Source organism: Bacillus cereus group sp. N31 (genome assembly GCF_016483245.1).
Classification (GTDB): Bacteria; Bacillota; Bacilli; order Bacillales; family Bacillaceae_G; genus Bacillus_A; species Bacillus_A toyonensis.
Genome location: NZ_JAEHCH010000013.1, coordinates 57,672 through 115,342 on the forward strand (window position 1 = coordinate 57,672; position 57,671 = coordinate 115,342).

Consider the following 57,671-nt stretch of genomic DNA (forward strand, 5'->3'; position numbering starts at 1 on the left):
TTCAATAAATTTTCTAATTTCTTGTTTAAATCCCATATAAAAATCCTCGCAATAACATCTATTTAAAGTAATATAACGGAATAAAATCACTCACATATCTCCGTTATTTTCTCCGTTTCCTACACCATCATACTATTTGACACCACATTTTTCAAAGGGAAAGTCAGATTTTTGGAGTGATCGTGTTGTATAAATGAAAATAGATTACTTATGCTATAACAAATTAACCCTTACGCTTAGACAGTAACCCCGTACTTACATAAATAAAAGGTATACGATTTCTCGCATACCTTTGGTGTATCTTTCATTACTTAGCCACGAAATAATCCGTTACATATTGTGCCCAAACTTCATGTCCTTTAGCACTTGGGAAACCAAACTCTTCTTGTAAGTACGGTAAAATAGCCTTTGTTGCTGCATCAGGCCATGCTCCCCAATGATCAACATATGTATAACCATTTTGCGTCGCAAATTGCTTTAATGCCTCAATTGCTTTCGGATAATTCTTCGCACCATACACTGGGTTTGATGGTTGAATCATAATTGTAGCGCCTTTTGCACTAGTAGAAAGTGCTTGAACAAACTTCTGTGTACTCGCAACAGAGTTCCCATTACCAGTTTTACCGTTATCAGTAATAAATGGTGGCTCAAATAAAATCACATCTGGCTTGTCTTTCGCGATCTCTTTATCACGCTTATTCGCGATTAACTCTTCTGTGCTTTCACCCTTATATTCCTTTACTGTCACATTCCATAAATCTTTACCGTAAGCAGTTTCTAAATTAGCTGTTAACTTAGCTGCCCAAGCTTCTTTTTCAGATGAAGAAGCTTCATCACCAACAATAACAAGATTCACTGCCTTTTTCTCTTTATCAGCTTTCTTCAACTTCTCTTTCACTTCATCTGGCAAATTCTTCGCATATGCTTCATTAAAAGATGACTTCGCATCTTGCTTTTTCTCTGCTTTTTTCTCTTCTTTCTTCGCTCCGCTATCTTTCACTTCAGCCTTTGTCTTCGTTACTTCACTCGTCTGTCCTGTTGCATTTGCAACTTTCTTATTCCAGTACAATTTACCGCTTACAATCGAAGCAACAAACAATACAAAAACAACAAGAACAAGTACCGCTTTCTTATTCATCGATTCACCTCATCTATTAATCTCACAACATATAATATTAATATAAATCCATGCAAAAATAAACCCAACTCCTTCCAAAGGAGTTGGGTTATTACATATTATTTAGTCACTTCAAGATGCGCTCTTAACTTATTCGTTATATCTTGTTTCGCTGCATCTGGAACATAGTAATACCAAATGCCATCAGCGGCTTTATGGCCGTCGCCTGGGATTTGGATATCTTCACTGTTTTGCAGACAATTTTTATAATTCTTTTGCATATCAAACATTTGATCTTGCGTTAAGTTTGTCTTCACATTCTTTTGAATTGCTGTTAACACATCACCGTAGCTCGATAAAGAAGAGAAGCTTGCGCCTTTCTTAATAACAGCTTGCATTACTTGGCGCTGACGCATTTGACGACCGAAGTCACCGCGTGGATCTTCTTTACGCATACGTGTAAATGCTAGAGCTTGATCACCGGTTAAATGCACATTACCTTTAGCAAAGTGATGACCATTTTGTGTGAATTCTAAATCATTATTTACGTCTACACCACCAACTGCATCAACGATATCTTTAAAGCCTTCCATGTTCACTTCAATATAGTAGTTAATCGGAACATTCAAGAATTTTTCCACTGTCGCTACAGACATGTCTACGCCACCAAATGCATAGGCGTGGTTGATTTTATCGCTTTTTCCTTTTCCAACAATTTCTGTATATGTATCACGAGGAATACTTACCGTTTTCATTGAATTAGTTTTAGGATTTAGCGTGATAACCATTAAAGAATCTGAACGACCTTTATCATCACCGCGTTCATCTGCCCCTAATAATAATATTGAAACCGGTTCAGATTTACTAATTTTTTCTTCTTGTTTATTATCTTGGTCACGCTTTAACGGCTTATGAACTTCATCTAATGTTTTTGAGACTTTTGAATATACATTATAGGCATATAATCCTCCACCTATAACCAATATCCCAATAATTCCTAAAATCAAAAATAGAATTTTCTTTTTCATCTCTTAATCCTTCCTTTTATCTATATACTAACTCATTATACTAAGATTTAGCAAAATAAGCATTTTGTTTTATCCTACTTTGTGATAGGCCTTACTTACTTGTAACTTGTAATATGACTAAAGATAATTTAGATGAAAATCAATCTACCATTAATACTATTAGATTTCTATATATAAGTATTACCTTTTCACTAAGTATTAATCTATAAATCATTCCCAAATTAATAATAGTGTACTAACCAACATATTAAAATCTATTCTTAATTATATACCCAATTCTTTTTCAACTGTCACTAATGCTGAACCAATGATTTGATGCATATCATAATATTTATAGGTAGCTAATCGACCACCAAATATCACATTTTCTTCTTTATCAGCTAGTTCTTTATATTTTTTATATAAATCTGTATTCTTTTTGTTATTAATCGGATAGTATGGCTCATCACCTGGTTTCCATTCAGAAGGATATTCTTTTGTAATTACAGTTTTGTCTTGAGAGCCAAATTCGAAATGTTTATGCTCAATAATTCTAGTATATGGCGTTTCTCTATCTGTGTAGTTAACGACCGCATTTCCTTGGTAATTGTCAATATTAGATATTGTTTCATTCTCAAACTGTAAACTTCTATACTCCAACACACCATATTTATAATCAAAAAATTGATCAACCATCCCAGTAAATACTATTTTTTGAGCCAGTCCTTCTAACTCTTGTCTGTTTTTAAAGAAATCTACTCCTAATCTAACTTCACTATTTTCAAGCATTTTTTCTATAATCACGTTATATCCACCAATAGGAATACCTTGATACTTGTCATTAAAATAATTATTATCATAAGTAAAACGAACTGGTAATCGATTAATAATAAATGAAGGTAGTTCTGTTGCAGAGCGTCCCCACTGTTTTTCAGTATAACCTTTAATCAATTTCTCATAAATATCAGTTCCCACTAGAGAAATAGCCTGTTCTTCTAAATTTTTAGGCTCTGTAATTTTAGAGTCTTTTTTTTGTTCTTCAATTTTTTCTTTAGCTTCTTGGGGTGTTATTACCCCCCATAACTTATTAAACGTATTCATATTAAAAGGTAGGTTGTAAATTTCTCCTTTGAAATTTGCAACTGGAGAATTTGTATATCTATTAAATTCAACAAAATCATTTACATAATCCCATATTTTTTTATTATTAGTATGGAAAATATGAGCTCCATATTTATGAACATTTATACCTTCAATATTTTCAGTATACACATTTCCACCAATGTGATTTCTTTTATCAATAACAAGACACTTCTTACCCTTTTTTGATGCTTCATGAGCGAATACTGCTCCAAATAAACCTGCTCCTACAATTAAATAATCATACATATTATTCACCTTTTTTTTTCATTATTTTATAAACAAATCCAAGCAGTAACTCATCCTTCAATAATAATAAAACACTTAAATAAATAATAGCTCCAACTATTACCTGTATTAGAGTAGTTAAAAATGCGCCTTCAAAATATCTACCTAACAAAATGAGACTTAGTCCCATAATTATTGAGGTTGCACCATATCTAATAAAATACCGCAATGCATTCCTTAAATTAATATATTTGGACACAAAAAACAGCTGTATAATTGCAACCGTTACTTCTGCACTAACCGTCGCAATCGCGGTTCCTATACTAGCAAACGAACTAACTAATAGTATGTTTACAAATATACTCACTATAGCTCCAATACTTACAGACAAAGTTAACTTATTATTTTGGTTTGTAGGAAGCAGTATTTGCATTCCAAACACATTTGAAAGACCAATAAAAATTATTATAGGACTGAGTATTATTATAAGAATTTCAACCTTTCCGTATCCTGGACCAAAGAACCAAGAAGTAAAGCTTGTAGATATAGTAGCAATCCCTATAGACATTGGTATTGTCATAAGAAGAACATATCTTAATACTATATTGCTGTAGTATATGATTTTTTCCGAATTCCCTCTCGCATATTCCGCAGCGATTCTTGGAAGCATAACTGTACTTAACCCTGTTACTATACTTAAAGTTACCTTTATAATTTTCATCGCTTGATCATAGAAGCCTACCTCTGCTTCTGTAGAAAAATTACCCAAAATTATTCTATCCACAATTATATACAGTTGAATAATAAACTGAGGTAAAAATATAACGAGCACTGGTCTCCAATGTTCGCTTACCTTGTTTAGAGTCACCTTTACAAACTTTATATATTTAAAAACTTGTACCCATATTATAAGTTGTCCTAGAACGTTTGTTATAGCAATAATAAAAACGTAAAGGGCTAAATCACCTTTATCTTTTATAAAGACAAATGTTAGAACAACCGCAGACAAACGAACAATAATGTTTCTTGTAACTGCCTTTTTTAATTCTTCTAACCCTATAAACAGCCATGAAACATCTATCATGGCTGCAAATAACATAAGCCATTGGATATAAAAAACAAATTGATTTTCTTTAATATAGAAATGTACAAAGAATATATATATAATTGAAAAGAAAATCGAACAAAATAATTGTATTAGGTAAATCGACCAAAATTCTTCAGACAATTTTGTAATTCCTTTATGCTTGATCCTTGCAATTTGTCTATTACCATAAAGTGGAATTCCTAAAACTGCAAACAAAATAAAAAATTGAACTATAGAATATGAATAAGCATTTATTCCAATACCCCCTGGACCTAAAACCCTCGAAACATAAGGCATTGTAACTAAAGGAATAATTAATATAAGCAACTGATATACTAAATTATATATATAATTTAAAGTTAATTTATTCATTTGATTTCCTTTACAAATCAATATTTTCACATGAATTTCAAATACAACATCATAATAATTGCATATGAATTACTATCATTTCAAACCAGTCTTAATTAAAAAATTGATTCTAATAGATGTTGTCTACTTGTTAATCCATGATTTGTATGGTGTGTATGGGTAATTAAACTCTCTTGCATTTAAAGCATCTTCTTTTAAGTTAACACTGTTATATAATGAGTAGGCACTATTCGTTAGTAGGAAAACTATTAAACAAAGCTTTACGACAATGTTTTTATAGTGATGTATCACAATGCCCCATAAAAAAATCTCTACCAACAAGTAATAAACTGTACCCCTATCACTTAGAATAGGTATGGATTTAAAAGCAAAATATGCTAAAAACCCTATGAAATATACATTAAGAAAAATATTATACACTCGATTTGTAGGATAATATTTTTTTATTGTATAAACAAAAATTAACATTATAATCATTCTTTTAATTACATTGAAACTAAAATCAAATGTACTAATCTGATCCACATATAATGAATACCAAGGAACTAATTCTACAATAAAACTAGATAACAGATTTGTTAAAGGGAAAAAAGCTAATAAAAAGCAAAAAATCGTCATAAAAAACATAAACTTCAAAGAAAATTTTCTTGTAGCTAGCCAATATGTTGGTAAAAAAATTATGGCTGTGTAATGAAATAAACTTGCCAATATAATTGTTATAATAAATTTATACTTTTTTTCTGTGATGATAAAATTAAGACTATATAGCACTATTGCAATTGCAATAGTTTGTGAGATTAATCCCATATCATATTTAGCAAAAAACATACTATAGTATAACCATAAAGATAAAAAAACGTATTTACTATTCTCAAAAATAAATTTATATTTTATAGCCAAGGTTACTACGGAAATAAACAATAACATACTATTAAAATTTTCAAAGGGAATATTTATGATAAAAAAACCAATCTCCTGATTTATTTCCATAGCACTATTAATTAAACCATTTTGCATCCACGGTATATTTTGGATTATCTGATGTATTCTTTGATAACTGATATAATCATAACCTATTTCGTACCTTAATCCTGCAAATAATATTAAAAATAGCCCTGCCACAATAAAATAAAATTTCACTATTAGAGTATACTTTTTATTAATAAACCATTCAAAACAAAATAACATAAAAAGTAAAATAAAAATTATATAATAGATCATAAAAGATATTCTCCCAAATTTGGAATACAACCATTGTTGTTGGAATCAGGAATTAAAACTGATATCATTTAATATTTTAATGTATCGTTCTGCAAATCCCTCAAGTGTATAGTTATCTTTATAACAAGTAATATTATCTTTACGCATACTATCGCATATATCCTTGTTATCTTTTAGATATAGTATTTCGGAAATTACATCCTTCTCATTTCCACTTTCAAAAAGTCTTACTCCATTTGTTAATTTTCCCACACTCTTATTTCCGCCAGTATTAGATGCTAAAACTGGTGTCCCTATAGATAATACCTCTAAAAGAACTAAATCAAAATAAGTATTTTTATTAGGAAGGATAAATAAATCAGAAGCATTTACTATACTCCCCGGATCATCAGTCCATCCAACTTCAATAAAGTTTTCACTCTCTGATTTTATGTCTCCTGTTCCTCCACTCACAAAAAATATATTGCTATCTATTTTATTAATCTCCTTTGCAACATCTTTTAAGATATCAAAACCCTTTATTTTAGTATGTCTTCCTATATATGATATTAAAAATGCATCTTTAGGAATATTATATTTATCCCTAAATTCATCCCTGCTTAATTTATAACTTAGTTTTTCACAGCCTGTCGGATTATAATAGATTTTTTTGTCTTTCATAATATCATAGAAATCTTTTATAAAGGTTGAGTATATCTCCATAGATTCCTCTGAAGGAAATATAAAATATTCACAATTTCTAAATGCTTCCTCTTCTACTACTTTTAGTTTTTCCCTTAAATTAGAAAGTTTTAAATTTGGATTATTAAATTTAAATCTTATAGCATTTACAATTTCATCCGAAGTACTTTCTGGAGTATGGGGAGTTAGTATTGTTTTACCCGTGATATTATGATTTTGTATAGCTTGATAATCTAAAACACTATGTACATGAGTAATATCTTGATATTCAAAATTAATTTTGTTAATTTGATCTCTTATACTTAGATCTCGAAGCTTTATTGAATTTCTTATATAAAGCTTCTCTATTATTGTATTACTTCTGCCCAATAGAGGCTTTAATACACTGTTTCTTCTACTTCTAATAGTATTATTAGATCTCACATTCTCCTTCGTAATTAATGTTACTTTATCTTCCTCATTTATTAATTTTAATCCCTTTTGTAAATTAGCTATATACCCGGCAGGTCCTCCTTTTCTAATATCTAATTCACCCGGAAAAATTATATAATTCATTAAACCCTCTCCTTATTTTTAAATTTCTAAAAGCGAAATCCATTTTATGAATTTCCATAATGCTTATACATTAGTAAATATTCGTTACACATTCTTTGAACACTAAAATTTAAACTTATATGTTCCGCACAATTTTGACTAATATTCTCTAAATCTTTTTCCTCTTGAATTAATTCAGTTAATAACCTTAACCATCCAGAGGTATCATTGATTATAAAACTATTTTTATTATTTATCACAACTTCACTAATAGCCCCTACATTATTCGCGATTACTGGTACCCCACAAGCCATCGATTCTAATAAAACTAATGGTAATCCTTCCTTTCTAGAAGGTAACACAAGGACGTCGAAATTTAATATTTCCTTGTAAATATCTGATTTAGCTCCCATAAATTTTATCTTTTCATGTAAATTCAAATCAGCTACCATTTTTTCCAAATACTCTCTCTCTTCACCTTCTCCTATAACTATAAACTCATACGGATTTTTAACTTGCGTATCTACTTGTTTTAGTAAAGGAATAAAAATATCTAACCCTTTTTGTTCATTAAGTCTTCCAATGAAACCTATTTTTTTAACTCTATTTATGTTCTCATAACTTTTGGTTTTTTTAGGAATAGCTACACCATTATAAATACATTTTGTTAACACATCACCATACTGTTCTTTTATGTATGTCTGTACCAATTGATTTGAAGTACCTATCCATAAATCAACTTTTCTAGATAAGAGAAACTTATCAAATTTATGTACTACATCTCTATCTTGCATGTGCTGCGTTCTAAAATGAATTGCCTTTTTGTTTATAATAGAAAGAAATACACAGGCCTTTCTAGAATGCGTATGAATAATATCGGGATTAATTTCATTTAATATATTTCTATAAACTTTTAGTCTTCTAACACTAAATTTTGCAGCATTTTCAAAATCCATTTCAAGTATATTTTTTGTATCTTTAATTTTGAAATTGCTAATAAACTCGGCTTTATATTTTTTAGGTATTGCTACAAAAATTTGCATTTCCTTATTCGCATTACAATATATATCCGCAACAATTCGTTCTACTCCCCCAATACCTGAGGGTTCTAATATGTGTAATATCTTCAAACTAACACCACTCTTTTAATTTATATTAGCAAAAACATAGTTTATTTTTTAGTTTCCAGATCTAAAAGTTCCATTCCAAATCCTTGAATATTCTTGCTATAGTCCAATAAATCGTTTATAACAGAGTCACAGGTTTTATAATATAATTCTATATTATTTAATCTGCAATTCATGATATTATTTAATTCATTGTCAATATTTATGGGGCTTAGTTTATTTATATGGTCTGAACCAATCCCTAAATTATATTTTTGTATAATTTCAACCTGTGATTTTACTGATGAAAGTATAATATGAAGGCCTCCCTCTAAATAATCAGCAAATTTAGTTGGAAAAGCAACCTCATTAGTTAAATTATTTTCCCGTAGAATTATTCCTATGTCACATGCCGTCAAAGCTAATGGTACTTCTGTACTCTCTAACGATTTAAGTATTATCTTATTCGGTTCGCCTAATTTATCTATTCTTTTCTTAAATTCTTCTATTTGACCAGAGAATATGCATATTTTAAAATTCTTATTTATTTTTAGTGCATCTAATAAAAATTTTATAGTCTCATCAACCATCTGCCACTTAGAGATCCCGCCTGAATATACAAATACAATTTCATCGTCCGTTATACCTAATTTCTTTCTCCATATGTTCCTATGATATAACCTCTCCTTATAATCCTTAATAACCCCATAATTACCACATGGGATAAGAAAAAAATCTTTTTCTTCTGGTTTTACTTTATATTTATCTATTATATATTGCACTAAGGTTGAGGATACTGCTAAAAAACCTTTACAATGTGGTACCAATTTTTCAGTAGATTTATTTACAAACTTAACCAAAATATTGAATACGCGTTTTTTTAATACTGATCCGTACTCCGTTAATTCTTCATCACAACCATGCATGTCTAAATATACATCACAATTATTTTTCATTTTATAGTTTATTATTATGTCGTTAAAAAAGAATGCAAAAAAACCTGAAACAATTATCTTTTTTGGTTTATTTGTATTTAAATACTTTTTTAATTGTTTTCTAAATCTAATTAAATCAAATATAAAAGTTGATTTCTTAAATCCAGTTTTTATTAGATATTGAAAATCTTTAGTATCCTCAAATTTTGTTGAATTAATCCGAGATTGTCTTTGAAAAGAAATAACCTTTGTTTTAATATTAAAGCCCTTAAATAATTCATCTGCCCTCCTTTTTATCAATTTATACTCCCCAGTCGATTCATATATATTTCTTGTAGTAATTAATAATACTTCCATCCAAATAATTCTCCTATAATTTATTGATATGCTCTTTAAATTTTAAAAAACCTTATAAAAATTTAGTGATTTCAAATATAATAATTTGTAAAAGCGTATTTTATCCCTTAATAGCTAAATTTACACTAAAGAATTAGTTGTTTTAACTTAACTGTTGATTATACCACTTCACAAATTTACTTATTCCCTCTTGAATTGGAGTATCTGGCTTAAATCCTACATCATTAATCAAATCTGAAACATCTGCATATGTTTGATAAACATCTCCTGGTTGCATTGGATAATACTCTTTAACCGCTTCTTTACCTACTGCAGATTCAATAGCCTGAATAAAATCTAATAATTTTACAGGTTTATTATTTCCGATATTATAAACCTTATATGGTAATTCCTTATTATTAAGTACAGGTGAATTTTCTAATAATTTTATAATCCCGTCTACGATATCATCAATATACGTAAAATCTCGATACATATCTCCCTCATTAAATACCTTTATAGGCTTTCCTTCCATAATTGCTTTTGTGAAAGAAAAATAGGCCATATCTGGTCTTCCATAAGGTCCATAAACAGTGAAGAAACGTAATCCAGTTGTTGGAACTTTATACAAGTGGCTATATGTATGAGCCATTAATTCGTTTGATTTTTTCGTTGCCGCATATAGGCTAACTGGATTATCTACTTGATCTTCCGTTGAAAACGGTATTTTTTTATTTGCACCGTATACTGAACTGGATGATGCATAAAGCAAGTGTTCCACTTTATGATGTCTACACATTTCAAGGATATTCAAAAACCCAACAACATTTGATTGAATATAAGCATCTGGATTTTCAATACTATATCTTACACCTGCTTGTGCAGCAAGATTAATAACGATATTAATCTCATTTTCAACAAATAATTTCTCCAAATACTCTTTATCAGTTAAGTCCGCTTTATGGAAAATAAACTTCTCATACTGATTTAATATATTTAAACGAAGTTCTTTAAGGCTAAGCTCATAATAGTCATTAAGATTATCATATCCAATAACTTTACAACCCATCTCTAATAGTTGCTTAGAAAGGTGCATACCGATAAAGCCGGCTGCACCTGTTATTAAATATGTTTTTTTAGAATCTACATGTTTTAAATTCATTTTCAGACTCCTACACCATAGTATTTAAAGCCTTTTTCGATCATTGCTTTTTTATTATAAATATTTCTCAAATCAAAGAAATACTCACTGCCATCTATTTCACGAAGTTTATCAAAATCAAGGTTTCTAAATTCATTCCATTCAGTTAAAATCACTGTAGCATTTGTACTTGCAATTGCTTCATATGCTGTTTCACACCATGTAATACTTCCCTTAATCTCTTCAAGACGCCATGTTCCCTCTTTTAGTCCCTCAGGGTCATATATGTTAAATTTCGCTCCACGTTTAGCAAGCTCAGGTAAAATTACAAGTGCTGGTGCATCTCTCATATCATCTGTATTAGGTTTAAATGTAATCCCTAAAATAGCAAATGTTTTCCCGTCAACATCACCCATAGCATTAACAATTTTATCTACCATTTTTAACTTCTGTTTTTCATTTGCTTCTACGGTTGCCTCAATTAGAGAAATAGTTTCACCGTGCTCATGAGCTATTCTTGCAAGAGCCTTCGTATCTTTTGGGAAACAGCTCCCTCCATATCCAGGACCTGCATGTAAAAACTTCGGTGAAATTCGACCATCCTGCCCCATCGCTTTCGCTACTTTCTGAACATCTGCACCAACTTTTTCACATACATTCGCAACTTCATTAATAAATGTTATTTTCATTGCAAGGAAAGCATTTGCAGCATATTTAATCATTTCTGCTGTTTCAATATTAGTTTCTACAAATGGCGTTTCGTTTAGATAAAGAACCCTATAAACGTCCTTCATTAACTCCATTGCTCTTTCACTTTCAGCTCCAATAACAACTCTATCAGGATGAGTAAAATCTCTAACAGCAGAACCCTCCCTTAAAAATTCTGGATTTGAAACTACATCAAAATCATACTGAATTCCTCTTTTATCCAGCGCTTCTTTTACTGTAGACTTAACAATTTGTCCTGTTCCTACTGGCACAGTGGATTTATCTACAATTACTTTATATCCATTCATATATTTTGCAATACTCTCTGCAACTGCAAGTACATATTGAAGGTCAGCACTCCCATCATCTGCTGGCGGTGTACCTACTGCTATAAAAATAACATCATTATTTTCTACAGCCTCTTTAATATCCGTTGTAAAGTTAAGACGCTTATAATAATGGTTTTTTTGTACGACTGTCTCTAATCCTGGTTCATATATAGGAATTACACCATTTTTTAGGCTCTCGATTTTATTTTGATCGACATCAACACATGTCACTGTATGTCCAAAATCTGATAGAATAGCTCCTGATACTAAACCTACATAACCTGTTCCGACTACTGCTATTTTGGTCATATTCTACACTCCACATCAATTTATTTATTACAGATTTGATCGATTTTACTCATATATGCCTTTATTACTATATTTCTATCAAACTCTTTTTCGATTTTCTCTCTAGAGTTTATACCCATTTGTTTTCTCTCAACATCTGTTAAGCAAATGAATTTTTCAATCTGTTCAACTAAACTACTTGTGTTTTTAGCTTCAAATGTATATCCATTCTGATTTTCTGAAATTGTTTCCCTACAACCAGGTATATTAGAGGCAATCAACGCTCTCCCAGTAGCAGCTGCTTCTAATAAAACATTAGATAAGCCTTCTCCACCATGAGAAGCTTGAATAAGACAATGAGCTTCTTTAACAAATGGTTTAACATCTGATTGATACCCTAAGTATGTAATAAAACCTTCATTTTGCAGCTGATTAATCATGTCGTTATAATGTGGCTGTGTTTTCTCAACAAAACCTATTACATTAAATTGTGTGTCTGGATATTTTGTCTTTATAATTTTTGCAGCTTCCAAGTATTGATCAATGCCTTTATCCTTCATAATTCTTCCAATAAAAATGAATTTCAGCACATCTTCTTTTGGAAAATCTTTAAATTTATATTCTTCCAAATTCACTCCTGAACCTGGAATAAGTTCATACTGTCCTTTAATTATATTCCTATCTACCAACATTCTCATATCTTCAGTATTTTGAAAGAAAACACAATAAGACTTTTTCAGACTTACCTTATATAAAGTAGATAAAAACGTTTTTAAAAGTGAACTCTTACTAAATCCACTTCCTAGACCTGTAATATTATTTATACATGGAATATTTAAAAGCCTACAAGCTAACCCTCCGTATAAATTTGGTTTTATCGTATATGTCAATACAACATCTGGTTTTATTTCCTTCAATATTTTAATATAATGCGCGACTAGTTTAAAATCAGTTACTGGGTTTGTGCCCCTCCGATCAACATTTGTTTCTACGAATTTACATCCCCATTCAACCATCTTATCTACTTTTTCGTCTTTGGGTAACGATATATATACTTCATACCCTTTCCTCAACAATTCTTGAATTAGTTCTTTACGAAAATTGTATATTACAAATCCATGGTTACCTAATAATAGTACTTTTTTACTCATAATTTTATGTTCACCTAATTACATACTTATTTTTATAGAAGTTTCAAAATCAACAACGCAATAGTCAAACTCAGGATTTAATTTTTTATCATACGCTTTATTTCCCAATACCTTATTAACGACATTTATCTTTTTTGACATTATCTTTATGACTGGATTAAATGTTTTAATAAAGTGGACTTTCTTGTTCATGTTGATAGCCATAAGATTTATAATATCTTTCGTACTAACATATTCTTTATTTTGTGGGAAAAACACCCCATCCAACCCTTTGTCAATAACAACCTTTAAAAATTCACACAGGTTATCAATGAATATCATACTTCTTTCATTACTTATCTCAGGAAAAATTGGTGATTTTTGCGCCAGCGTTTTTAGCCTAGGAAAATTACCTCTACAGTTTGGTCCATATACCATTGGCGTTCGCACCATAACCGTTTTAAATTTATTACTATTCATTTTTTGAATAGCTAAATCAGCCTCGAGCTTACTTCGCCCATAAAAATCAATAGGACTTGGCTCAGTTTCTGCAGTAATAATTTTAGGTTCACCTAATTTTCCATCTGCACCGTAGATAATCATACTACTCATAAAAATAAATTGTTTAACATTTTCTTTTTCGGCTTTTTCTGCGATATTAATTGCTAAATCCCTGTTAATCTTATAATACATTTCTTCCATTTTTGGATCAGCTGAAACATGAGCTATTCCAGCTACGTGTAAAACAACATCATATTGGGAAAAATCCTTTTGTTTCCACCCATCATTTCTAACAGATATTTTGTCAACATCATATTGACTTGACCGATTATTAACCCATTTCTCAAAATTTGTTCCTATGTAACTTTCTTTCCCAGTTATTAAGATTCGTTTCTTATTCATTTATGAACTAGCCTCTTTTCTCGTTTCAGAGTTTCGTTCACTACTATTACCTTTCCCTTCCTTAACACCTTCAGATTTCAAAACACTTTTTATAGTCATAAAAAATACTTTTAAATCAAATAATGGTGATAATTTATCTACGTATTCACCATCTAGTTTTGCCTTTACATCAATAGGAAGTTCATCTCTTCCATTTATTTGTGCCCATCCAGTTAATCCTGGTGTAACATCATTTGCACCATACTTATCACGTTCTTTAATTAAATCATATTGATTCCAAAGTGCAGGTCTAGGACCAATTATACTCATTTCACCCTTAATAATATTTATAATTTGTGGAAGTTCATCCAAACTTGTTTTCCGTAAAAATTTACCAACTTTCGTTATATACATATCAGGATCTACCAAAAGATGAGTAGGCATATCTTTTGGAGTATCAATTTTCATTGTTCTAAACTTCAAAATATAAAATTCTTTTTTCCCTTTACCAATACGGCGTTGCTTAAACAAAACAGGGCCTTTTGAATCCAGCTTTATACAAATTATTAATAATAAGAATACAGGTGATGATACTATTAACCCTATAATCGCAACAATCACATCTATAATTTGTTTCAAACTCTTTTTATATATCACTTCATTACCACCTCAATTTTCTCAACATATAGATTGATGACCTAGAAACTAGCTAGCTCTTAATTACAACTTTACTATTAGCAATCTCTAACAATCGTTCTCTTATATCTTCTTTACTCATTTTTTCAAAATCATTCATAAACTGCCTTAAAATACTCTGTTCCATCAATACAGCTTTTCCTATATGAATCTTAGGGAATATTTGCTCAGGATGAATTTCTCCTTCGTTTAAGAGCTCTTCATACATCTTCTCCCCTGGTCTAAGTCCAGTAAACTCAATTCCAATTTCTTCAATAGAATACCCAGAAAGAGTAATGAGGTTTTTTGCTAAATCAACAATTTTAACTGGGTCCCCCATATCAAGAACAAATAGCTCTCCACCCTTTGCTAACGTGCCAGCTTGAATAACTAACCTTGAAGCTTCTGGTATTGTCATAAAGTAGCGAATCATATCAGGATGAGTAACCGTTACAGGTCCACCTTTTTGGATTTGTTTCTTAAATAATGGGATTACACTTCCCCTACTTCCGAGCACATTACCAAATCGAACGGCAACGAATTTAGTACTAGTACTCACTGCTGCTAAATGTTGTACAAGCATTTCTGCAAATCGCTTTGTAGCTCCCATTACATTCGTAGGATTTACAGCCTTATCTGTCGAAACCATAACAAACGTATTTACCTTAAATGTATCCGCAGCTTCTGCAACATTTTTCGTACCAAAGATATTGTTTTTAACAGCCTCTTCAGGGTTACGCTCCATTAAAGGCACATGTTTATGTGCAGCAGCGTGGTATACGATATATGGTTGATGCTTTTCTATTATTTCAAAAATCTTATTCCGATCTTGTACATCAGCAATTTCTGTCGTAATTTCAACTGTATTTTTATAAGTAACTCGCATTTCCATTTCAATGTTATAAATACTGTTTTCACCATGTCCTAAAAGAACAATTTTTGCTGGTTTGTATTTCATCACTTGACGGCAAATTTCTGATCCAATCGATCCACCAGCACCTGTTACTAATATTGTTTTGCCCGTAATCTTTTCTCCGATACCCGCGTCATCTAACTGAACCGGTTCTCTTCCTAATAAATCCTCTACCTGTACATCACGCACTTCATTGACAGATACTTTACCATCTAGAAGATCCTCGAGCATCGGTACAATTTGAGTTTTCGCTTTTGTTTTTGTACATTTTTCAAAAATTTCATTTATTTGCTTTCTATTTAGGGAAGGAATCGCAATGATAATATGTTCAATATTATTATCTTCTACAATTTCTTTAATATTATTTGTCATCCCAACGACTGGTACGTTATAAATCTCTAGTTTTTGTTTGTTTTTGTCATCATCAACAAATGCAATTGGATATAAATCTGCATCTTTATTATGCTGTAATTGTCTTACCACCATCGTTCCTGCTGAACCCGCACCAACGATTAACGCTCTCTTTTTATTCGTATCCTTTGTAATATATGTATCGCGGAACATACGCCATACGAAACGGGATCCACCAATTAATAATAGATGTAACATCCACGCAATTGCTAAAATCCGCACATAAATATCATGATTTATAATTTGTTGTACAATTGCTGTTACGATAATAGAAAGGGTAATCGCTTTGAATATTTGTTTCAATTCACCAACACTTGCATATTCCCATGCTTTATTGTATAGCTTATAAATACTAGCAAAAAAATGATGGCTACATAATAATGTAATAGAGCTAATAATCACTGTCGTGGGAATTTTACTTAATACATTGGGATGTACAAACCAATAACTTAAATACACAGCAGTTAATACAATAAATGAATCTAAAAAAATTAATAATGAGAGCCGTTTTGGATAACTCAATATATCTATCTCCTTCTTTAATTGTATTTATAACAATATCCTCTTCAATTTGAAGAGGATATTGTTATAAATGACATATTTATTATTTCAAAAGTTTCCAATTATACATAAAGCATCTCTTTTTTCAATAACTCATTCATATATTTCATCAATTCTTCTTTCAATTCTTCATGCTGAAGTGCCATCTCAATCGTCGTCTTAATAAACCCGAATTTCTCACCAACATCGTAACGAGTACCTTCAAAGTCATAAGCAAATACTCTCTGGATTTCATTTAAACGTTGAATCGCATCTGTCAACTGAATTTCCCCACCAGCACCTGTCTGTTGATTTTCGAGGAACATAAAAATTTCTGGTGTTAATACGTAACGACCCATAATCGCTAAATTTGATGGGGCTGTGCCTTCTGCTGGTTTTTCAACAAACTGACGTACTTGATAACGACGATCGTTTTGTTCAACTGGATCGATAATACCGTAACGATGTGTTTCATTTTCAGGTACTGTTTGTACACCAATAACTGACGACTGTGTACCTTCATATTGATCCATTAATTGACGTAAACATGGCGTTTCTGCTTGAACAATATCATCACCAAGTAATACCGCAAATGGTTCATTTCCAATAAACTTACGTGCACACCATACTGCATGACCAAGTCCTTTTGGTTCTTTCTGTCTTATGTAATGAATGTTAATTCTTGAAGAAGCTTGTACTTTCTCAAGCATTTCATATTTCCCTTTTTCCAAAAGGTTTTGTTCTAATTCAAAGGAGTGATCAAAATGATCTTCAATCGCACGCTTTCCTTTTCCAGTAACAATAATAATATCTTCAATTCCTGATTCTATCGCTTCTTCTATTATGTATTGAATTGTCGGCTTATCAACGATTGGCAACATTTCTTTCGGCATCGCTTTCGTTGCTGGTAAAAATCTTGTCCCAAGACCAGCTGCTGGGATAATTGCTTTTCTTACTTTTTTCAATTTCAGTCCCCCATATCTTTTTATTTGTATGTAACAATAACAAAAACCCTACCTATGGAGTCATAACTATAACTCCATAGGTAGAGTTTCTATTATAAATAAAATATGGGCATCTAACCCAACCTCACGCCATACTCCCGACGACAAGCGTCTAAGGTAGGTTCGAAATAAAAATTTCTACCCACAGCACGACCGAGTGCCTCCGTTGATAACGGTTAGGAGACATCACCAATTCTTTATTAAAAAATACCGAACAATTTTTTGCGGCGAATTTGTTCTGGGTCTTCCTTATAAATTGCTTTTCCGCTAATCAATAAATATGGATTTTCTTTCAAATCACCCATAACACTAATTCCGAATTCTTTCTCAATTAATTCATAGCTTTCCGCTAAATGAAATCCTCTTGACGTTGTGTTATGTGCATCTGAAGCGATCATATGCGTTAAATTATGTTCCACAAGTTGTAGTGAAAACTTTTTAATTTTCTTTCCGAATTTCCCTAATAAACTACCTGCCGTCACTTGCGTTAATGCCCCTTTGCTTACAAGGTTATATAACTTATCTGGCCGCTCGATTAACTCGGCATTACGTTCCGGATGAACGATAATTGGAATCATTCCCTTAACACGTAATTCGTACAATAATTGTTCAGCATAACGAGGTACGTGATTAGATGGAAATTCAATGAATATATATTTATTTGTTTCATTTAAAGTAACAATTTTACCAGCTTCATAGTCTTCTAATAAATCACCATATAACCTGACCTCTTGCCCCGGTAAAATAGTAAGTGGAATATTATGTTGTTGTAATTCATCATTTAGTTGTTTTACTTGATGAATAATGGAGGTACGTTCATTTATATATTTCCCATTTTGATGGTGTGGCGTTGCGACAATTGTATGTATTCCTTCTGCTACAGCTTGCTGCGCCATCGCTAAACTATCTGTTACTGTTTGTGCACCGTCATCGATGCCATGTAAAATGTGACAATGTAAATCAATCATTTGTTTTATCCTCCCTCTCTCCTAGTAATCTTTTTTCCCTTGAATATGAGACATCTCATATTCAAGGGAAAAAAGGAGATATGTTTCAACCATATCTCACTCTTTTAACTAGTTTGCACCGTAATAATAATATAAGCCTTCTTCACGTTCACGGTCATTTAGAACAACGCCTAACAGTTTACCTTTAGCCGATTCTAACAATCCTTTTGCCTTTACTGCTGTTTCTTTTTCTGTTGCTTCACTACGAACGACGAGAATAGAAGCATCACATACATTTGCCATAATTTGCGCATCTGTAACCGCTAAAATAGGTGGCATATCAAAAATCACTAAATCGTACATGCTGTATGCTTGTCCAAGAAGTTCTTTCATTGATTTCGAACCTAACAATTCTGCTGGATTTGGTGGGATTGGACCACATGCTAAAAAGCTTAGATTGTCTACAGATGTCGTTTGTACACATTTCTCTAAACGTTCACTATGTGTTAATACATTCGTTAATCCAAAAATATTATCAACTTGGAACATTTGATGCATCGCTGGTTTACGCATATCCGCATCAATTAATAATACTTTCTTCCCTTGTTGAGCAAACACAACTGCCATATTCGCTGTCGTTGTCGTTTTTCCTTCGCTTGGATTCGCGGATGTTACCATTAACGAATGTAAATTCGTATCAATAGCTGCAAATTCGATATTCGTTCGAATATTACGATATTGCTCTGAAATTGGTGATTTCGGTTGTTGATGAGCAATTAATTGACGACGTTGACGATGATTTTTTTTCTTTTTAAATAAATTAAGAGCCAATTGTTTGTCCCCTCACTTTTCTTGATGATGGAGCGTGTGATTTCACGTTCAATGTTTCTTCATCCATACGAGCGACAATACCTAACACTGGTAAGCCAAGTAAGCTTTCTACATCTTCTTCTTTTTTCACTGTGTTATCTAAGTATTCTAGTAAGAATGCAAGACCAACTGAAGCCATTAAACCAACAACGAAAGCGATTGCTACATTTAGCATTGGACGTGGTTTAATTGGAGATAGATTTTCTGCGACTTCTGCTTTTGATAATACCGTTACGTTATCTACACTCATAATTTTAGCAACTTCACCTTGAAACACTTCTGCAGTTGTGTTAGCAATATCACGAGCTAGTTTTGGATCCTTATCTTGCGCAGTTACCGCTACTACCTGTGAGTCTTTCTCGTTAGCTACTTCAATTTTCGTATTTAGCTCTTGTACTGTTATATTTAAACCTAATTTTTCTTTCACTTGGTCCAAAATAACAGGGCTTTTAATAATAACTTTGTATGTATTTGTTAATTGAATATTTGTTTGTACCTCATTGTATTGAATTGCTGCTCCTTCTTGCTTCTTCTGATTAACAAGAATTTGCGTCGAAGATTGATAGATTGGTGTCATAAAGAAGAAGCTAATGATAGCACTTACAATAGCTGCACCAAATGCGATTACGAGGATCATTGCTAAACGTTTTTTTAAGATATGAAATAACTCTTTTAGACTAATTGTTTCTTCCATAGGTTCCTCCAACTTTCTAAAATTTACACATAGGAAAAATTATAACATATAAATCTTACATTTTTTATTTTTAATAATTCAGTTCTATATTTGTTCACAAGAAACAAGTTTAATCTTACAAAATAATCTTAAATATGACAACACATTCCAATCATTTCCCAAAAATTTTATCATATCATGTTTTTTATAGTGTATAACTTGATAAATAATTTTCAGAAAACAATAAAAAGCCAACAAAATTTTTTGTTGGCTTTTTATATTTTAGTAATAACCATATTGCTCTTTTTCTTCTCTTTTATCGTTTAAAACAACACCTAGTAGTTTTCCTGATGCTTTATCTAATATTTGTTTCGCTTTTACGATTTTATCTTTTTCTGTCTTTTCACTGCGTACAACGAGTACGATTCCATCACATTTATTCGCTAGTATTTGCGCATCCGTAACCGCAAGGACAGGTGGTGTGTCGATTAAAATAATATCAAACATGTTATATGCTTCTAGCAACGCTTCGTCCATTGCCCGGCTCCCTAATAATTCTGCTGGGTTTGGCGGGATTGGACCTGCTGCCATTAAATATACGTTCTCTATATCTGTTTTTTGAATGCATTGCATAAGCTTTGCTTGGCCTGATAATAAGTTCGTTAACCCATTTGAACTATGAATGGCAAATAAGTTTTGTATCGTCGGCTTACGCAAGTCAGCTCCAATTAATAAAACTTTCTTTCCTTGTTGGCCGAAAACAACTGCTAAGTTTGCGATTGTCGTTGTTTTCCCATCACCTGGATCTGCCGAGGTAACGATAATAGATCGAACATGACTATCTACAGATGTAAATTCAATGTTTGTACGAATGTTGCGATATTGTTCTGTAATACGCGATTTAGGCTCTTTATGTGTAATTAATTGTCGTAATGATTTTCTTTTCTTTCTCCCGAACATATTCATAATCTCCTTTTGTGAAATGCGACATTTCCCTTTTCTCTCTCTTATGCTCGATTTCATACGTCTAATTAATATTTTGTATTGCTAATTTCCCCACATCTCATCATAATCAATAACATTCTACTTTGTCTTATATAAGTGCCTTAACAATATGACAATGCCCTTACTTCTTCATTACCTTTATCACTTATCCTATTTTCTAAATAAACGATAAAGTAATTATATGGTAATTTCCATCTATTGACAAGTAATTTTCTGATTAGTTTGTATATTATTGTTTTATCGTTTTATCGTTATATAACATAAACAAAAAAATCTCCTTGTACGTTCACAAGGAGATTTTTTTGTTTTTTTCTCTATTCTTTTTTATCACCAATTGCAAATGTGATTTCAGCTTCACATGCAACTTCACCATCTACTGTCGCAATGGCTTTCCCTTTTCCGATCGGTCCACGTACACGTGTCATTTCAACTTCTAGGCGAAGTTGATCACCAGGGCGTACTTGTTTTTTGAAACGACAATTGTCGATACCTGCGAAGAAAGCAAGTCTTCCGCGGTTTTCTTCTTTCTTTAATACAGCAACCGCTCCGACTTGTGCTAACGCTTCTACGATAAGTACGCCAGGCATAACTGCATAGTCAGGGAAGTGTCCATTAAAGAATTCTTCGTTTGCAGATACATTTTTAATTCCAACCGCTCTTTTTCCTTCATCTACTTCTAATATTTTATCAACAAGTAAAAATGGATAGCGGTGAGGAATGATTTCTTTAATTTGTTCTATATTTAGCATGTAATGATCGCCCCTTTTGTAATATTGGTCTTACCACTTGGACATATGGTTATTATCCCATTTTGTTTATCGTTTGTCATTACAAAGTGAATTTTTATATTTAGTATACTTACTTCTCCATATAAAAAAATGCACACACTCTATTCCCTTAAAATAGTTGCACATTCCTGCAACTGACACGGAGGTAGAAAAGAGTGTATGCCCAGATTAGGGAAAGGCAATATGTATTGAAACATTATTTGCCTTAATGTCGTATTCGACTCATTATATTATAAACGTTTTCAAATAAGGAAATATTAAATTTAACCATATATATGAATATTCCACCTGTTTTCTTCGTTTTTCTTTATTTTCCTCTCATTTTCGCAAAAAAACGAAATAAAAAAATAGAAAAATAAAAAAGAACTAAGGTTTACACCTTAGTTCCTTCTACTTTATCCAGCTATTTGTGTGCTAATAATCAGTTGGGTGCCCCACTGATGAAAGTTTCACTTTATTTCAAAGCACGACGTGGTAATTTGTCGATATTCTCTAACATAATACCTGTACCAACCGCAACACATTGCATTGGGTTTTCAGCAATTAATACTGGTACCTTTAATTCTTCTGCAAGAAGCATGTCGATACCGTGTAGTAAAGCTCCACCGCCTGTTAAAATAACACCACGGTCGATAATGTCCGCAGATAGTTCTGGTGGTGTGCGCTCTAGTACGCCTTTTGCAGCTTGTACAATGATAGCCGCGTCTTCTTTTAGTGCTTCTGTAATTTCTTCAGAGCATACTGTAATTGTACGTGGTAAACCTGTTACCATGTCACGTCCGCGAATTTCAAGCTCTTCACTACGTGCACCTGGGAATACTGTACCGACTTTAATTTTAATATTTTCTGAAGTACGTTCTCCAATTAATAGCTTATACTTACGTTTAACATAGTTTAAGATCTCCATATCAAACTTATCGCCAGCCATTTTGATAGAAGAAGAGGTAACAATATCACCCATAGATAGTACAGCGATATCTGTTGTACCTCCACCAATATCAACAACCATGTTACCGCTTGGTTGGAAGATTTCCATACCCGCACCAACTGCGGCTACTTTTGGTTCTTCTTCTAAAAATACTGTTTTACCACCTGAACGTTCAGCAGCTTCACGAATTGCCTTTTGTTCTACTGATGTGATATTTGTTGGACAACAAATTAAAATGCGGGGTTTTGAAAAGAAGCTCTTTACGTCCAACTTGTTAATGAAATACTTTAACATCGCTTCTGTAATTTCGAAATCTGCGATTACACCATCTTTAAGTGGACGAATTGCTACAATATTACCAGGCGTACGTCCCACCATACTTCTTGCTTCTTCACCTACTGCTAATACTTTACCTGTATTACGATCAATTGCCACAACAGATGGCTCATTTAATACAATACCCTTACCTTTAACATGAATTAATACATTAGCCGTACCTAGGTCAATTCCGATATCTCGCGCAAACATTCCCGTCTTTTCCTCCTCGATATTCAAAATCAGGTTACACCCGAATTCTTTTACACCTAATTTCTGATTTTATCATAAATTTAACAGAAACGTAATATTCGCAAAAAGAATTCTTCTGAAAAATATTACCGAATGCACGCGGAATGTTTGCTAACGTATATTTATCTTATATTAACGAACGGTAAGACTCTCATCTCAAAATCAATCCGACAAATTTAGGAGAGTTGAGCGAAAGACAAAAAGCCTGCAAACGCCCGATTGCTGAAGACTAATAATCAGTGAGGCATGCCCCACTGATTAAAGTTTCACTTTATTGACGTACAGGCTTTTCCACATCTTCTTTTCTATATTTTTGCTTTGTTGCTTCTCCGCCTCTTAAATGACGAATAGACTTATGATAATCAAGAATTTCTTTCACTTCATTTGCGAGCTCTGGGTTAATTTCTGGTAGACGTTCTGTTAAATCTTTATGAACTGTACTCTTTGATACCCCAAATTCCTTTGCAATTACACGCACTGTCTTTCTTGTCTCCACGATATACTTACCAATCTTGATAGTTCTCTCTTTGATGTAATCGTGCACACCACTCGCCTCCCTAAATTGGATGTGAGAAGTGTGAAATGAGCTTCGCTGCATACGACTAAGAAGTAAGTGTGAGTGCTGTTTGTAAGCGTTAAACATTCTTGGATTTATAATGAAATGATTCACGATTTCTCACCTCAAACACTCTCTTTGCTTTGGTTTATACCATTGTATTGCCCGCACTACTGATATATGCTACATGTTCACTATTTTTGCGGACTAAGTTAAGAAAAATTACGTTTTTTTGTGAGAAATACGTTAACAATGACTATTTTGGCAAAAAAATGACACCTTGTTTAAAAGGTGTCATTCTTCTCGATCATATTCTTCTTCTAACAATTGATGGTGGGGAACTTCCTTCTTACCGGCAATATAATAATACAAAGTGAATAAAACAAACAATAATATAATAGCAATCGACAGAACAAACAAAAACGACACAGTATCCCCTCCCTTTTGTAATATATATTCGAGAATCTCGTCATTTTTCCTTGTTATTGCAACTTTTTTCTCGAAATTGATTATTTTCATATAAAGTTCAACTAATACTCGGGCTTTTACGGGCAGTTAATCCCCCTAACTTCTTTGCTTTCACTGAATTTTGAGATCGGGGTGTTACCGCCCGCAAATAGCAGGATAAAAATAAAAAAATCAGTTCTCCTAATGAGAACTGATTTTTTTACTTTCTTATTCTTGTGAAGAAGAACCGTTAGATGATTCTGTAGAACCATTTGTTGATTTTTCTTCTTTCTTCGTTTCTTCTTGCTTACCGCTTGTCTCTTTATCACTAGTCGAACCGCTTGTTGATTTCTCTTCTTTTTGAGACTTATCTTCTGTTTTACTTTCTGGTTTCGTGCTCGTTGACTTCTCTTCTTTTTGAGATTTGTCATCAGCTTTTTTACCAGAAGCATTCGTTGCTTTTGTAGCACCTGCATCAGCTTTAATTTCTGCTACTGATTTATTTAAGTAGCGCTCAGGGTTCACAGCCACATTGTCTTTACGTACTTCAAAGTGAACGTGAGAACCTGCTTCTTTATTCATTGCACTTAGACCGGATTTTCCTAATACTTCACCTTGTGCAACTCTTGCACCTTTTTCTACTTTCACACTGCCTAAGCTTTGATAAGAAACTGCTACACCATTTCCACTATCAACTGTTACAACATAACCAAGAAGTGAATCTTTTTCAGCTTTTGTTACTGTACCACTTAAAGCAGCAGCAACATTGAACTCTTTTCCATTTTTCGCAGCAATGTCAATTCCTTTATTCGGGGAATATGTGTTGTTATAAAAAACAAGTGCTTTTTCTTGTTCCGCCTCAGTTGCTGCATCTTCATAGAATTTCTTCTGTACGACTACTTCCGCATTTGCGGCTGCCGGCATTTTTACTATTTCTGAAGATTTCGTTACTGGTACTGCTGGATCTTCCGATTGTGTATACGGTGTTGCTTGATCTTGGTTCGGAGTCTTCTTCGGATTAGCTCCTTGGAACCATAGCGCAACCACTAGGATTACCGCTGCACAAGCAATGTATAGTGCCGGAAACACCCATCTTTTTTGAAATAAATGTACTACCTTTTGCGACTTTTTATTATTTCTTCCTCGCATTCCATCATCACCTCAGCAATCATTTTGAACAATATTCATGTATCCTATACAACGTATAACTAATTACTTTTCGACAAATTATGTAAAAATATGTATATAAATTGTAAAATGTCCGAGGAAATGATGAAAAAAGAAAAAACTGAGCATTTTCAGCTCAGTTTTTAGTCCATTTGTTTCTTTTTGTATACGATTAAACATGCAACAACCGAAAGAATAAGCCACACTCCAACATTCAAGACATGTCCGCTAATGCTACTAAATCCCGCTCCCTCTACTAAGCTGTTAATCGCTTTGGCAATATGAGATGTTGGAAGATACTCGATCATCGTCTTAATTACTTTATTTTCAACCATTGGCTCAAATTGTACAGCTAAATACATCGTCATTAATATCGGCATTCCAATGAGTGATGTTTGCGGTACAGACTCAGCTAACAATCCAATCATTGTTCCAATCACAATAAATAGAATTGTTCCACATAAGAAAATAAATCCTAGTAATAAAAGATTTCCACCGAATTGATCCAAAATGAATAAGTTCACAATACAAATGCCCAACGTCAAACATGCTGTTAATATACTTTTCCCAAGAAGAACTTCAACAGAAGAAGCTGGTGATAGCATTAGCACACGTAACGTATGTTTTTCTTTTTCTTCTGCTATTACCATTGATTGAACAAACCCTGCAACAAATAGAAAGGCCATTAAAGTAATAATGCCAACCCCCATGCGCCCTTCTCCAAATCTGCTAAATATAAATGCAAATATAATTGGTAAAGATGCCATTAATAACACTTGTGAATTTGTCTTAAAATCTTGTACTTCTTTTCTAAAAATAGCTGATACACGTCTCATTGAAAATGTCATTATAATCCCCTCCCAGTAACTTCAATAAAGATATCGCCTAATGTTGGCTCGTGTGAATGAATAGATAGTAATTCACCTTTTCTCATCCATTCTGAAATACGTTTTGCACCTAATTCATCTTTTTGCACTACTTCTTTTTGCTTATCTTTTAACACGACTTGTATTTGATCTTTCGCGTATTGTAGGCGAAGGTTTTCTGGTGTATCAAGCGCTACAATTTCTCCGCCGCACAGAAAAGCGATACGGTTACAAAGCGTTTCTGCTTCTTCCATATTGTGCGTCGTTAAGAAAATTGTCGTTCCTTCTTTATTTAAGTCTTTTAAGATTTTATGAATGTTTTGTACGTTAACTGGATCGAGTGCGGATGTTGGTTCGTCTAAGAAGAGAATATCTGGTTTATGAAGGATCGCTCTCGCTAGTGTGACACGCTGCTTCATTCCCTTTGATAGTTTCTTTACTAATGTTTTTTTATCATCTAATAAATTCACTTGTGCTAGCACTTTATCGATTCGTTCTTTTTTACAATCGTATAAGTCGCAAAATAATAGTAAGTTATCATAAATGCTAAGTCTTTCATATAAACCACTGTTGTCTGTTAAAATACCAATTCGTTTATAATCGATGCTACTTGGTCCTGTAATGTCTCTCCCTAATACTCTTACTTTTCCAACACTATGAAGTAATTGAGAAGTTAATATTTTTACTGTTGTTGTTTTACCAGATCCACTCGGTCCGAGGAATCCGAAGATTTCTCCTTGCTTCACCTCAATATTTACATTTCGAAGTGCCGTTTTTTCGTTGAAACTTTTCATTACATCTTTCATTTCAATTGCCAATGTCATTTCGTCATCCCCTTTGTTTTTCTTTATAGATGAAATTTGCTTTCGCAAGTTTCGATTTGTATGTTTCGCTTTTCTTGACTCAATCATATGAAAAACAAAGGGTAGGCGCAGTAAAATACCGGTAAAAGGAGTATTTTTACCGGTGAATGAATCATATTTCGATCCTATTGGAGCACTTTTTATAGCCCAATTACACCTTTTAATTCATCCATTCGCCCTTTCGAAAGCGGAATTGAACTTTTTCTTTCATCATCCAAAATTAAACTAAAACTGTTCCGTGTCCAAGTAATAACTTCTCGTACTCGTTGTAAATTGACGAGGTACGAACGATGACATCTAAAGAAACCGAATCCTGTTAATCTCGTTTCTAGTTCACTTAATGTTAATGCACATACGAAATCACCTTCGCGCACATGAATATGTGTCACTCCATTTTGTGTTTCAATGAAATGAATTTCCATCGGATCAAGTAAAATGATTTTATCGTTCACCTTCGCTGGTATTCTTTCTAATTTCATCTGCGGAATCATTTGAACGACTTTTTCTTCATCGACTTCTTCCGCCTCTTCTTGCTCGATTTCGACCTTTTTCACACCATCGTTGTTTAATATGTATACATCTTCTGTTAACGAAAGAGCGTCTGATAGGAAAGAGGACGTAATAAAGATCGCCTTTCCTTTCTCTTTCATTTTCATAATTGCTTTTCGAATGATAATTGTACTTTCTGTATCTACATTTTGCTCCGGTTCTTCCAAAATAACTAAATCCGGATTATGAATCATAACTCGTCCAATATGAAGACGACGTTTCTCTGAAAATGACAATTTTTCTACTTTCACGTTTAACTTATCTAGGAGACCAACACATTGTACAACTTCTTCTATACTTATCTTTGATTCATAAAGCCCTAATAAAAATTTAAAGTATTCCTTCACCTTCAAACGATCATATGCCTCATCTTTCAAAAAACAAAAACCGATGCTGGAATAATTTTTCTTTCCAATCGCTTCGCCTCCAAATAGCACATTACCAGTTGAAGCTTCTTCTTCACCAATAATGATGCGATGCAACACTTTAGCTGTATGGTTATTACATTGCAAAACAACACATTGTCCTTTCTCAACCTCTAGCTCAATTACTGGTAACTGGTTCGTCTTCCCTAATTGTTTCAACTCCAGTAGCGCCATTTCGTCTCCCCCAAATGCTTTTTATCCTATTATATCAAACAATTAATGGAAAATTTTGATATTTTTATGAAACACATAAAAATAAGGCTATCCAAATGAACGGATAGCCTTATTCTCTATTTTTGTTCTACCATATAAGTTTTGAGTGAATCACGAAGTGCTCTTTTTAAAAACTTATCTACAAATAATGAAAAAAGGAGCTAATCTTAATTAGCTCCTTTCACGTTCTACTTCTTCACCATCAGTTTTCCCTCATAATCATTCATCGTTTTTATTTCAACGCCTTTATAATAATGAGCGACGATATCTGTATATTTCTTACCTTCCGCTGCCATACCATTCGCACCGTATTGACTCATACCAACACCATGACCGAAGCCTTTCGTCGTGACAATGATTTTATTACCCTCTTGTTTCCAGGTAAAATCAGAAGAGCGCAAATCTAACTTTTCACGAACTTGTTTTCCTGTTAATGTTTTCCCTTGAAACGCTACATCCTTTACTCTTTTACCCTCCGTAAGATCTTTAATGTTTCCAACCTTTCCATCCGCCAACACTTTCACACCGAGACGTTTTTGAAAATCAGCTACTGTGAATGTTTGCTCGCTTGTAAACTTTGGAGAGGCTTGATCCCACGGGCTATCTACACTTTTCAAATACGGATAATCATTTCCCCAATAATCAGCTGCATTCTCTGTTCGGCCGTTACTCGTTGAGAAGAAAGACGCTGAAATCGGTTTTCCCTCATACGTTAAAACTTGTCCTGCGGTTTTAGAAACGGCTTCCTCGATTTTCTTTAAATTGTTTTCGTAGTTATTGCCCCATTGTTTTTTCAATTCCTCTTTGCTTTTGTACACTTGATCTTTCACCGTATCTACCACATCTGCATTGTTTTTCTTTTCTCCACTTAGCATACGCTGCACCACGAATGTTCTTGCTGCTAATGCCTGTGCCTTTAGCGCCTCTATTTCAAAACTGGCATTCATCTCAGAAGCTACGACACCGGTCACATATTCCTCCACAGGTAATGTTTCTACCTTCTTCTGTTGGTCGCGATATACAGCAACTTGAACTGCTGTATCCACTTTCCCTGGAGCTGGTATACTTTCTATCGCTGGAGGAGTTTTAGAAGCTGCTTCTTCTCCTATTTTTGCTTTCGCAAACGGAATTACAAGAGCAGCGGGTACAATGATAACGAGCGCTATTAAAAGCACTACTATAATGAAAAATGGCTTTGAAAATTTCATCCTATTCCCCCAATATAAAGTTGGCTTCCTTTCATTCTTATGGAACTACGGAATTTTTTAGAACATACTTGGGGGTATCGGTATAGACTGAAGTTTTAATGCGTTGGAGTCTTACTGCCCGTTAATGCGAGATAAAACGAAAATTTTCTAAATATTTTTACTGGTACGTGCATAAGTATAGAGTTTATTGACTATAACAGTAATAACCCAAAAAAAATAGTCTCTATATCAAAAGACATAGAGACTACTTCAATTAAGCGTGAAGATCAGAAACTTCTTGTTCTTTCACTTCTTCTACTTTTTCGTTTACACGTTCAATAGTTGCACCTAATGCAGCTAATTTCTTATGGAAGTCTACATAACCACGGTCAAGATGCTTTAATTCAGTTACACGAGTGTAACCTTCTGATACTAAACCAGCTAAGATTAATGCTGCAGCTGCACGTAAATCAGTTGCACCTACTTCAGCACCTTGTAAGCTGTTTGGACCGTTCATAATAACAGAACGACCTTCGATTTTAATATCAGCATTCATACGACGGAATTCTTCAACGTGCATAAAGCGGTTTTCGAATACCGTTTCTGTAATCATACTTGTTCCATCAGCTTGTAGTAATAATGCCATCATTTGTGATTGCATGTCTGTTGGGAAACCTGGGTGAGGCATAGTTTTAATATCAACCGCTTTTAACTTATCTGGGCCGATAACACGTACACCTTCATTTTCCTCAATAATTTTAACACCCATTTCTTCCATCTTCGCTGTAATTGAGCGTAAATGTTCAGGAACAGCATTTTCAATTAAGATGTCTCCACCAGTAATTGCTGCTGCAACCATGAATGTTCCCGCTTCAATACGGTCAGGAATAATAGAATGGTTTCCACCATATAATTTATCAACGCCTTCGATACGAATTGTTCCAGTTCCAGCTCCGCGTACTTTCGCTCCCATCGCATTTAAGAAGTTAGCTAAGTCAACGATTTCTGGTTCTTTCGCTGCGTTTTCAAGGATTGTTGTCCCTTTTGCTAATGTAGCTGCAGACATAATGTTTTCTGTCGCGCCCACGCTTGGGAAGTCTAAATAAATTTTAGCTCCTTTTAGTTCTCCCTCAACGTATGCCTCAACAAAACCGTTACCAACCTGTACTTTTGCTCCCATTGCTTCGAAGCCTTTTAAATGTTGGTCAATTGGACGTGAACCAATTGCACATCCACCTGGAAGTGCAATACGAGCACGACCGTTACGTGCTAATAATGGTCCCATTACTTGAACAGATGCACGCATTTTACGTACATATTCAAATGGTGCTTCAATGTTTAGTTCTTTAGAAGCATCGATTGTTACTTGGTTATTTTCAAATACGACTTCAGCATTTAAATGACGTAATACCTCATTAATTGTGTATACATCAGACAAAACTGGTACTTCAGATAGTACATTCTTTCCATCACTCGCTAATAGGGCTGCAGCGATTATAGGTAATACAGCATTTTTTGCGCCCTCAACACGCACTGTGCCGTTTAACCGCTTTCCGCCACGGACGATGATCTTTTCCAAATTATTCCCCTCCGTGTCCTTTTTTCAGTATCTATTCACTCAATACTCAGAAGTTATGATCGGTGTGCCAACCACAATTGTATCTTTGTTGTTTGTAGAACGTATTGCTATTTGCACATTTATTTTCTCTCTATTTGTTGAAAGAGCGTCATCCCACTTTTTATTGTATGCGGAGACTGACACAAATGCTCTTTCTTCTACTTGTTCGATCGCTCTTGCTGAAAGATCTTTCAAAACCTGATTGGTTTTATTTTGCAAAACACCTTCAATCTTATCATTCAGTACACCTTGAACACAAGTGTAAATTATAGGTTTTTCATTAAAAATTTTATTCATTTTCTGAACATACTTCGGGTCCCATTTTGCCCCACTTACTTCAAAAATAATGAAAGTGTTTTCTTTAGTATTTTCCTTACTCCAAGTTACTACTACTCGTTCTTCATATGAAGCAAACTTTTTATAGGATGTAGCTTTATATCCATCTGGAGATTGCTCTAAGTCCCATTTTTGAATATTTGCCTTCCCCTTCACATCGTTTAACAATTTTTGAAACGTATGTATGTTAGAAATTGTTTTTGTTTCTCGCGCTAACCATGACCATTTCTCCACTTTAGCATCATTTTTCTCTAAAGCCTTAATCATGTTCTCCATTTTCTGTTCATCGCTTATCGGTTTCATCTCTCTATATCCAACCAAAAAGAAAACAACACTCAAGGCAACAATAAGAACGGCTTTAAGCTTCAATTTCATCCCCTCCTATCCCCATTGTTAACGGAGATATGAGGTTCTATACACTTACTTTACTAAATACGTTAAACTCTTCGAATAGCCTAAATAATCAAGGAAAAAGTTACTTACAGATGTCCCAATTGCAATTGTAATTAGGATGAGTAATACCCTCGTCTGTAACACTTTTCCAGCTTTCATTAAACGCTCGATGTGAATACCTTGTAAGGCCCACCATGTAATGGTAATAAACAATAAATGCGAAACGATGGCAATCAGTGCTTGTTGCCCTAAAAGTTGTGCCAAAAAATCGACCCCTTTTTACTTGGCTACTACTTACGAAAGAAAATAAAAACGATACCATAATAAGTAGGAGCCACACTTTTTCAAATGCAAATAAGCATCTTACATTTTACATCGTAAACTTCTCTCGAAAAAACGTATACCCATATGCATTTTCATTTGTGGCTAACACAAAATAAAAAGCGTAGAGTACCGACTCCACACCTTTTATTTTCACTATTGTACCACGTTCCCCAAGAAGAAGAAATCTTTCATTAATGGAAAATATTCATAAAAGAAATTGTATCCAATCATCGGCATAATCCCTAGTATTACAATCGAAATTGCACAAAGACTCATAACAACCTTTATATTTAATGGCAACCGAATTTTCTCTTCTACTTCTCCTGTCCGGAAAAACATTTGCTGTAAAATACGGAAATAATATACGAATGAAATGACTGTTGTACCCATCATAATAGAAGCTAGTACGTAATGAGCTGGCTCTACATGAAGTGCACCTAAAAAGATGTTAATTTTCCCGATGAAACCAGCTGTTCCTGGTATCCCGGCCAACGATAAAATAAAAATCGTCATTACTATCGCTGTAAATGGCGACCTTTTATATAATCCGGTGAAAATAGTGATATTTTCTTTGTCGCTTTGTAAGATTAAGCCGTGGATAATTGCAAATGCGCCTATATTCATAAGCATATAGGCGAGCATGTAAAACCACATGCTATCCATCGTAAATGGTGATAATGCCACAAGTGGAACGAGTAAATACCCCGCATGCGCGATTCCTGAATAAGCAAATAGGCGTTTTACGTTATATTGCTTTAGTGCGACTACATTTCCGATAATCATCGTAATACTTGCTAGAACCGCAATATATATACTCATACGCCCGTATAAAGATTGCATGTCTCCTTGCACCGATACACTTGCAAAAATCATAAGGAACAGACGAATAATGAGTAGGAACCCAGCAATTTTAGAAATCGTTCCAAGGAAAGCAGTAACAGGTGTAGCCGCCCCTTCATACACATCGGGTGCCCACATATGAAACGGTACTGTTGCAATTTTAAACGAGAGCCCAACGAGCAATAGTAGAAATGCGAGAGCTAACAATAACTGAATACCACTAGTTAGCTCCCCGGTGAATACTTTTTGCATATCCACAATATTGGTTGAGCCTGTAATACCGTATAAATAACTCATTCCAAAGAGCGTAATCGCCGTTCCAATTCCTCCATTAATGACATATTTCATTGCCGCTTCATTTGATGCACGGTTCCTTTTTCGTATGCCTACTAAAACATAGGAAGAAAGTGATAGTAGCTCTAAACCGACGAAAAGTGTAATAAAATCAACACTAGAAGCCATGAACATCGCCCCAAGAAGGGCCATTAAAAATAAGTAATAATATTCTCCCTTATCTTCAATTGGATTTTTCTTGTCATCGCTCATTGCGGTGCATAAGATGAGGGCCGCTCCGCCTAATAACAACGTTTTAAACCCTTTTGAAAATCCATCTAACACAAACGATCCATTTAAAATATCTCCTGCTGGTTCGCCGTATAGCGTAATTAATGACACAATTGCTAATACGACAGCGGCGATTGCACTAAGCGCTACATACCTATGGTTCAGCTTAAAAAACAAATCACATATGGAAAGAAGGATGGCAAACCCGAGAATAATGAATTCTGGCACCATGAGATGCCATGATAAGCTCAGTAACGTATCCATATCCATCCTACTTCACCCCCAATGTTTTCAATGTATTTTGAAGCGGATCCCCTAGTATTTCTGGCATTACTCCAATGGCAATAATACAGAAGATAAGCAATAGGACCGGGACGTACTCCCATCCGTGTATATCAGTTTTCGCTTCCCACTCTTTCTTACCGAATGTTACTTGAAGTGTCGCTCTTAATACGTAAACAGCGGTTAAAATAATCCCAAGTACACCGACTGCAGCAATGACTGGATCCCCTTGGAATAAGCCGAGAAAGGCAAGAAACTCACTCACAAATCCAGACATCCCCGGCAGTCCAAGCGATGCCATTCCTCCTGCTAGGAAGAAGCCGCTAAGTATTGGGACACTTTTTGCGAGTCCACCAAGCGCTGTAATATCCGACGTGCCAAAGCGCTGTTCTATAACACCAAGCAAGAAGAAGAGCAAGGCTGCAATTAAACCGTGCGAAACAACTTGGAATAGCGCCCCTTGTGTACCTGGCGCATTAAGTGCCGCAAGCCCCATTAAAACAATTCCCATATGCGAAATACTAGAGTAGGCAAGCACCTTCCTAAAATCCGTTTGGATGAGCGCTAAAAAGGCACCGTACAATAAGTTGATTACTCCTAAAATCGCAATTAGCGTGGCAAACTCGCGAAAGTATTCTGGGAATAGCCCCTTCCCGAAGCGAATCATCCCGTACGCTCCAATCTTTAGCAAAACGCCCGCATGAAGCATAACTACAGCAGGGTGCGCTTCAATATGCACATTGACCATCCAGCGATGCAGTGGGAAAATAGGTAGTTTAATTGCAAAGGCAATCATTATAGCAATAAATACACCAAGCTGTAAGCTACTCGGGACGATCTGTCCTCCCCCAGCACTTACACCTGTTAATATCTCTTTCAATTCCGCAATATTTGTCGTACCTGTTTTCGCGAACAAAATCGAGAAAACGATGAGCAAAATAGCTGATCCAATGCCGTTATATATTAAATAACTATATGCAGCCTTTTCACTCGACAATTTCCCCCACTTGCCAATTAATAAAAACATTGGTGGCAGTGTAATTTCAAAGAAAATAAAGAACAACATTAAATTTTTAGCAGCGAAGACACCGAGCATCCCTATTTCTAGCATGAGCAATAGCATATAAAATGCTTTTAAATTTCTTTTAATGGAAAACGCTGCAATTGCTGCAAGCATCGCTAGAAGGGCTGTCAGCACCATCATTACAAGTGACAAACCATCAATTCCAAGCTCGTAATAAATAGAAAACCATCTTTTATCCACCGCTGCAAAATCACCAAATTTAATCCATTTCGCTTTTTCATCAAATAGCGATAGACTCTTTCCAGAAGCATATGTACAAGCGAGGACGGTAGCTATCCCAAATGGAAGCGCCGTCCCAAATAAACCGAGCGCTCGTACTGTACGCGATTCTTTTTTCGGTGTTAATACAAGTAATAGAATCCCTAAAAGTGGGGAGAAAATGAAGAACGTCAACAACAAATCATTCATCGTAAATCCCCTCCCGTATATAGCAAAATAATGACGAGGACCGCGAGCGAAACTGCTGTTACAGTGCCGTACACTTGTACATTCCCGTTTTGAAGCCTCGACAAGGTGCCACTTACCCCTTTAACCAAACTTGCGATTAAAACAGCAATCCCTTCCACAACATATACTTCAAATAAACGAAGCACATGAGCGATTCCCTTCGTAATAGGAATCACTGTCATATTGTATAGTTCATCCACATAATATTTTTCTTTCAAGAGCTTATGAAGAAATGACCTTTCTCCTCCTGCCCAATTTTTTGAGATAGTTTTCTTTCCATATATGAAATACGCAAGGGCAATCCCCCCAAATGAAATGAGCGTCGCAACAATCATAATCCAAACTGGTCCATGTGCTTCTTCCACTTTAAATTGTATATCCTTCGTTAGCCAATCTCCGAGAAACGTTCCAAACCACGGTGTATTTATATATCCTGCTACTACCGCGAGAACGCCGAGAACAATCATCGGATACGTCATAATACGCGGCGAGTCATGCACGTCTTCCTTCGTCTTCGCTTCCCCAGTAAAGACAAGAAAGTATAGGCGGAACATGTAGAATGCTGTTAGGAATGCCGCAAAGACTGCTAGAACAAATAGAAAGTAATTCCCACTCATCCAAGTTGCTGCCAAAATTTCATCTTTACTAAAAAACCCCGAAAGAAGCGGAACTCCACTAATTGCAAGTGTACCTATTAAAAATAACGTACCCGTTACTTTCATCTTCTTCTGTAAACCGCCCATTTTATTAATGTTTTGCGTATGCACAGCATGAATTACACTTCCTGCTGCCAAGAATAGTAACGCTTTAAAAAAGGCATGTGTCGTTAGATGGAATATACCCGCTACATAACCAGCAGAACCTAAGGCGAGCATCATATACCCGAGCTGGCTAACTGTAGAATAAGCAAGTACCCTCTTTATATCCGTCTGTACAAGACCGATAGAGGCCGCAAATATTGCGGTGAAAGCACCAACAATTGCCACCGTCTGCATTGCCACCGCACTTGCCGAAAATAGCGGGAACATCGTTGCTACTAAATATACACCGGCTGCGACCATCGTCGCCGCATGAATAAGTGCCGAAACAGGCGTTGGCCCCTCCATCGCATCAGGCAACCACGTATGAAGCGGAAATTGACCTGATTTCCCCATCGCCCCGATAAAAATTAATATCGCCGTTATCGTTATCATAGTCGGGGACAGATCGCCTGTATGAATCGCTCTAAAAATTGCGTCATACTCAAAACTACCTGCATGCCAAAAGATTAAAATCATCCCAATAAATAAACCAACATCTCCAATACGAGTCATAATAAAAGCCTTTTTCGCAGCAGCCTTCGCTTCTTCCTTAAAGAAATAAAAACCGATGAGTAAAAATGAACCAAGGCCTACTAACTCCCAAAATATATAAAGCTGTAACAAATTCGTCGATATAACAAGCCCGAGCATCGCAAATGTAAAGAGTCCTAAATATGCATAAAAATTTGGTAATCTTGCGTCACCTTTCATGTAACCTTTTGAATACACATGTACAAGTAAGCTCACAAGTGTAACGATAAATAACATTAAAGCCCCTAATGCAGTCACTTCAAAGCCAAATGATATATCAATATCTCCAGTTCTAAGCCATACCCATTTATGCTTCACTGTGACCTTCGAAAATCTTTCTATTAATACAAGTACCGCGAGTATAAAGGAGAGAGAGACGAAGAAAATACTAAGTACGCTGCTTCCTTCTCTAATTTTCTTCCCGAACATAATAAGTAAAAAAAACGAAACAAGCGGGAAAAGCGGTATGAGCCATGCATAATCGATCATTGTTTCCTTCCCCCTTTTCGGTCACAATGCTATCCTTTAAGCGTATCCATTTCATCTACATGAACTGTCGTGCGATTACGATACAAAGCAATTAAAATGGCGAGCCCTACCGCCGCCTCCGCTGCCGCTACAGCCATCGTAAACAGCGAGAAGATTTGCCCTGTTAAATTCGGGAACAAACCTAATTTACTAAACGCCACTAAATTTAAATTGGCAGCATTCAGCATTAATTCGATACAAACTAATACGATTACTGTGTTTCGCTTCGTTAAAGCTCCAAATAAACCGATGCAAAACAAAATAATCGCAAGTGTTAAATACGCAGAAGCTGGAACGCTACTCATTGGAATCCTCCTCTTTCTCATCCTTCTTCGCAAGTATAATCGCGCCAACAAGTGCTACAAGTAAAATAACCGAGGTTAACTCAAATGGAATAATGTATTTCGAATAGAGAAGTGTACCGATTTGAAGTGTGTTTTTTTCATGGAGAGGTAAACTTCCTTGTGTGCTTTCATTTGAAAAATCGATACTATTAACAGCGAAATACATAACTGCCCCAAATGCTACAACTGCAAAGAAGATAATCCATTTTCGAAGAGTAAGACGTGATTCATTTTCTGCATTATGTTTCGTTAACATAATGCCAAAAATCATAATAATTGTGATTGCGCCAGAGTAAAGTAAAATTTGTGCAACTCCGATAAACTCGGCCGATAAAAGAAAGTACAAACCTGCAATGCTGAGAAATGTCAGAACGAGAGCTAGCATCATATGCATTACTTTCGTTAAGTTCAACATGAGAACACCACCGATAATTGCAGACAAGGATAGTATAAAGAATGCTACAAACTCGCCATTCATGCTTTATTCTCCTTCCTGACGTTTTCATCGTTTTCGTCGAGCCACTGCAAATTTTTAAATAAATCATCACGTGAATATGCTGCGAGTTCAAAGTTATTTGTCATAACAATTGCCTCTGTCGGGCAAACTTCTGTACATAAATCGCAAAGTATACAAATTTCAAAATTAATATCATACGTATCAATAATTTTCCCTTTTTTCGCAGGGTCAGGATGTTTCTTTCCCGTCAATTGAATGCAATCTGTCGGACAAATGTTAGAACACTGATTACAAACAATACATTTCTCTGGATAAAATTTTTGAATCCCTCTAAAGCGATCTGGCAACGGCAACGGCTGATTTGGATAATCATACGTCACCTTTTTCTTACTCAAATTACTCAGCGTATATTTTAAACCTTTAAATAACCCTTTCATCTCTTACTGGCACCCCCTTCATAGATTAGAAGAATAGCTCCTTAATCAATGCCGTTAAGAAAATATTTGCAAGTGCGATTGGTAATAATATTTTCCAGCCAAACTCCATTAACTGGTCACCCCTTATACGCGGGAACGTAACGCGGAACCAAATTAATAGAAAGACTACACTGCTAAATTTCAAAGCAAACCATACGGCACCTGGGATAAATCCAAGAAACATGACTGGATTCCAGCCGCCTAAAAAAAGTACTGTAATTAAAGAGGCCATTCCGAAGAAATATACATACTCTGAAAGCATGAAAAACGCCCAGCGAAAACCTGAGTATTCCGTATGATATCCAGAAACAAGTTCTGACTCCGCTTCTGGTAAATCAAACGGCGTCCTATTTAACTCTGCTACTGCTGCGATTAAGAAAACGACGAATCCAATTGGCTGTACGAAAATGTACCAAACTTTCTCCTGCGCCGCTACAATTTCATTTAGATTCAAGCTACCAGCTAACAAAACGATACCAATTACGCTCATTACGAGCGGAATTTCATAAGAAATCATTTGCGCCGCCGCGCGCATCCCTCCTAAAAGGGAATATTTATTATTTGATGCCCATCCCCCAGTTACGACACCAATTGTCGTAATCCCAGAAACAGCAATGTAATACAGCAATCCGACACCAATATCCGCGAACTGAAATTTATCGGTAAACGGGATAACCGCAAGTACCATAAATGCTGGCGCAAATGCAATGACAGGTGCTAATATGAACAACGGTTTATCTGCAGCTTTCGGAATACTATCTTCTTTCAATAATAGTTTCAAAACATCAGCTACCGTTTGCAGTAAACCGAACCGCCCTCCAACTTGGTTTGGTCCAATCCGGCCTTGCATAAATCCCATCACTTTCCGTTCTGCCAAAATACCATATGTAACGAAGCCAAGGACTGCAAATAGTAGAAGCACTGCTAATCCGAAAAAAATGAAGAAATTCGTCCAGCTTGAAGGTGATTGTAAGAGCGTCTCAATCATTAGCCATCGACCTCCCCAAGTACAATATCGACTCCACCTAAAATCGTAATTAAATTGGCGATGTTTTCACCCTTCAATAACTTCGGTAAAATTTGCAAGTTATAAAAAGAAGGTCTGCGGAATTTCAGACGATATGGCTCTTTCTTTCCGTCACTAGCGATATAGCAACCAATCTCCCCGCGTGGTGATTCTATACGGACAAACGCTTCCCCCTTAGGCGCCTTAATAATTTTCGGCACTTTCGCCAGTACGGCTCCGTCCTTCGGAAACTGCTGGACTGCTTGCTCTACAATTTTTAACGACTCTTCAATTTCCTCCATTCGGCAAACGTAGCGATCCCAAGCATCTCCCACGCTCCCAACAGGAATATCAAAATTAAAACGATCATAAATCGAATACGGCTCATCTTTGCGAAGATCCCAGTTTACTCCGGTGCACCGCAAATTCGCTCCGCTTAAAGAATACGAAATTGCTTCTTCCGCGCTATATATGCCAACGCCCTTCACGCGATTCAAGAAAATCTCATTACCACTAACAAGGTCGTGATAACCTGCCAATTGCTCTCTCATGTATGGAACAAACTCTTCCACTTTTTCAATCCAACCATCCGGCGCATCCCACTTCACACCGCCAACTCTCATATAGTTAAAAGTAAGCCGTGCCCCGCATAATTCATTTAATAAATTTATAATCATCTCTCGTTCACGAAACGCGTACAAAAACGGGCTGACCGCTCCTATATCAAGAAGATTTGTACCCCACCAAACGAGATGGCTCGCAATTCTTCCCAGCTCCATCGCAAGTACTCGCAAGTATTCGGCACGCTCCGGAATTTCAAGTCCCATCATCGTCTCTACAGCATGGCAAATGACGTAATTATTCGTCATTGCTGATAAATAGTCCATTCGATCTGTATAAGGGATAATTTGCGTATACTGTAAGCTCTCAGCGATCTTTTCAGTCCCGCGATGCAAATACCCAATAACCGGTGTAGCTTCTTTAATAATTTCCCCGTCAATCTTAATAACAAGCCTGAAAACACCGTGTGTACTCGGATGCTGAGGTCCTACATTCAAAAGCATCTCTTCCGTGCGGATCATAGCTACACCTCCACATCATACGGTTCATAGTCTTTTCTAAGCGGATATCCTACCCAATCATCTGGCATTAAAATACGCGTTAAATTCGGATGCCCTTTAAATACAATGCCGAGCAAATCATACGCTTCTCGCTCCGGCCAGTCAGCCCCTTTCCACAGCGCTGTTACCGATTCAACTTGCGGCTCTTCTCTATCCAGCTTTACCTTCACCGCTACAGACTGTTTCTTTCCATATGAAAATAAATGAACATACACTTCCATATGAGTCACAAAATCTGTCGCATGTAGCTCTGACATATAATCAAAAGCAAGTCCCTCATGGAATCGTAGTAACTCCATCACCTCATAATATTTTGAAGGATCCACCACAAGAGTTGGTACATCTTTTGAAAGTTTATTAATATAGGAATCTACTAATGTGCTACCTCCTAATTTACCCCTAATAACCTCAACATACTGATTGAGATACGGCTGATTAACGGACGGCTCTTCTTGCTTCGGTACATCTTCCTTTTCACTTTCAGCACCCTTCGTCTTCGCCCTTGCCGCCGCAGCCGCTTTCGCCTTCGCTGCTGCAATTGCCTTCGCCTTTTCATCTCCCAAATTTCCATCACCTTGCGAAGCTTTCTGTTTCGCTAGCGCCGCTGCTTTTGCTTTCGCAGCTGCCACGGCCTTCGCCTTCGCTTTAGCCTTTTCTTCTTCCGTTACCTCTTCTGTTCCTTCTCTTTTTTGCTTCGCTAGCGCCGCCGCTTTTGCTTTCGCAGCTGCGGCTGCCTTCGCCTTCGCTTTGGCCTTTTCTTCTTCCGTTACTTCTTCTGTTCCTTCTCTTTTTTGCTTCGCGAGCGCCGCTGCTTTTACTTTCGCTGCTGCGGCTGCACGTTGTTTTGCTTCTTCTACAGTCATTCCATCATTTTTTGGTAGCGCTTTCTCTTTTTCTTGATTTTCTCCCTCAAGTCCACTTATTTCCGCATCATGTTTCGCAACAAGACGTTTTCTTGCTTCTTCTTTCGCGCGCCTAGCAGCTTCTCTTTTCAGATCCTCTAAATCTTTATTTGGATTACTCATTTATTCGTCACCTGCTTCCCTGTCTTTGCCTCGTAACGAATTTTCTCTTTCAACTTATTAATTCCATAAATTAAAGCTGCAGGGTTTGGTGGGCATCCAGGAATATACACATCAACTGGTACAATTTGATCTACACCTTTCACAACAGCGTACGAATTCACATACGGACCACCAGCAGTCGCACAAGATCCCATCGCAATAACCCATTTCGGTTCAGGCATTTGATCATATAAACGCCTAACAATAGGAGCCATCTTCTTCGTTACCGTTCCCGACACAATCATGACATCTGATTGCCTTGGTGAAGTCCGAAAAAATGACCCAAATCGATCTAAATCGTAATGTGATGAACCTACTCCCATCATTTCAATCGCACAGCATGCCAGTCCGAATGTCATCGGCCATAAAGAATTACTCCTCGCCCACCCTTTTAACTGCTCCAATGTAGAAAAAAAGATATTTCTCTCTAATTCCGCTCGCTCATTTGGATGTAGTGCCTCAAAATTTATAACCATTGTAACACCTTCTTTTTCCAAGCATAAGCTAATCCAACTAGCAACATTACAACAAAGATGAGCATTTCAATTAATGCAAATAAACCTAGCTTGTCATATGCAACAGCCCATGGATATAGAAATAAAGTTTCTACATCAAAGATGACAAACAATAAAGCGAAAATATAGTAACGAGCATGAAACCGAATATTCGCATCATGAAAAGGCTCAATTCCACTCTCATACGTCGTCGCTTTTGCTGCACTTGGTTTGTTTGGGCGCAGCATCCTTCCTAATGTAAGAGCCACTACCGGCAGTAATATGCCTACTAGCAAGAAAATCAAAACGATCATATAACTATTTTCATATACACTTGCCATTGTGAAACCCTCCCCCCTGAATTAAGAACAAGTTCACTTAGTAAACAATATGTCCCAGTTGCGACAAATATTATTTTTAAATTTTTCTAAATAATTAAACTATTTTATTTATTATAGCAAACTTCAAATTCCTATGTCGATATGTTGAGGACAGAAACAAGAATTATTAAAATCTATTTTTATAACTCGCTATACCTGTGCAAAATAAGTATAGAATTTATATATATTTTTTAGGCAATCACAAAAAATAAAAAGGGAAGTTTATATGTATATACCGTAGGTGATATAAATGAAAAAACAAACACATGTAAGTATTCTTATAAGCATTTTATTGTTTTCTATCGCAATTCATTACGTAGCCATGCTCTTTCTATATGAATACTCATTTCCCTTTCAAATATTAATCGGAATGAGTACCCTATTAATTGATATTATCGCTTGTAGTTATATATTTTATTTTACAAATACGAAACAAGGGTTACCCCGTTTATTTTGGATCATATTATCTGTTGGGGCTCTCTCTTATTTCATTGGTGATATAGTTGTTTCTTATCAACGTTTAATTTTAAAGGACTACTATACGTTTGTTGATCCGTCTGACTTTTTTTACCTACTTTTTTTAATTAGCTTTGCACTTGCCTTTCTATACGAGATCATTTATAACCGGGACTTATTAGAAAAGCTTTTTATGATATGTGATATTTGTATTATCGTTACAGCCCAATTTACTTTAAGTTACTACTTACTTATTGAGCAAACCATTCACGTTTTCACAACATCCTATATCGATATATTTGTTCAACTTACCTATCCAATAGCTGATTTACTCTTTCTTTTAATTGGAATCAACCTTTTATTCAGACCATTATCCTTATTACCAAAACAAGTTGGTGCACTTCTTGGTAGTGCTTTAATTTTGTATGCTACTACAGATACTATTTATGCTTATATAAAATATTTCACACCAGCGTATTCTATGTTTACAGTTACTCCGTTCTATCAAGTGGTTTTAGTGCTAGCAGCAATCGCCTGTATTCTTCATACGAAAGAGCCTGAAAAACAAGAGCAGGTACTATTAACGCCTAAATTTGGTGAATCAATCCGATTATCATTACCTTATATTTCTGTAGTAATGCTTATTATTTTTATATTGGCCGAATATGTTTTTGCCCCCATTGTAGTAATCGGGCTTATAATAACTTTCACTTTCGTTCTCATACGCCATAGTTTAGTTCGAAAACAAAATAAAATATTATTACTAGCCCAAATGCAATTCAACTTGGAACTCGAGAAACAAATTGAACTACGTACAGAAGATTTAGTAGAACAAAAAAATGAGCTCTATCATAACCAACAAATGTTTAAATCTTTATACGAGCACCATCCAGATCCAATCTTCACATTAGATTTGTACGGTAATTTTCTTAAAGTTAATAACGCTGGTACTACTTTACTAGGGTATCAAACGAATGAATTATTAAATCAACCTTACTACTCACTCATATACGAAGAAGATTTAGAAGAAATTATTAACGCCTTTCATCGCGTAAAAAAGGGGAATTCTATCTCTTTAGAAATACGAGCGTATCACAAAAACAGAGATATTTACTACTTGCATGTTACAGCTGTTCCCATCTTTTTAAAGGATCATATTTCAGGGGTCTACTTAATGATTAAAGATATTACGGAAAGCAAACAACAACAAGAACAAATTAATTTCCTAGCATATCATGATACTTTAACTGAACTTGCAAATCGCCGTGCATTTCATCAATATTTAGAAAAGGCGATTGCACGAGCAAAAATATCGAAAAGCTCCTTTGCTGTTATGTTTCTCGATTTAGACCGCTTTAAGGTTATTAATGATACTCTCGGGCATCGGGTGGGAGACCTCCTATTAATTGCAGTAGCCAAAAGGCTTGAACGATTATCAACACAGCATATGAAACTTGCTCGACTAGCTGGAGATGAGTTCACAATCCTCATCGAAAATTATAAAAAAAGGACAGATGTAAAAAAAATAGCTGATATGATTGTAGCGGCCATGAACAAACCATTCGAAATCGAAAATCAGCATTTACGAATCTCACCGAGTATCGGGATTGCAATATACCCTGAAGCGGGCGAAGACCCACTTTCTATTTTACAACATGCCGATATGGCAATGTACGAAGCAAAAAATAAAGGAAAAAATCGTAGCTCTCTTTATACGAAAGAACTATATAAAAAAATAGAACGAAAAGCTCGAATCGAAAAGGATTTGCCACTCGCTTTAGTAAACAAGGAATTTTATCTCGTCTATCAACCACAAATTGATACGACAACAAATAAAATTATCGGTGCTGAAGCATTAATACGTTGGAAACATCCGCTATTAGGTGACATTTCACCATGTGAGTTTATTCCAATTGTAGAAGAAACGCCACAAGTCGTTCCACTTGGACATTGGGTATTAAAAGAAGCCTGTCTCCAATTAAAAATATGGCATACCTTTGGCTATCAAAATTTAAAAATAAGCGTTAATTTATCAGCAAAAGAGTTCCAACAAAATCAATTAATCGAAAACATTTCACAAATATTAAACGACGTGCAGGTCGATCCAAAACATGTCACACTTGAGTTAACAGAACGAATTGCGATGATTAATGAAAAAGAAACACTATCGAGACTGAAGCAATTAAAAGAATACGGCATTCGAACGGCAATTGATGACTTCGGTACTGGCTATTCTTCTCTCGCTTATTTATCAATTTTCCCTATCGATACATTAAAGGTACCGAGAGAATTTACACAACTAGCCGATCATCGACCTGAAGAAAGAGCCATCTTTTCCACTATCCTTTCTCTTGCAAATACTTTAAATCTCTCTGTCGTTGCTGAAGGAATTGAAACGGAAAAACAACTTAAGTTTCTACAAAAAAACAACTGTAAATATATGCAAGGTTACTATTTCAGTAAACCTCTAACAAGTAAACAGTTTATAAAATTTCTACAAAAAACACCCAGTATGAACAATTAGTTCACACTGGGTGTTTTTATCCCGCTATTTGCGAGAGTGAAAGTTCGTTATCATTTTGGGATGAATAAAGCCCCCAATGACAACAGTTTCACTTTATATTGTTGGGGTTTTTTTCTCGTAATATTCTTCTGCAACCTCTTCGTAAAAAGCTGCAGCTGTCGTATAGAAATATGGAATTAACCAGAGGAATCCAATCCCTAATGTAATACAACTTAATACAAACCAACCAATAAAACTTAAACATAAAATGAAATACTCCATTTTATGCCCATCCATCATACGACGGCTTTCTGTAATGGCTTGATTCAATGAATACTCGGGATGATCGTTTATAATAAAATACGTCATCGCATAAGAAAATGATTTAATAATGCCTGGAATAATGAAAAGTAAAGTCCATAAAAGAAGATAAAGATTCACTAGTAAATATACTAAAAACGATTTTAAAAATCTTTTCCCCTCTGTAAACCAAACAAATACATTACCGATACTAGCTTGTTTTTCACGAATGATATTTAAAGCCAGATAATACCCTCCTAAAGTTAACGGTCCGGTAACAACAAGTGTAAGAATATCTATCGAAAATGAACCAGTTGTATCTTGCCAACCGAAAGTTGAAGAAAATCCCCACTTAACACTAAAACTAAACATCGTGATAAGAATTGAAATTAATAATGTTGCCCCAACAGCTAAGCCCCATTTTCCTTCTAGAGAGTCTAACGCTTCTCCTTTTAAATCACTAATCATAATTAGCCTCCTATACGTAACAATTCTATTAGTATAGCATGTTCTTACCGCAATTCATCTTTTGAAATATAGCGATAAAAATGAGATGTCGTTGTACCCATATACGGACTAAGCCAAAGAAAACCTATTCCAAATGTCAAAATCGCTAAAATAGCCCATCCTATAAAACTAAGCCATAAAAGAAACAAATCTAACTTATGTCCCTTCATAAGACTCTTACTTTCTTTCATTGCTTGTGACACACTATATTCTGGATTTTCAATCATTACATAGTACGTCATTGCATAAGAAAAATACATCACAATCATGCCAACGATTGAAATAGCTAATAGTACGAAGAAAGCAATTGCAAATGACGTATTCCCTTCTTCACCTAACAATGCAAATAAGCCTATTAACAACATCGGAATCCATGTACCTGTATATAACAAAATCGCAAGCATTGCCCACATTGTTTTCATCATTCTTTTAAAACCACGAAATCCTTCGAATAAGTAATCTACTTTAGCACCTTCTCGTTTACTAATCTGTAGACATACATTCGTATAACCGTATGATGTAATACCATACGATGCGTTACTCAAAATTATCATGATACAATAAAATACCCCAAATGTAATAGCTGCTCCAATTGATATTGTTTCCCCTTCAATTGAACCAGCGAAGCTAACAATTAAAAAAAATAGAATAAGTCCTGGAATTAAAAGTATAAGCATTGCAGCCATTGAAACAACATAACTTAAAATAAAATATAAAATCGTTGATCCAACACCTAGTCCCCAATTCCCCTTTAAAGAGTGCAACGCTTCTCGTTTCATTTCACCGATCATTGATTCATCCCCTTTATGAAATATAAATTGTTGTACATTCTCTACTTATACAACCATCAATGCAATTATACCATTTTTGTAAAATTATCCATAAAATACAATAAAAAAATCCGTAAAGGTTTTACCTTTACGGATTTTTTTATTTCATATCGGAAACGTTTAAACGGTTCACAGCACGTTGTAATGCCATTTCTGCACGTTTAAAGTCAACATGTGCTTGTTTGTCTTGCATACGTTGCTCAGCGCGACGCTTCGCTTCATTTGCACGATGGATATCGATATGGTTTGCTTCTTCAGCAGATGATGATAATACAGTTACTTTATCTGGACGAACTTCGATAAAGCCACCGCTAACTGCTACATAATCAGTGTGTCCACCATTTTTCAGACGAACTGCACTAATTTTTAATGGTGCAACAGTTGGAATGTGACCTGGTAAGATCCCCATTTCCCCACTCTCTGCTTTTACACTTACCATCTCTACTTCTTTTTCGTAAACCGGTCCATCAGGAGTTACAATACTGACTGGAAATGTCTTCATACTTCGTCCCTCCTAAGGCCTTACGCCATCATTTTCTTCGCGTTTTCAATAACTTCTTCAATGCCACCAACAAGGCGGAATGCATCTTCTGGAAGGTCATCATATTTTCCTTCTAGAATTTCTTTGAAACCACTAACTGTATTTTTTACAGGTACATAAGAACCTTTTTGACCTGTAAACTGCTCAGCTACGTGGAAGTTTTGAGATAAGAAGAATTGAATACGACGAGCACGATGTACAACTAACTTATCTTCTTCAGATAACTCATCCATACCTAAGATAGCGATGATGTCTTGAAGCTCTTTATAACGTTGTAAAGTTTGCTGTACTTGACGAGCTACTTCATAATGCTCTTCTCCTACGATTTCTGGAGAAAGTGCACGAGATGTAGATGCTAATGGATCTACGGCTGGGTAAATACCCATTTGCGTTAAACGACGCTCTAAGTTTGTTGTTGCATCTAAGTGAGCGAACGTTGTAGCTGGTGCTGGGTCAGTATAGTCATCGGCTGGTACATATACCGCTTGGATAGACGTGATAGACCCTTTATTTGTAGATGTAATACGCTCTTGTAATTGACCCATTTCTGTTGCAAGTGTTGGTTGGTAACCTACCGCAGATGGCATACGACCAAGAAGGGCAGATACTTCAGAACCCGCTTGCGTGAAACGGAAGATGTTATCGATGAACAATAGTACGTCTTGTCCTTGCTCATCACGGAAATGCTCAGCCATTGTTAAACCTGTTAATGCAACACGTTGACGTGCTCCAGGTGGCTCGTTCATTTGTCCGAATACCATCGCAGTTTTCTTGATTACGCCAGAATCGCTCATTTCGTGGTATAAGTCATTACCCTCACGAGTACGCTCACCTACACCAGCGAATACAGAGATACCACCGTGCTCTTGTGCGATGTTGTTAATTAATTCCTGAATTAATACTGTTTTACCTACGCCGGCACCACCGAATAGACCGATTTTACCACCCTTAATGTAAGGAGCAAGTAAGTCTACTACTTTAATACCAGTTTCAAGAATTTCTACTTTAGTAGATAACTCTTCGAATGCAGGTGCTTGACGGTGAATTGGATCACGGTGTACATCCGCAGGAAGTTCACCATCTAAGTCAATTGCATCACCTAATACGTTAAATACACGACCAAGTGTTGCATCACCAACTGGTACAGAGATTGCTTTACCAGTATCTTCTACTTCTGTGCCACGAACAAGTCCATCTGTGGAAGACATTGCAACTGTACGAACTGTGTCATCACCTAAATGAAGTGCAACTTCAAATGTTAAGTTAATGTTTGCTCCGTTTTCGTTGCTTTGTTTTACCGTAAGGGCGTTGTAGATTTCTGGTAGCTTTCCGCCATCAAACTTAACGTCTACAACCGGACCCATGATTTGCGTAACGCGCCCTTTATTCATCGGGTTCCCTCCTAGCTTTCTTTTAATTAGCCAGCTTTCTAAGAGAAGTCGGCTTTTAATTTTTTATTAGTTTATAGCTTATGCGACTCTTTTGACAGAGCCGCTTCCACTTTTTATTGAATCTAGCTCCGGCGGTTAGAATGTTCGGTGGCTTCGCTTTTTCCTGCGAGGCACAAATCGCCTCTACGTCAAAAGCTCCATCCTCCTCTCATTCTGAACGAACCGCCTACGCTTTTTAATACTATTCTAACGCTGCTGCTCCACCAACGATTTCCGTAATTTCTTGCGTAATCGCTGCTTGACGTGCACGGTTGAATGAAAGTGTAAGTGAATCGATAACTTCCATTGCGTTGTCTGTAGCACTCTTCATTGCTGTCATACGCGCCGCGTGCTCACTTGCTTTACCGTCTAGTAATGCACCGTACACTAAGCTTTCTGCGTATTGTGGCAATAATACTTTTAAAATTTCTTCTTCAGAAGGTTCGAATTCATAAGCTGTCGTCGGTTTGTCAGACGCCACATCAGTAAGCGGTAAAATTTTATTTTCCGTTACTTCTTGTGAAATTTTACTTACGTAATGGTTGTAGTAAATATACAGCTCATCATAAGCACCATCTGCGAACATCGCAATTGCTCGAGAAGCAAGATCTTTAATATCAGTAAATGATGGGTGGTCAGATAATCCAACTACTTCATCAATGATGTTAAATCCGCGACGTTTTAAATAATCACGTCCTAGTCGGCCAAGCACAATAATTGAATATTGGTTTGAATCCATATTATGACGTTCACGAATCACGTTACTAACTGTACGTAATACGTTACTGTTATAACCACCTGCTAGTCCGCGATCAGATGTAATAACGATGTATCCTGTACGCTTTACAGGACGCGCATTTAGCATTGGATGATTAATTCCTTTACTTCCTTGCGCAATGCTCGCTACTACTTCTTGAATCTTTTCCATATACGGAACGAAAGATTTAGCATTTTGCTCTGCACGGTTTAACTTAGATGCAGATACCATCTCCATCGCTTTCGTAATTTGACTCGTTTTCTTTGTCGAGGTAATCTTCGCTTTTATATCGCGTAAAGATGCCACAGGTTTTCACCACCTTTTTTCCGGAAGTTGGCACGATTAGTAAGAATCCTCTTCCTAATCTACGTTGCAAGATATTCTTGCTCATGATTGAAGGAAAAGAATAGGTGCACCTACTCTTTTCCTCTACATAACCGTCAGCAATCTCAGAACCTGAGATGCCTTTTATATATACTATCTAGCTCCAGCGGCTTGAATGCTCGGTGGCTTCACTTCACATTCAAATCGAGCCGCTTCCGCTTTTATTAATTACTCAGAAGCTACGAATACTTTTTTAAATCCGTTAATTGCTGCTGCAAATTTGTCGTCATCCGCAAGTTTCTTAGTTGTGCGGATTTCGCTTAATAAGTCAGCTGCATTTGAATCTAACCAAGCATGGAATTCTTCTTCGAAACGAGTGATATCGACTACTGGGATATCATCTAGGAATCCACGTGTTAAAGCGTAAAGAATGATAACTTGTTTCTCTACACGTAACGGTTTGTGTAATCCTTGTTTTAATACCTCAACTGTACGAGCACCACGGTTTAGTTTCGCTTGTGTTGCTTTATCAAGGTCAGAACCGAACTGAGCGAACGCTTCTAACTCACGGTAAGATGCAAGGTCAAGACGAAGTGTACCTGATACTTTACTCATTGCTTTAATCTGAGCAGATCCACCTACACGTGATACAGAAGTACCCGCATCGATCGCTGGACGTACGCCAGAGAAGAATAGGTCAGATTGTAAGAAGATTTGTCCATCCGTAATCGAGATTACGTTTGTTGGGATGTAAGCTGATACGTCCCCTGCTTGTGTTTCGATGAAAGGTAGTGCAGTTAAAGAACCGCCGCCTCTTGCATCACTTAATTTTGCTGCACGCTCTAATAAGCGAGAATGTAAGTAGAATACATCCCCTGGATATGCTTCACGACCTGGAGGACGACGTAATAGTAATGAAAGCTCACGGTAAGCCGCTGCTTGTTTTGATAAGTCATCATATACTACTAATACGTGTTTACCATTGTACATGAACTCTTCACCCATTGTTACACCAGCGTAAGGAGCTAAGTATAATAATGGAGCTGGTTGAGAAGCTGATGCAGTTACAACGATTGTGTAATCTAATGCACCGTGCTTACGTAGTGTTTCTACTACGTTACGTACAGTTGATTCTTTTTGTCCGATAGCTACATAGATACAAATCATATCTTCATCTTTTTGATTAATGATTGTATCAAGTGCAACTGCTGTTTTACCTGTTTGACGGTCACCGATGATTAACTCACGTTGACCACGGCCAATTGGTACAAGAGCATCGATCGCTTTAATACCTGTTTGAAGTGGCTCATGAACAGATTTACGATCCATTACACCTGGTGCTGGACTTTCGATTGGACGAGTGTTTGTTGTATTGATTGGGCCTAAACCATCAACTGGTTGACCTAATGGGTTTACAACACGACCGATTAGTTCTTTCCCTACTGGTACTTGCATGATGCGACCAGTACGACGAACTTCGTCACCTTCACGGATTTCTGTGTAAGGTCCTAAAATAATGATACCTACATTGTTTTCTTCTAAGTTTTGTGCTAGCCCCATAACGCCGTTAGAGAACTCTACAAGTTCACCAGCCATAACGTTATCAAGACCATGAGCACGCGCGATACCGTCACCAACTTGGATAACTGTACCAACATCACTAACTTCGATTTCAGACTGATAGTTCTCGATTTGTTGCTTTATCAGTGCGCTAATTTCTTCAGCTCTGATGCTCATGTGCTTCACCCCTATCTATTCTTCATTAATTCACGTTGAATACGTGCTAATTTTCCTTGTAAACTTCCATCATAAATGCGATTTCCAATACGTACTTTAATGCCGCCTAGTAAATCTTCATCTACAACATTTTTCACGCGAATTGCATCTTTTCCCGTTCTCTTTGCAAATGCTTCTGCAACGTTAAGCTTCTCTTCTTCAGATAGAAGACGAGTAGAATACACAGTTGCATCCGCTACGTTACGTTCTTCATTAGCAAGAACAACATATTCATCTGCAATTTCAGGTAAGATTTCAATGCGCTTGTTATCAATTAAAATATATAACGTATTTAAAATAGATTCAGAAACAGATCCGAATACGTTTGCAAGAAACGTTTTCTTCTGCTCTTTTGAAATGTTCGGTTGCGTTAAAAAGCTATGTAGTTCTCCGTTCTTTACATAAACGTTTTGTACAAGGCGTAATTCCTCTTCAAACATTTCTAATACGTGTTTTTCTTTTGCAATTTTAAAAAGAGCGACAGCATAACGTTTTGCTACAATCCCATTGCTCATCGCGCTTCTCCTACTTCTTTAATATAATCGCGAATTAACTTCACTTGATCTTCTTCTTTTAACTCTTTTTCAATTACTTTAGAAGCAATTTGAACAGATAAAGAAGCGACTTGTTCTTGTAAAGCAGCAATCGCTTGCTCTTTTTCGCGTTGAATTTCTTGTACAGCAGATGCTTTAATTGATTCTGCTTCTTCTTTCGCAGCAGCAACAATCACATCTTTTTGATCTACAGCTTGTTTTTTCGCTCTTTCGATTAACTCTTGTGCTTCAACACGCGATTGTTTTAACATTTCACGTTGTTCTTCTACTAATTTCTTCGCTTCAGCGTTACTTCTTTCTGCAGCGTCGATTTCACTAGTAACATGCTCTTCACGTTCTTTCATAATTCCCATTAAAGGACCCCACGCAAATTTGCGTAGCATTACTAATAGAAGTAAGAAAATGAACAATGTATAAGCAATCGTTCCAAATGGAATGGCAGCCCCTAATAATAAAGTTGGCACAAGGATTCACTCCCTTCAAAATATCTAAATTGATCATATGAAAAAAAAAGACATACGTTTCGTTCATAAAGCAATGGCGAAGAAAGTTCAAAAAACACTCTTCGCCATCTATGTAAGGGGAGTCTCCCTTATTTGTTCATTACGATGAAAGCAATAACTACACCGATGATTGGAAGTGCCTCAACTAAAGCAACCCCGATGAACATAATTGTTTGAAGTGCGCCTTTTAATTCTGGTTGACGAGCAACACCTTCGATTGTACGTGATACGATAAGACCGTTACCAATACCTGCACCTAATGCTGATAAACCAATTGCAATTGCAGCTGCGATTACACCTAAACTCATTTAATTTGTCCTCCTTTGTATTATAAAAAAATAAATTTTTTCTTACTTAAATTATATTAATGGTCATGGCTTACTTTATGAGCCATATAAACCATCGTTAACATAACGAAAATAAATGACTGGATTGATCCAACGAATACACTGAATCCCATCCATGCTAACATCGGTACAAGCGCACCTAATGCTCCAAGAACTGATGCTCCGCCTAACTTAGCAAGTAATCCTAACAGGATTTCACCTGCATAAATGTTACCGAACAAACGAAGACCTAACGTTAATGTGTTAGCAAACTCCTCAATAACCTTTAATGGGAATAAGAATTTCATAGGTTGGAAATAACCTTTAACGTATTCTTTCGTACCCTTCATCTTAATTCCATAATAATGGGTGAGGGTAACTACCATCACGGCTAATGTTAATGTAACTGCTGGATCAGACGTTGGTGATCTCCACCATGCAATATGTTCGCCAGCCTCAACTGTTGAATACATGAATGGTAAACCAAGGAAGTTCGATACGATGATAAACATGATAAGCGTAACGCCAAGCGTTAAGAAACGTCCACCTGTTTTCCAGTCCATCGTACTATTGATAATCCCTTTCACGAAGTCAAACACCCATTCCATGAAATTTTGCATTCCTGTTGGGCGAAGAGCTAAGCTGCGAGTTCCTATAACTGCGATTAAGAAAACAATAACTGCTGCTACAGTAACCATCATAACTGATGACAAATCGAACGTTAAACCTAGAAATTCAACTAATTTACCGTGTTCCACTAGTAATTCACCTCTCTTCCCTGCTCTTATACTCTAAATAAAGAAAATCTATGATCATGACAAGATATCCTGTCAGCAATCCTACACCTAAGCCCCACATCGCAATTAACTCTTGATATTTGGCTGCAAATAAAATTAATAACCCAATTGTCGCGAATCTCGAATATGTACTTACCGCTGTTGCCTTAAACTTCACGTTTTCTCCATTCGTTACGCGATCTAACAGCTTGTCTGTTCTACGTGCAATGATGCGCAAACTAAGAAAACTGAAAATCGTTCCGATAATCAGCCCAAGAAATACATCCTTGTAAGAGGTGAATCCCCATCCTAGCACTAGAAGCGCAAGCAAGTAGTACATATATTTCTTTTGTCTTTGGACAAGTCCATGTACGTCTATCATCATTGCTCTCCCGAATAGTAATGTCGAATGAGTCGAATCATTGCGTATACCCCTGTTCCTAATCCTAGTAATAAACCTATAATAAGAAACAATGGAAACGTTCCAACCTTATTATCAATCCACTGCCCACCAAAGATTCCAATAAGAATAGAACCGACTAATTGAGCAAGAATTCCTGACATTAAAGCATAAGCTTTTATATGGCTGCGGTCGTTTTTTTGCAAGGATTCATCCCTCCAATATGTAACCCTCATTCACGATGTGTTAATAATAACTCATTTTTTTGCATAAATCCTATACAAAATAAAAAGTTTACATTTTCGTCACGGAATAGATGTATTTTTGTCACTGAAAGCCCTACCATCTATCCCCGTTGTTAGCATACAATAGGGTATTAACAGTGTCAACGAGAAATCGTAAAAAATCAAAAAATTTGAGTATTAGGCATTTCCTCCCAAAAATGAAAACGTTCCCCTTCTAAATACTGGTTAGAGATATGCAATTTCTAACAGTTTTCTCTTTATAATAGAAGGAAATGTTCACAAGTTTGTCACTATTATATTTTTAAGATATAACGCTTTCCTTCCATAATATAGTGCTCCTTAGACGTAAGACTTCTATATTATATGTGTTGTGTATGCAACTTATGTTGTATACACGTTGCATATTTATCCCCCTCCCCTGCCTGCATACCCGGGACAAAAAAAAGACGAGTAGGGAATCCCCTCTCGTCAGTTGTCTTACTTCGTTCCGAATAAACGGTCACCAGCATCACCAAGACCTGGCACTACATAACCGTGGTCATTTAACTTTTCATCTAATGCTGCTACATAAATATCAACATCAGGATGCTCTTCTTGTACTACTTTTACTCCTTCTGGAGCAGCTACGATACACATTAATTTAATTTGTTTCGCACCGCGTTTTTTTAGAGAGTTAATTGCTTCAGCTGCAGAACCACCTGTTGCTAGCATCGGATCTAGTACGATAAAGTCACGCTCTTCTACATCCGTTGGAAGTTTCACATAGTATTCTACCGGTTGCAATGTTTCAGGGTCACGGTATAAACCAACGTGTCCTACTTTTGCTGCTGGAATTAATTTCAGAATTCCATCAACCATTCCTAAACCTGCACGTAAAATCGGAATTAAACCAAGTTTTTTACCAGCGATCACTTTTGTTGTCGCTTTACTTACAGGCGTTTCAATTTCAATGTCTTTAAGTGGAAGGTCGCGAGTAATTTCGAAAGCCATTAAGCTTGCTACTTCGTCCACTAATTCACGAAAATCTTTCGTACCTGTATTCTTATCGCGAATATATGTAATCTTATGTTGAATTAACGGGTGATCAAATACATACAGTTTTCCCATGTGAATCTCTCCTTTAGATGATATTCATGCGTTTGCACGCTTTTTTACACTATTTACGATTGTAAAGAAAACGCTACTAATATTCAAGGGCAAATTTGGCAAAATCATGATTTTACGATGAATCTATCTAGTATCTTTACCAATAATGGGAGCTGTATCCTTCATTATATCGCCAAAATTTATTCATCATTTGTATACATACTTTAAAAACAATATATGTCCTCAAAAAAAACTGCTAAAACAAGTACGTTTCAGCAGTCTTTTTCAATCTATTATAGATCTGTATACATTGGGAATTTGCTCGTTAACGCTTCTACACGCTTACGTGCTTCTTCTAATGCAGCTTCATTTTCATGATTTTTTAATGTATAAGCAATCAGTGCAGCAATTTCATCCATGTCTTCTAAACCGAAACCACGAGATGTTACAGCTGCCGTACCGATACGTACGCCACTTGTTACAAATGGGCTTGCTGTTTCAAATGGGATTGTATTTTTGTTCACTGTAATACCAACTTCATCTAATACGTGCTCTGCTACTTTACCTGTGATTTCTAAGTTACGAACATCAATCAAGATTAAGTGATTGTCTGTTCCACCAGAAACAAGTGTAAGTCCTTCTTTTTGAAGGCCTTCAGCTAAGCGGTTCGCATTATTAATGATATTTTGTGCATATGTTTTAAAGTCATCTTGAAGCACCTCACCAAATGCAACAGCTTTTGCAGCGATTACATGCATAAGTGGGCCACCTTGAATACCTGGGAAAATTGATTTATCAATTTGTTTTGCAAATTGCTCTTCACATAAAATCATACCACCACGTGGACCACGTAATGTTTTATGTGTTGTTGTTGTAACAAAATGTGCATGTGGTACTGGGTTTGGATGTAAACCAGCAGCTACTAAACCAGCGATATGTGCCATATCAACCATTAAGTATGCGCCCACTTCATCTGCAATCTCACGGAATCGTTTGAAATCGATAACACGAGGGTATGCACTTGCACCTGCTACGATTAATTTTGGTTTATGTTCTTTCGCTTTTGCTAATACATCATCGTAATTAATACGGTGAGAGTCAGCATCCACGCCATATTCTACGAAATTATATTGTACTCCACTGAAGTTAACAGGGCTTCCGTGTGTTAAGTGACCACCATGAGATAAATTCATACCAAGTACTGTATCGCCTTGCTCTAGAATTGTGAAATATACTGCCATGTTCGCTTGTGCACCAGAATGTGGTTGAACATTTACGTGCTCTGCACCGAAAATTTCTTTTACGCGATCACGTGCGATATCTTCTACTACGTCTACGTGTTCACAACCACCGTAGTAACGTTTTCCAGGATATCCTTCAGCATACTTATTCGTTAAAACAGAACCTTGCGCCTCCATTACTGCTTCACTTA

General features: G+C 35.7%; 59 protein-coding genes (2 of these 59 cut by a window edge). 1 reads left to right on the plus strand and 58 read right to left on the minus strand.

The window, feature by feature from the left end; translation table 11 throughout:
- From JDS81_RS16825 to nuoA, 43 genes are all read right to left on the minus strand, one after another.
- Positions 1-36: the start of a LicD family protein gene (locus JDS81_RS16825; protein ID WP_000505982.1), read on the minus strand. Its footprint begins 687 nt before the window's first position; the window shows 36 of its 723 coding nt (coding positions 1-36); the start codon lies at positions 34-36; the stop codon falls past the left edge of the window.
- A gap of 271 nt (positions 37-307) precedes the next feature.
- Positions 308-1,138: an SGNH/GDSL hydrolase family protein gene (locus JDS81_RS16830; protein WP_097954601.1), complete on the minus strand. Its 831-nt coding sequence runs from the start codon at positions 1,136-1,138 to the stop codon at positions 308-310.
- A 98-nt stretch (positions 1,139-1,236) separates the two neighbouring features.
- On the minus strand, positions 1,237-2,145 hold the full coding sequence (gene tagU, locus JDS81_RS16835) for a polyisoprenyl-teichoic acid--peptidoglycan teichoic acid transferase TagU (protein WP_000727031.1): 909 nt from the start codon (positions 2,143-2,145) through the stop codon (positions 1,237-1,239).
- Between the two features lie 264 nt (positions 2,146-2,409).
- On the minus strand, positions 2,410-3,513 hold the full coding sequence (gene glf, locus JDS81_RS16840; RefSeq protein ID WP_000272500.1) for a UDP-galactopyranose mutase: 1,104 nt from the start codon (positions 3,511-3,513) through the stop codon (positions 2,410-2,412).
- Position 3,514: 1 nt separating this feature from the next.
- Positions 3,515-4,951 (minus strand): oligosaccharide flippase family protein, encoded by a 1,437-nt coding sequence (locus tag JDS81_RS16845; protein WP_097954600.1) that lies wholly within the window; start codon positions 4,949-4,951, stop codon positions 3,515-3,517.
- 123 nt (positions 4,952-5,074) lie between these two features.
- Positions 5,075-6,172, minus strand: coding sequence for an EpsG family protein (locus JDS81_RS16850; RefSeq protein WP_000642136.1), 1,098 nt, complete (start codon positions 6,170-6,172; stop codon positions 5,075-5,077).
- 45 nt (positions 6,173-6,217) lie between these two features.
- Entirely contained in the window at positions 6,218-7,408 is a 1,191-nt protein-coding gene (locus JDS81_RS16855) for a glycosyltransferase family 4 protein (protein ID WP_097954599.1), read from the minus strand.
- A gap of 44 nt (positions 7,409-7,452) precedes the next feature.
- Positions 7,453-8,517: a glycosyltransferase family 4 protein gene (locus JDS81_RS16860; protein WP_000697443.1), complete on the minus strand. Its 1,065-nt coding sequence runs from the start codon at positions 8,515-8,517 to the stop codon at positions 7,453-7,455.
- A gap of 41 nt (positions 8,518-8,558) precedes the next feature.
- Entirely contained in the window at positions 8,559-9,785 is a 1,227-nt protein-coding gene (locus JDS81_RS16865; protein WP_097954598.1) for a glycosyltransferase, read from the minus strand.
- 142 nt (positions 9,786-9,927) lie between these two features.
- A complete protein-coding gene (locus tag JDS81_RS16870) occupies positions 9,928-10,926 on the minus strand; it encodes an NAD-dependent epimerase (RefSeq protein ID WP_001049490.1) in 999 nt (332 codons plus the stop codon).
- 2 nt (positions 10,927-10,928) lie between these two features.
- The gene (locus JDS81_RS16875) at positions 10,929-12,251 is read right to left on the minus strand and encodes a UDP-glucose dehydrogenase family protein (RefSeq protein WP_097821218.1); all 1,323 of its coding nucleotides are present in this window, start codon (positions 12,249-12,251) and stop codon (positions 10,929-10,931) included.
- 20 nt (positions 12,252-12,271) lie between these two features.
- Complete coding sequence (locus tag JDS81_RS16880; RefSeq protein ID WP_000039659.1) at positions 12,272-13,381, minus strand: glycosyltransferase family 4 protein; 1,110 nt, start codon at positions 13,379-13,381, stop codon at positions 12,272-12,274.
- 18 nt (positions 13,382-13,399) lie between these two features.
- Positions 13,400-14,263, minus strand: coding sequence for an NAD-dependent epimerase/dehydratase family protein (locus JDS81_RS16885; RefSeq protein WP_001036190.1), 864 nt, complete (start codon positions 14,261-14,263; stop codon positions 13,400-13,402).
- Entirely contained in the window at positions 14,264-14,899 is a 636-nt protein-coding gene (locus JDS81_RS16890; protein WP_097954597.1) for a sugar transferase, read from the minus strand. It lies immediately after the preceding gene.
- Positions 14,900-14,951: 52 nt separating this feature from the next.
- A complete protein-coding gene (locus JDS81_RS16895) occupies positions 14,952-16,763 on the minus strand; it encodes a polysaccharide biosynthesis protein (protein WP_000121314.1) in 1,812 nt (603 codons plus the stop codon).
- 101 nt (positions 16,764-16,864) lie between these two features.
- Entirely contained in the window at positions 16,865-17,746 is an 882-nt protein-coding gene (bpsC, locus tag JDS81_RS16900) for a UTP--glucose-1-phosphate uridylyltransferase BpsC (protein ID WP_000757778.1), read from the minus strand.
- 239 nt (positions 17,747-17,985) lie between these two features.
- On the minus strand, positions 17,986-18,753 hold the full coding sequence (locus tag JDS81_RS16905; protein ID WP_000566181.1) for a tyrosine-protein phosphatase: 768 nt from the start codon (positions 18,751-18,753) through the stop codon (positions 17,986-17,988).
- A 108-nt stretch (positions 18,754-18,861) separates the two neighbouring features.
- Entirely contained in the window at positions 18,862-19,563 is a 702-nt protein-coding gene (locus JDS81_RS16910) for a CpsD/CapB family tyrosine-protein kinase (RefSeq protein ID WP_001207154.1), read from the minus strand.
- The gene (locus tag JDS81_RS16915; RefSeq protein WP_000393131.1) at positions 19,553-20,296 is read right to left on the minus strand and encodes a YveK family protein; all 744 of its coding nucleotides are present in this window, start codon (positions 20,294-20,296) and stop codon (positions 19,553-19,555) included. The genes JDS81_RS16910 and JDS81_RS16915 overlap by 11 nt, the downstream gene beginning before the upstream one ends.
- Positions 20,297-20,557: 261 nt before the next feature.
- Positions 20,558-21,235 (minus strand): CpsD/CapB family tyrosine-protein kinase, encoded by a 678-nt coding sequence (locus JDS81_RS16920; RefSeq protein WP_000467972.1) that lies wholly within the window; start codon positions 21,233-21,235, stop codon positions 20,558-20,560.
- Between the two features lie 359 nt (positions 21,236-21,594).
- A complete protein-coding gene (gene fabZ, locus JDS81_RS16925; RefSeq protein ID WP_000931959.1) occupies positions 21,595-22,029 on the minus strand; it encodes a 3-hydroxyacyl-ACP dehydratase FabZ in 435 nt (144 codons plus the stop codon).
- Positions 22,030-22,522: 493 nt separating this feature from the next.
- Positions 22,523-23,524 carry a rod shape-determining protein gene (gene mreB / locus JDS81_RS16930; RefSeq protein WP_000457991.1) on the minus strand — a complete coding sequence of 334 codons (1,002 nt, stop codon included), beginning with the start codon at positions 23,522-23,524 and terminating at the stop codon, positions 22,523-22,525.
- Between the two features lie 310 nt (positions 23,525-23,834).
- Positions 23,835-24,107, minus strand: coding sequence for a sporulation transcriptional regulator SpoIIID (gene spoIIID / locus JDS81_RS16935; RefSeq protein ID WP_000544012.1), 273 nt, complete (start codon positions 24,105-24,107; stop codon positions 23,835-23,837).
- 306 nt (positions 24,108-24,413) lie between these two features.
- Positions 24,414-24,548, minus strand: coding sequence for a hypothetical protein (locus JDS81_RS16940; RefSeq protein ID WP_000008898.1), 135 nt, complete (start codon positions 24,546-24,548; stop codon positions 24,414-24,416).
- 246 nt (positions 24,549-24,794) lie between these two features.
- The gene (locus JDS81_RS16945) at positions 24,795-25,715 is read right to left on the minus strand and encodes a stage II sporulation protein SpoIIQ (RefSeq protein WP_001214955.1); all 921 of its coding nucleotides are present in this window, start codon (positions 25,713-25,715) and stop codon (positions 24,795-24,797) included.
- A gap of 161 nt (positions 25,716-25,876) precedes the next feature.
- Entirely contained in the window at positions 25,877-26,581 is a 705-nt protein-coding gene (locus tag JDS81_RS16950; protein ID WP_000144458.1) for an ABC transporter permease, read from the minus strand.
- Positions 26,581-27,423 carry an ABC transporter ATP-binding protein gene (locus JDS81_RS16955; protein ID WP_097954596.1) on the minus strand — a complete coding sequence of 281 codons (843 nt, stop codon included), beginning with the start codon at positions 27,421-27,423 and terminating at the stop codon, positions 26,581-26,583. The genes JDS81_RS16950 and JDS81_RS16955 overlap by 1 nt, the downstream gene beginning before the upstream one ends.
- Positions 27,424-27,602: 179 nt before the next feature.
- The gene (locus tag JDS81_RS16960; RefSeq protein ID WP_001185966.1) at positions 27,603-28,610 is read right to left on the minus strand and encodes a LytTR family transcriptional regulator DNA-binding domain-containing protein; all 1,008 of its coding nucleotides are present in this window, start codon (positions 28,608-28,610) and stop codon (positions 27,603-27,605) included.
- A 227-nt stretch (positions 28,611-28,837) separates the two neighbouring features.
- Positions 28,838-29,857, minus strand: a complete 1,020-nt coding sequence (spoIID, locus tag JDS81_RS16965) for a stage II sporulation protein D (protein ID WP_000672621.1) — start codon at positions 29,855-29,857, stop codon at positions 28,838-28,840.
- A 253-nt stretch (positions 29,858-30,110) separates the two neighbouring features.
- Positions 30,111-31,415 (minus strand): UDP-N-acetylglucosamine 1-carboxyvinyltransferase, encoded by a 1,305-nt coding sequence (gene murA / locus JDS81_RS16970; RefSeq protein ID WP_000411268.1) that lies wholly within the window; start codon positions 31,413-31,415, stop codon positions 30,111-30,113.
- Between the two features lie 39 nt (positions 31,416-31,454).
- A complete protein-coding gene (locus tag JDS81_RS16975; RefSeq protein WP_371399172.1) occupies positions 31,455-32,159 on the minus strand; it encodes a YwmB family TATA-box binding protein in 705 nt (234 codons plus the stop codon).
- Positions 32,160-32,210: 51 nt separating this feature from the next.
- Entirely contained in the window at positions 32,211-32,447 is a 237-nt protein-coding gene (locus JDS81_RS16980) for a DUF1146 family protein (RefSeq protein ID WP_000057885.1), read from the minus strand.
- Between the two features lie 213 nt (positions 32,448-32,660).
- The gene (gene nuoN / locus JDS81_RS16985; RefSeq protein WP_335444395.1) at positions 32,661-34,175 is read right to left on the minus strand and encodes an NADH-quinone oxidoreductase subunit NuoN; all 1,515 of its coding nucleotides are present in this window, start codon (positions 34,173-34,175) and stop codon (positions 32,661-32,663) included.
- Between the two features lie 7 nt (positions 34,176-34,182).
- The gene (locus JDS81_RS16990) at positions 34,183-35,685 is read right to left on the minus strand and encodes an NADH-quinone oxidoreductase subunit M (RefSeq protein WP_097954593.1); all 1,503 of its coding nucleotides are present in this window, start codon (positions 35,683-35,685) and stop codon (positions 34,183-34,185) included.
- Positions 35,682-37,544 carry an NADH-quinone oxidoreductase subunit L gene (nuoL, locus tag JDS81_RS16995; RefSeq protein WP_097954592.1) on the minus strand — a complete coding sequence of 621 codons (1,863 nt, stop codon included), beginning with the start codon at positions 37,542-37,544 and terminating at the stop codon, positions 35,682-35,684. The genes JDS81_RS16990 and nuoL overlap by 4 nt, the downstream gene beginning before the upstream one ends.
- 29 nt (positions 37,545-37,573) lie before the next feature.
- Positions 37,574-37,888 carry an NADH-quinone oxidoreductase subunit NuoK gene (gene nuoK / locus JDS81_RS17000; RefSeq protein WP_000100078.1) on the minus strand — a complete coding sequence of 105 codons (315 nt, stop codon included), beginning with the start codon at positions 37,886-37,888 and terminating at the stop codon, positions 37,574-37,576.
- On the minus strand, positions 37,881-38,405 hold the full coding sequence (locus JDS81_RS17005; protein ID WP_001012818.1) for an NADH-quinone oxidoreductase subunit J: 525 nt from the start codon (positions 38,403-38,405) through the stop codon (positions 37,881-37,883). Before JDS81_RS17005 ends, nuoK begins: the two co-directional genes overlap by 8 nt.
- Positions 38,402-38,821 (minus strand): NADH-quinone oxidoreductase subunit NuoI, encoded by a 420-nt coding sequence (gene nuoI / locus JDS81_RS17010; RefSeq protein WP_000677188.1) that lies wholly within the window; start codon positions 38,819-38,821, stop codon positions 38,402-38,404. Before nuoI ends, JDS81_RS17005 begins: the two co-directional genes overlap by 4 nt.
- 25 nt (positions 38,822-38,846) lie before the next feature.
- The gene (nuoH, locus tag JDS81_RS17015; RefSeq protein ID WP_089172028.1) at positions 38,847-39,848 is read right to left on the minus strand and encodes an NADH-quinone oxidoreductase subunit NuoH; all 1,002 of its coding nucleotides are present in this window, start codon (positions 39,846-39,848) and stop codon (positions 38,847-38,849) included.
- Complete coding sequence (gene nuoD, locus JDS81_RS17020) at positions 39,848-40,948, minus strand: NADH-quinone oxidoreductase subunit NuoD (RefSeq protein WP_000621442.1); 1,101 nt, start codon at positions 40,946-40,948, stop codon at positions 39,848-39,850. The genes nuoH and nuoD overlap by 1 nt, the downstream gene beginning before the upstream one ends.
- Positions 40,949-40,950: 2 nt before the next feature.
- Entirely contained in the window at positions 40,951-42,012 is a 1,062-nt protein-coding gene (locus tag JDS81_RS17025) for an NADH-quinone oxidoreductase subunit C (RefSeq protein WP_199688601.1), read from the minus strand.
- Positions 42,009-42,527 (minus strand): NADH-quinone oxidoreductase subunit NuoB, encoded by a 519-nt coding sequence (nuoB, locus tag JDS81_RS17030; protein ID WP_000236327.1) that lies wholly within the window; start codon positions 42,525-42,527, stop codon positions 42,009-42,011. Before nuoB ends, JDS81_RS17025 begins: the two co-directional genes overlap by 4 nt.
- Complete coding sequence (nuoA, locus tag JDS81_RS17035; RefSeq protein WP_000179277.1) at positions 42,518-42,886, minus strand: NADH-quinone oxidoreductase subunit NuoA; 369 nt, start codon at positions 42,884-42,886, stop codon at positions 42,518-42,520. Before nuoA ends, nuoB begins: the two co-directional genes overlap by 10 nt.
- A 289-nt stretch (positions 42,887-43,175) precedes the next feature.
- Here nuoA and JDS81_RS17040 point away from each other — a divergent pair, with 289 nt between their 5' ends.
- Positions 43,176-45,905: an EAL domain-containing protein gene (locus JDS81_RS17040; protein WP_097954098.1), complete on the plus strand. Its 2,730-nt coding sequence runs from the start codon at positions 43,176-43,178 to the stop codon at positions 45,903-45,905.
- Between the two features lie 93 nt (positions 45,906-45,998).
- Here JDS81_RS17040 and JDS81_RS17045 read toward each other — a convergent pair whose 3' ends face one another.
- From JDS81_RS17045 to glyA, 15 genes are all read right to left on the minus strand, one after another.
- On the minus strand, positions 45,999-46,652 hold the full coding sequence (locus JDS81_RS17045) for a DUF975 family protein (RefSeq protein ID WP_097954097.1): 654 nt from the start codon (positions 46,650-46,652) through the stop codon (positions 45,999-46,001).
- Positions 46,653-46,696: 44 nt separating this feature from the next.
- Positions 46,697-47,482, minus strand: a complete 786-nt coding sequence (locus tag JDS81_RS17050; protein WP_097954096.1) for a DUF975 family protein — start codon at positions 47,480-47,482, stop codon at positions 46,697-46,699.
- 139 nt (positions 47,483-47,621) lie between these two features.
- Entirely contained in the window at positions 47,622-48,023 is a 402-nt protein-coding gene (gene atpC / locus JDS81_RS17055; protein ID WP_000847214.1) for a F0F1 ATP synthase subunit epsilon, read from the minus strand.
- A 20-nt stretch (positions 48,024-48,043) separates the two neighbouring features.
- On the minus strand, positions 48,044-49,453 hold the full coding sequence (gene atpD, locus JDS81_RS17060; RefSeq protein WP_001032588.1) for a F0F1 ATP synthase subunit beta: 1,410 nt from the start codon (positions 49,451-49,453) through the stop codon (positions 48,044-48,046).
- A gap of 241 nt (positions 49,454-49,694) precedes the next feature.
- Positions 49,695-50,555: a F0F1 ATP synthase subunit gamma gene (gene atpG, locus JDS81_RS17065; protein WP_000157703.1), complete on the minus strand. Its 861-nt coding sequence runs from the start codon at positions 50,553-50,555 to the stop codon at positions 49,695-49,697.
- Between the two features lie 246 nt (positions 50,556-50,801).
- Positions 50,802-52,310, minus strand: a complete 1,509-nt coding sequence (gene atpA / locus JDS81_RS17070) for a F0F1 ATP synthase subunit alpha (protein WP_000027515.1) — start codon at positions 52,308-52,310, stop codon at positions 50,802-50,804.
- A gap of 11 nt (positions 52,311-52,321) precedes the next feature.
- On the minus strand, positions 52,322-52,864 hold the full coding sequence (atpH, locus tag JDS81_RS17075; protein ID WP_000064687.1) for a F0F1 ATP synthase subunit delta: 543 nt from the start codon (positions 52,862-52,864) through the stop codon (positions 52,322-52,324).
- Positions 52,861-53,367, minus strand: a complete 507-nt coding sequence (gene atpF, locus JDS81_RS17080) for a F0F1 ATP synthase subunit B (RefSeq protein ID WP_001142619.1) — start codon at positions 53,365-53,367, stop codon at positions 52,861-52,863. Before atpF ends, atpH begins: the two co-directional genes overlap by 4 nt.
- A 128-nt stretch (positions 53,368-53,495) precedes the next feature.
- On the minus strand, positions 53,496-53,714 hold the full coding sequence (gene atpE / locus JDS81_RS17085; RefSeq protein WP_000052064.1) for a F0F1 ATP synthase subunit C: 219 nt from the start codon (positions 53,712-53,714) through the stop codon (positions 53,496-53,498).
- A 56-nt stretch (positions 53,715-53,770) separates the two neighbouring features.
- Positions 53,771-54,490, minus strand: coding sequence for a F0F1 ATP synthase subunit A (atpB, locus tag JDS81_RS17090; protein WP_000399876.1), 720 nt, complete (start codon positions 54,488-54,490; stop codon positions 53,771-53,773).
- 7 nt (positions 54,491-54,497) lie between these two features.
- Positions 54,498-54,890 (minus strand): ATP synthase subunit I, encoded by a 393-nt coding sequence (locus tag JDS81_RS17095; protein WP_000567600.1) that lies wholly within the window; start codon positions 54,888-54,890, stop codon positions 54,498-54,500.
- Entirely contained in the window at positions 54,890-55,114 is a 225-nt protein-coding gene (locus JDS81_RS17100; protein ID WP_001171219.1) for an AtpZ/AtpI family protein, read from the minus strand. Before JDS81_RS17100 ends, JDS81_RS17095 begins: the two co-directional genes overlap by 1 nt.
- Positions 55,115-55,140: 26 nt before the next feature.
- Positions 55,141-55,254 (minus strand): DUF4024 domain-containing protein, encoded by a 114-nt coding sequence (locus JDS81_RS17105; protein WP_000232961.1) that lies wholly within the window; start codon positions 55,252-55,254, stop codon positions 55,141-55,143.
- Between the two features lie 376 nt (positions 55,255-55,630).
- Entirely contained in the window at positions 55,631-56,260 is a 630-nt protein-coding gene (gene upp / locus JDS81_RS17110) for a uracil phosphoribosyltransferase (protein ID WP_000517536.1), read from the minus strand.
- Positions 56,261-56,532: 272 nt separating this feature from the next.
- Positions 56,533-57,671: the 3' portion of a serine hydroxymethyltransferase gene (glyA, locus tag JDS81_RS17115; RefSeq protein ID WP_000349812.1), read on the minus strand. The gene runs 103 nt beyond the window's last position; only the last 1,139 of its 1,242 coding nucleotides appear in the window; its start codon lies beyond the right edge, outside the window — the gene reads right to left on this strand; the stop codon is at positions 56,533-56,535.

Excerpts from the sequence above, each read along its gene's own strand:
- nuoD (WP_000621442.1), bottom strand. The coding sequence starts at position 40,948 with ATGATCCGCACGGAAGAGATGCTTTTGAATGTAGGACCTCAGCATCCG.
- JDS81_RS17025 (WP_199688601.1), bottom strand. The coding sequence starts at position 42,012 with ATGAGTAATCCAAATAAAGATTTAGAGGATCTGAAAAGAGAAGCTGCT.
- JDS81_RS16915 (WP_000393131.1), bottom strand. The coding sequence starts at position 20,296 with ATGGAAGAAACAATTAGTCTAAAAGAGTTATTTCATATCTTAAAAAAA.
- nuoN (WP_335444395.1), bottom strand. The coding sequence starts at position 34,175 with ATGGATACGTTACTGAGCTTATCATGGCATCTCATGGTGCCAGAATTC.
- JDS81_RS16830 (WP_097954601.1), bottom strand. The coding sequence starts at position 1,138 with ATGAATAAGAAAGCGGTACTTGTTCTTGTTGTTTTTGTATTGTTTGTT.
- JDS81_RS16905 (WP_000566181.1), bottom strand. The coding sequence starts at position 18,753 with ATGATTGATTTACATTGTCACATTTTACATGGCATCGATGACGGTGCA.
- JDS81_RS16920 (WP_000467972.1), bottom strand. The coding sequence starts at position 21,235 with ATGTTCGGGAGAAAGAAAAGAAAATCATTACGACAATTAATTACACAT.
- JDS81_RS17095 (WP_000567600.1), bottom strand. The coding sequence starts at position 54,890 with ATGATAGACGTACATGGACTTGTCCAAAGACAAAAGAAATATATGTAC.
- JDS81_RS16885 (WP_001036190.1), bottom strand. The coding sequence starts at position 14,263 with ATGAATAAGAAACGAATCTTAATAACTGGGAAAGAAAGTTACATAGGA.
- JDS81_RS16855 (WP_097954599.1), bottom strand. The coding sequence starts at position 7,408 with ATGAATTATATAATTTTTCCGGGTGAATTAGATATTAGAAAAGGAGGA.
- JDS81_RS16880 (WP_000039659.1), bottom strand. The coding sequence starts at position 13,381 with ATGAGTAAAAAAGTACTATTATTAGGTAACCATGGATTTGTAATATAC.
- JDS81_RS17050 (WP_097954096.1), bottom strand. The coding sequence starts at position 47,482 with ATGATCGGTGAAATGAAACGAGAAGCGTTGCACTCTTTAAAGGGGAAT.
- JDS81_RS16850 (WP_000642136.1), bottom strand. The coding sequence starts at position 6,172 with ATGATCTATTATATAATTTTTATTTTACTTTTTATGTTATTTTGTTTT.
- atpC (WP_000847214.1), bottom strand. The coding sequence starts at position 48,023 with ATGAAGACATTTCCAGTCAGTATTGTAACTCCTGATGGACCGGTTTAC.
- JDS81_RS17040 (WP_097954098.1), top strand. The coding sequence starts at position 43,176 with ATGAAAAAACAAACACATGTAAGTATTCTTATAAGCATTTTATTGTTT.
- tagU (WP_000727031.1), bottom strand. The coding sequence starts at position 2,145 with ATGAAAAAGAAAATTCTATTTTTGATTTTAGGAATTATTGGGATATTG.
- JDS81_RS17045 (WP_097954097.1), bottom strand. The coding sequence starts at position 46,652 with ATGATTAGTGATTTAAAAGGAGAAGCGTTAGACTCTCTAGAAGGAAAA.
- JDS81_RS16875 (WP_097821218.1), bottom strand. The coding sequence starts at position 12,251 with ATGACCAAAATAGCAGTAGTCGGAACAGGTTATGTAGGTTTAGTATCA.
- nuoH (WP_089172028.1), bottom strand. The coding sequence starts at position 39,848 with ATGATTGAGACGCTCTTACAATCACCTTCAAGCTGGACGAATTTCTTC.
- spoIID (WP_000672621.1), bottom strand. The coding sequence starts at position 29,857 with ATGAAATTTTCAAAGCCATTTTTCATTATAGTAGTGCTTTTAATAGCG.
- JDS81_RS16950 (WP_000144458.1), bottom strand. The coding sequence starts at position 26,581 with ATGACATTTTCAATGAGACGTGTATCAGCTATTTTTAGAAAAGAAGTA.
- JDS81_RS16960 (WP_001185966.1), bottom strand. The coding sequence starts at position 28,610 with ATGGCGCTACTGGAGTTGAAACAATTAGGGAAGACGAACCAGTTACCA.
- mreB (WP_000457991.1), bottom strand. The coding sequence starts at position 23,524 with ATGTTTGCGCGAGATATCGGAATTGACCTAGGTACGGCTAATGTATTA.
- JDS81_RS17005 (WP_001012818.1), bottom strand. The coding sequence starts at position 38,405 with ATGAATGGCGAGTTTGTAGCATTCTTTATACTATCCTTGTCTGCAATT.
- nuoA (WP_000179277.1), bottom strand. The coding sequence starts at position 42,886 with ATGGCAAGTGTATATGAAAATAGTTATATGATCGTTTTGATTTTCTTG.
- atpD (WP_001032588.1), bottom strand. The coding sequence starts at position 49,453 with ATGAATAAAGGGCGCGTTACGCAAATCATGGGTCCGGTTGTAGACGTT.
- nuoI (WP_000677188.1), bottom strand. The coding sequence starts at position 38,821 with ATGAAAGGGTTATTTAAAGGTTTAAAATATACGCTGAGTAATTTGAGT.
- atpA (WP_000027515.1), bottom strand. The coding sequence starts at position 52,310 with ATGAGCATCAGAGCTGAAGAAATTAGCGCACTGATAAAGCAACAAATC.
- atpE (WP_000052064.1), bottom strand. The coding sequence starts at position 53,714 with ATGAGTTTAGGTGTAATCGCAGCTGCAATTGCAATTGGTTTATCAGCA.
- upp (WP_000517536.1), bottom strand. The coding sequence starts at position 56,260 with ATGGGAAAACTGTATGTATTTGATCACCCGTTAATTCAACATAAGATT.
- atpH (WP_000064687.1), bottom strand. The coding sequence starts at position 52,864 with ATGAGCAATGGGATTGTAGCAAAACGTTATGCTGTCGCTCTTTTTAAA.
- nuoB (WP_000236327.1), bottom strand. The coding sequence starts at position 42,527 with ATGGTTATAAATTTTGAGGCACTACATCCAAATGAGCGAGCGGAATTA.
- JDS81_RS16955 (WP_097954596.1), bottom strand. The coding sequence starts at position 27,423 with ATGACATTGGCAATTGAAATGAAAGATGTAATGAAAAGTTTCAACGAA.
- nuoL (WP_097954592.1), bottom strand. The coding sequence starts at position 37,544 with ATGATCGATTATGCATGGCTCATACCGCTTTTCCCGCTTGTTTCGTTT.
- JDS81_RS16990 (WP_097954593.1), bottom strand. The coding sequence starts at position 35,685 with ATGAATGATTTGTTGTTGACGTTCTTCATTTTCTCCCCACTTTTAGGG.
- glf (WP_000272500.1), bottom strand. The coding sequence starts at position 3,513 with ATGTATGATTATTTAATTGTAGGAGCAGGTTTATTTGGAGCAGTATTC.
- JDS81_RS16945 (WP_001214955.1), bottom strand. The coding sequence starts at position 25,715 with ATGCGAGGAAGAAATAATAAAAAGTCGCAAAAGGTAGTACATTTATTT.
- nuoK (WP_000100078.1), bottom strand. The coding sequence starts at position 37,888 with ATGAGTAGCGTTCCAGCTTCTGCGTATTTAACACTTGCGATTATTTTG.
- JDS81_RS16845 (WP_097954600.1), bottom strand. The coding sequence starts at position 4,951 with ATGAATAAATTAACTTTAAATTATATATATAATTTAGTATATCAGTTG.
- JDS81_RS16865 (WP_097954598.1), bottom strand. The coding sequence starts at position 9,785 with ATGGAAGTATTATTAATTACTACAAGAAATATATATGAATCGACTGGG.
- JDS81_RS17105 (WP_000232961.1), bottom strand. The coding sequence starts at position 55,254 with ATGGTAGGGCTTTCAGTGACAAAAATACATCTATTCCGTGACGAAAAT.
- fabZ (WP_000931959.1), bottom strand. The coding sequence starts at position 22,029 with ATGCTAAATATAGAACAAATTAAAGAAATCATTCCTCACCGCTATCCA.
- JDS81_RS16870 (WP_001049490.1), bottom strand. The coding sequence starts at position 10,926 with ATGAATTTAAAACATGTAGATTCTAAAAAAACATATTTAATAACAGGT.